This is a genomic window from Ruegeria sp. K7 (assembly GCF_056531785.1).
Genome location: NZ_JBQFMJ010000017.1, coordinates 1 through 56,259, shown reverse-complemented (window position 1 = coordinate 56,259; position 56,259 = coordinate 1). Strand labels below are relative to the sequence as shown.

54 protein-coding genes and 1 pseudogene (1 of these 55 only partly in view) are annotated in these 56,259 nt (G+C 56.8%); 20 read left to right on the top strand and 35 right to left on the bottom strand.

All coding sequences use genetic code 11. The features are described 5' to 3' along the window. The 4 genes from ACR0FE_RS21050 to ACR0FE_RS21035 form a co-directional block, all read right to left on the bottom strand. Nucleotides 1-1,747: the 5' portion of a GAF domain-containing protein gene (locus ACR0FE_RS21050; protein WP_480915065.1), read on the bottom strand. The gene continues 56 nt to the left of window position 1, outside the view; only the first 1,747 of its 1,803 coding nucleotides appear in the window; it begins with the start codon at nt 1,745-1,747; its stop codon lies beyond the left edge, outside the window. Between the two features lie 280 nt (nt 1,748-2,027). After that, complete coding sequence (locus tag ACR0FE_RS21045; RefSeq protein ID WP_170617520.1) at nt 2,028-2,201, bottom strand: hypothetical protein; 174 nt, start codon at nt 2,199-2,201, stop codon at nt 2,028-2,030. Between the two features lie 291 nt (nt 2,202-2,492). After that, entirely contained in the window at nt 2,493-2,918 is a 426-nt protein-coding gene (locus tag ACR0FE_RS21040) for a hypothetical protein (RefSeq protein WP_480915063.1), read from the bottom strand. A gap of 231 nt (nt 2,919-3,149) precedes the next feature. Continuing rightward, a complete protein-coding gene (locus tag ACR0FE_RS21035) occupies nt 3,150-3,542 on the bottom strand; it encodes a hypothetical protein (protein ID WP_170617499.1) in 393 nt (130 codons plus the stop codon). Between the two features lie 75 nt (nt 3,543-3,617). Here ACR0FE_RS21035 and ACR0FE_RS21030 point away from each other — a divergent pair, with 75 nt between their 5' ends. Then, nucleotides 3,618-3,887, top strand: a complete 270-nt coding sequence (locus tag ACR0FE_RS21030) for a hypothetical protein (RefSeq protein WP_480915061.1) — start codon at nt 3,618-3,620, stop codon at nt 3,885-3,887. Nucleotides 3,888-4,222: 335 nt separating this feature from the next. Here the strand turns inward: ACR0FE_RS21030 and ACR0FE_RS21025 are convergent, their stop codons facing one another. From ACR0FE_RS21025 to ACR0FE_RS20985, 9 genes are all read right to left on the bottom strand, one after another. Then, nucleotides 4,223-4,393, bottom strand: coding sequence for a hypothetical protein (locus tag ACR0FE_RS21025; protein ID WP_170619310.1), 171 nt, complete (start codon nt 4,391-4,393; stop codon nt 4,223-4,225). A gap of 85 nt (nt 4,394-4,478) precedes the next feature. After that, nucleotides 4,479-7,571, bottom strand: a complete 3,093-nt coding sequence (locus tag ACR0FE_RS21020; protein WP_480915058.1) for an efflux RND transporter permease subunit — start codon at nt 7,569-7,571, stop codon at nt 4,479-4,481. After that, nucleotides 7,571-8,668, bottom strand: coding sequence for an efflux RND transporter periplasmic adaptor subunit (locus ACR0FE_RS21015; protein WP_480915056.1), 1,098 nt, complete (start codon nt 8,666-8,668; stop codon nt 7,571-7,573). Before ACR0FE_RS21015 ends, ACR0FE_RS21020 begins: the two co-directional genes overlap by 1 nt. A 584-nt stretch (nt 8,669-9,252) precedes the next feature. Beyond that, nucleotides 9,253-10,668 (bottom strand): FAD-binding oxidoreductase, encoded by a 1,416-nt coding sequence (locus tag ACR0FE_RS21010; RefSeq protein WP_480915054.1) that lies wholly within the window; start codon nt 10,666-10,668, stop codon nt 9,253-9,255. A 109-nt stretch (nt 10,669-10,777) separates the two neighbouring features. Then, nucleotides 10,778-11,035 (bottom strand): DUF4242 domain-containing protein, encoded by a 258-nt coding sequence (locus tag ACR0FE_RS21005; RefSeq protein ID WP_170617216.1) that lies wholly within the window; start codon nt 11,033-11,035, stop codon nt 10,778-10,780. A gap of 26 nt (nt 11,036-11,061) precedes the next feature. After that, on the bottom strand, nt 11,062-14,661 hold the full coding sequence (locus tag ACR0FE_RS21000; RefSeq protein WP_480915053.1) for an adenylate/guanylate cyclase domain-containing protein: 3,600 nt from the start codon (nt 14,659-14,661) through the stop codon (nt 11,062-11,064). 133 nt (nt 14,662-14,794) lie between these two features. Then, nucleotides 14,795-15,856 (bottom strand): YeeE/YedE family protein, encoded by a 1,062-nt coding sequence (locus ACR0FE_RS20995; protein WP_170619808.1) that lies wholly within the window; start codon nt 15,854-15,856, stop codon nt 14,795-14,797. A gap of 43 nt (nt 15,857-15,899) precedes the next feature. Next, a complete protein-coding gene (locus ACR0FE_RS20990) occupies nt 15,900-16,208 on the bottom strand; it encodes a metalloregulator ArsR/SmtB family transcription factor (RefSeq protein ID WP_170617300.1) in 309 nt (102 codons plus the stop codon). 100 nt (nt 16,209-16,308) lie between these two features. Then, the gene (locus ACR0FE_RS20985) at nt 16,309-16,683 is read right to left on the bottom strand and encodes a thioredoxin domain-containing protein (protein ID WP_170617222.1); all 375 of its coding nucleotides are present in this window, start codon (nt 16,681-16,683) and stop codon (nt 16,309-16,311) included. An 80-nt stretch (nt 16,684-16,763) separates the two neighbouring features. On the opposite strand from ACR0FE_RS20985, the gene ACR0FE_RS20980 reads away from it, so the two are divergent. The 14 genes from ACR0FE_RS20980 (at nt 16,764) to ACR0FE_RS20915 (ending at nt 29,458) form a co-directional block, all read left to right on the top strand. Beyond that, entirely contained in the window at nt 16,764-17,504 is a 741-nt protein-coding gene (locus tag ACR0FE_RS20980) for a cytochrome c biogenesis CcdA family protein (protein WP_480915051.1), read from the top strand. A gap of 14 nt (nt 17,505-17,518) precedes the next feature. Further along, complete coding sequence (locus tag ACR0FE_RS20975; protein WP_480915049.1) at nt 17,519-18,097, top strand: thioredoxin family protein; 579 nt, start codon at nt 17,519-17,521, stop codon at nt 18,095-18,097. 131 nt (nt 18,098-18,228) lie between these two features. After that, complete coding sequence (soxX, locus tag ACR0FE_RS20970; protein ID WP_170617228.1) at nt 18,229-18,705, top strand: sulfur oxidation c-type cytochrome SoxX; 477 nt, start codon at nt 18,229-18,231, stop codon at nt 18,703-18,705. A gap of 46 nt (nt 18,706-18,751) precedes the next feature. After that, nucleotides 18,752-19,168, top strand: a complete 417-nt coding sequence (gene soxY, locus ACR0FE_RS20965; protein ID WP_480915047.1) for a thiosulfate oxidation carrier protein SoxY — start codon at nt 18,752-18,754, stop codon at nt 19,166-19,168. A 34-nt stretch (nt 19,169-19,202) separates the two neighbouring features. Next, complete coding sequence (soxZ, locus tag ACR0FE_RS20960; RefSeq protein ID WP_170617232.1) at nt 19,203-19,532, top strand: thiosulfate oxidation carrier complex protein SoxZ; 330 nt, start codon at nt 19,203-19,205, stop codon at nt 19,530-19,532. Nucleotides 19,533-19,602: 70 nt separating this feature from the next. Further along, a complete protein-coding gene (soxA, locus tag ACR0FE_RS20955) occupies nt 19,603-20,448 on the top strand; it encodes a sulfur oxidation c-type cytochrome SoxA (RefSeq protein WP_480915046.1) in 846 nt (281 codons plus the stop codon). Between the two features lie 87 nt (nt 20,449-20,535). Then, complete coding sequence (soxB, locus tag ACR0FE_RS20950) at nt 20,536-22,233, top strand: thiosulfohydrolase SoxB (protein ID WP_480915044.1); 1,698 nt, start codon at nt 20,536-20,538, stop codon at nt 22,231-22,233. 64 nt (nt 22,234-22,297) lie between these two features. Next, entirely contained in the window at nt 22,298-23,569 is a 1,272-nt protein-coding gene (soxC, locus tag ACR0FE_RS20945; RefSeq protein WP_480915042.1) for a sulfite dehydrogenase, read from the top strand. Further along, nucleotides 23,553-24,611 (top strand): c-type cytochrome, encoded by a 1,059-nt coding sequence (locus ACR0FE_RS20940; RefSeq protein ID WP_480915041.1) that lies wholly within the window; start codon nt 23,553-23,555, stop codon nt 24,609-24,611. Before soxC ends, ACR0FE_RS20940 begins: the two co-directional genes overlap by 17 nt. A 56-nt stretch (nt 24,612-24,667) precedes the next feature. Then, on the top strand, nt 24,668-25,321 hold the full coding sequence (locus ACR0FE_RS20935; RefSeq protein ID WP_480714432.1) for a c-type cytochrome: 654 nt from the start codon (nt 24,668-24,670) through the stop codon (nt 25,319-25,321). Nucleotides 25,322-25,345: 24 nt separating this feature from the next. Next, complete coding sequence (locus ACR0FE_RS20930) at nt 25,346-26,608, top strand: FCSD flavin-binding domain-containing protein (protein ID WP_480915039.1); 1,263 nt, start codon at nt 25,346-25,348, stop codon at nt 26,606-26,608. Between the two features lie 79 nt (nt 26,609-26,687). After that, a complete protein-coding gene (locus ACR0FE_RS20925; RefSeq protein ID WP_480915037.1) occupies nt 26,688-27,122 on the top strand; it encodes a DUF302 domain-containing protein in 435 nt (144 codons plus the stop codon). 1 nt (nt 27,123) lies between these two features. After that, complete coding sequence (gene hemA / locus ACR0FE_RS20920) at nt 27,124-28,347, top strand: 5-aminolevulinate synthase (protein WP_480915035.1); 1,224 nt, start codon at nt 27,124-27,126, stop codon at nt 28,345-28,347. 52 nt (nt 28,348-28,399) lie between these two features. Further along, nucleotides 28,400-29,458, top strand: coding sequence for a YeeE/YedE family protein (locus ACR0FE_RS20915; protein ID WP_480915033.1), 1,059 nt, complete (start codon nt 28,400-28,402; stop codon nt 29,456-29,458). A 1-nt stretch (nt 29,459) separates the two neighbouring features. On the opposite strand, the gene ACR0FE_RS20910 is transcribed toward ACR0FE_RS20915, so the two are convergent. The 12 genes from ACR0FE_RS20910 to pobA form a co-directional block, all read right to left on the bottom strand. Then, nucleotides 29,460-30,404 carry an MBL fold metallo-hydrolase gene (locus tag ACR0FE_RS20910; protein ID WP_480915031.1) on the bottom strand — a complete coding sequence of 315 codons (945 nt, stop codon included), beginning with the start codon at nt 30,402-30,404 and terminating at the stop codon, nt 29,460-29,462. After that, nucleotides 30,401-31,327, bottom strand: coding sequence for an MBL fold metallo-hydrolase (locus ACR0FE_RS20905; protein ID WP_480915029.1), 927 nt, complete (start codon nt 31,325-31,327; stop codon nt 30,401-30,403). The genes ACR0FE_RS20910 and ACR0FE_RS20905 overlap by 4 nt, the downstream gene beginning before the upstream one ends. A 135-nt stretch (nt 31,328-31,462) precedes the next feature. Beyond that, nucleotides 31,463-32,854: a TRAP transporter large permease gene (locus ACR0FE_RS20900; RefSeq protein ID WP_480915027.1), complete on the bottom strand. Its 1,392-nt coding sequence runs from the start codon at nt 32,852-32,854 to the stop codon at nt 31,463-31,465. Next, nucleotides 32,847-33,344 carry a TRAP transporter small permease gene (locus tag ACR0FE_RS20895; protein WP_170617255.1) on the bottom strand — a complete coding sequence of 166 codons (498 nt, stop codon included), beginning with the start codon at nt 33,342-33,344 and terminating at the stop codon, nt 32,847-32,849. The genes ACR0FE_RS20900 and ACR0FE_RS20895 overlap by 8 nt, the downstream gene beginning before the upstream one ends. A gap of 63 nt (nt 33,345-33,407) precedes the next feature. Beyond that, on the bottom strand, nt 33,408-34,442 hold the full coding sequence (locus tag ACR0FE_RS20890) for a TRAP transporter substrate-binding protein (RefSeq protein WP_480915025.1): 1,035 nt from the start codon (nt 34,440-34,442) through the stop codon (nt 33,408-33,410). Between the two features lie 73 nt (nt 34,443-34,515). Beyond that, on the bottom strand, nt 34,516-35,574 hold the full coding sequence (locus ACR0FE_RS20885; RefSeq protein WP_480915024.1) for a 3-carboxy-cis,cis-muconate cycloisomerase: 1,059 nt from the start codon (nt 35,572-35,574) through the stop codon (nt 34,516-34,518). Further along, nucleotides 35,571-36,356: a 3-oxoadipate enol-lactonase gene (gene pcaD / locus ACR0FE_RS20880; RefSeq protein ID WP_480915022.1), complete on the bottom strand. Its 786-nt coding sequence runs from the start codon at nt 36,354-36,356 to the stop codon at nt 35,571-35,573. The genes ACR0FE_RS20885 and pcaD overlap by 4 nt, the downstream gene beginning before the upstream one ends. After that, nucleotides 36,356-37,207, bottom strand: coding sequence for a 3-oxoadipate:acetyl-CoA acetyltransferase (locus ACR0FE_RS20875; RefSeq protein WP_480915020.1), 852 nt, complete (start codon nt 37,205-37,207; stop codon nt 36,356-36,358). Before ACR0FE_RS20875 ends, pcaD begins: the two co-directional genes overlap by 1 nt. Next, on the bottom strand, nt 37,200-37,799 hold the full coding sequence (gene pcaG, locus ACR0FE_RS20870; RefSeq protein WP_480915018.1) for a protocatechuate 3,4-dioxygenase subunit alpha: 600 nt from the start codon (nt 37,797-37,799) through the stop codon (nt 37,200-37,202). Before pcaG ends, ACR0FE_RS20875 begins: the two co-directional genes overlap by 8 nt. Before the next feature lie 2 nt (nt 37,800-37,801). Further along, a complete protein-coding gene (gene pcaH, locus ACR0FE_RS20865; RefSeq protein ID WP_480915016.1) occupies nt 37,802-38,527 on the bottom strand; it encodes a protocatechuate 3,4-dioxygenase subunit beta in 726 nt (241 codons plus the stop codon). After that, nucleotides 38,524-38,907 (bottom strand): 4-carboxymuconolactone decarboxylase, encoded by a 384-nt coding sequence (gene pcaC, locus ACR0FE_RS20860; protein ID WP_170617270.1) that lies wholly within the window; start codon nt 38,905-38,907, stop codon nt 38,524-38,526. The genes pcaH and pcaC overlap by 4 nt, the downstream gene beginning before the upstream one ends. Before the next feature lie 23 nt (nt 38,908-38,930). Then, entirely contained in the window at nt 38,931-40,100 is a 1,170-nt protein-coding gene (gene pobA, locus ACR0FE_RS20855; protein WP_170807489.1) for a 4-hydroxybenzoate 3-monooxygenase, read from the bottom strand. A gap of 93 nt (nt 40,101-40,193) precedes the next feature. On the opposite strand from pobA, the gene pcaQ reads away from it, so the two are divergent. Further along, nucleotides 40,194-41,111 carry a pca operon transcription factor PcaQ gene (gene pcaQ / locus ACR0FE_RS20850; protein ID WP_170617274.1) on the top strand — a complete coding sequence of 306 codons (918 nt, stop codon included), beginning with the start codon at nt 40,194-40,196 and terminating at the stop codon, nt 41,109-41,111. 49 nt (nt 41,112-41,160) lie between these two features. Here pcaQ and ACR0FE_RS20845 read toward each other — a convergent pair whose 3' ends face one another. Genes ACR0FE_RS20845 through ACR0FE_RS20830 form a run of 4 tightly spaced genes read right to left on the bottom strand, consistent with a single transcriptional unit; the run spans nt 41,161 to nt 44,166 of the window. Continuing rightward, on the bottom strand, nt 41,161-41,505 hold the full coding sequence (locus tag ACR0FE_RS20845) for an antibiotic biosynthesis monooxygenase family protein (RefSeq protein WP_170617276.1): 345 nt from the start codon (nt 41,503-41,505) through the stop codon (nt 41,161-41,163). Then, nucleotides 41,502-42,242, bottom strand: coding sequence for a YggS family pyridoxal phosphate-dependent enzyme (locus ACR0FE_RS20840; protein WP_480915013.1), 741 nt, complete (start codon nt 42,240-42,242; stop codon nt 41,502-41,504). Before ACR0FE_RS20840 ends, ACR0FE_RS20845 begins: the two co-directional genes overlap by 4 nt. Beyond that, on the bottom strand, nt 42,239-43,423 hold the full coding sequence (locus ACR0FE_RS20835; RefSeq protein WP_480915011.1) for an MFS transporter: 1,185 nt from the start codon (nt 43,421-43,423) through the stop codon (nt 42,239-42,241). The genes ACR0FE_RS20840 and ACR0FE_RS20835 overlap by 4 nt, the downstream gene beginning before the upstream one ends. Next, entirely contained in the window at nt 43,420-44,166 is a 747-nt protein-coding gene (locus ACR0FE_RS20830) for a GNAT family N-acetyltransferase (RefSeq protein ID WP_480915009.1), read from the bottom strand. The genes ACR0FE_RS20835 and ACR0FE_RS20830 overlap by 4 nt, the downstream gene beginning before the upstream one ends. A 94-nt stretch (nt 44,167-44,260) precedes the next feature. Here ACR0FE_RS20830 and pdxR point away from each other — a divergent pair, with 94 nt between their 5' ends. Both pdxR and ACR0FE_RS20820 read left to right on the top strand, forming a co-directional pair. Further along, the gene (pdxR, locus tag ACR0FE_RS20825; RefSeq protein ID WP_480915007.1) at nt 44,261-45,676 is read left to right on the top strand and encodes a MocR-like pyridoxine biosynthesis transcription factor PdxR; all 1,416 of its coding nucleotides are present in this window, start codon (nt 44,261-44,263) and stop codon (nt 45,674-45,676) included. A 283-nt stretch (nt 45,677-45,959) separates the two neighbouring features. Continuing rightward, entirely contained in the window at nt 45,960-47,501 is a 1,542-nt protein-coding gene (locus tag ACR0FE_RS20820) for a phospholipase D family protein (protein WP_480915005.1), read from the top strand. Between the two features lie 294 nt (nt 47,502-47,795). On the opposite strand, the gene ACR0FE_RS20815 is transcribed toward ACR0FE_RS20820, so the two are convergent. Beyond that, nucleotides 47,796-48,746: an aminotransferase class IV gene (locus ACR0FE_RS20815; protein WP_480915003.1), complete on the bottom strand. Its 951-nt coding sequence runs from the start codon at nt 48,744-48,746 to the stop codon at nt 47,796-47,798. 73 nt (nt 48,747-48,819) lie between these two features. Next, nucleotides 48,820-49,778 (bottom strand): annotated as a pseudogene (locus ACR0FE_RS20810) (TAXI family TRAP transporter solute-binding subunit). A 352-nt stretch (nt 49,779-50,130) separates the two neighbouring features. On the opposite strand from ACR0FE_RS20810, the gene ACR0FE_RS20805 reads away from it, so the two are divergent. Continuing rightward, nucleotides 50,131-50,811, top strand: coding sequence for a GntR family transcriptional regulator (locus ACR0FE_RS20805; protein ID WP_480915001.1), 681 nt, complete (start codon nt 50,131-50,133; stop codon nt 50,809-50,811). 226 nt (nt 50,812-51,037) lie between these two features. On the opposite strand, the gene speB is transcribed toward ACR0FE_RS20805, so the two are convergent. From speB to ACR0FE_RS20785, 4 genes are all read right to left on the bottom strand, one after another. After that, nucleotides 51,038-52,003: an agmatinase gene (gene speB, locus ACR0FE_RS20800; RefSeq protein WP_170617292.1), complete on the bottom strand. Its 966-nt coding sequence runs from the start codon at nt 52,001-52,003 to the stop codon at nt 51,038-51,040. Between the two features lie 22 nt (nt 52,004-52,025). Then, nucleotides 52,026-53,306 carry a TRAP transporter large permease gene (locus ACR0FE_RS20795; protein WP_170807497.1) on the bottom strand — a complete coding sequence of 427 codons (1,281 nt, stop codon included), beginning with the start codon at nt 53,304-53,306 and terminating at the stop codon, nt 52,026-52,028. Further along, nucleotides 53,303-53,908 carry a TRAP transporter small permease gene (locus ACR0FE_RS20790; protein WP_480914999.1) on the bottom strand — a complete coding sequence of 202 codons (606 nt, stop codon included), beginning with the start codon at nt 53,906-53,908 and terminating at the stop codon, nt 53,303-53,305. The genes ACR0FE_RS20795 and ACR0FE_RS20790 overlap by 4 nt, the downstream gene beginning before the upstream one ends. Before the next feature lie 68 nt (nt 53,909-53,976). Continuing rightward, nucleotides 53,977-54,993 (bottom strand): TRAP transporter substrate-binding protein, encoded by a 1,017-nt coding sequence (locus tag ACR0FE_RS20785; RefSeq protein ID WP_480908798.1) that lies wholly within the window; start codon nt 54,991-54,993, stop codon nt 53,977-53,979. A 135-nt stretch (nt 54,994-55,128) separates the two neighbouring features. Here ACR0FE_RS20785 and ACR0FE_RS20780 point away from each other — a divergent pair, with 135 nt between their 5' ends. Beyond that, the gene (locus ACR0FE_RS20780; RefSeq protein ID WP_480914996.1) at nt 55,129-56,025 is read left to right on the top strand and encodes a LysR family transcriptional regulator; all 897 of its coding nucleotides are present in this window, start codon (nt 55,129-55,131) and stop codon (nt 56,023-56,025) included. The last annotated feature ends 234 nt before the right edge of the window (nt 56,026-56,259 follow it).

The window sequence follows — 56,259 nt, the reverse complement described above, 5'->3', positions numbered from 1 at the left end:
TCAGCGTTAACTCCCCACGCGATTCCACGAGGAACCGATCCTCGAGCGCGATGGCCGCCCGCGGACTTAGAAGGATCTCTCCATCCTCTGCCTCGTCGCAAAGACGCGACGCTAGGTTGATAGGTGTGCCAGAAGCCGTGTAGTCGAACCGCCCCTCAAACCCCACGATCCCAATGTTCGCATACCCAAGGGAGACAGCCACACCGAAACCCAGCCGGTGACCCAATCGCTTCCATCGCATGCAAAGATCCACCATCCGCGCGCGCATGGCAATCGCCAGCCGCGCCGCCTCGCCTGCGGGGTCGTCACAGGGCAGCGGATCGTTGAACAGCACCATTATGCCATCCCCCATCCGCAGATCAACTCCCGCCTCGTGGGCGTTGATCAGCTGTCCCATCTCTTCGTGATAGGTTTGGAGAACCTCGATGGTCTCCTCCGGCTCCGCCGTCTCGCAAAAGGCGGTGAAGCCCCGGATGTCGCAGAACAGCGCGCCCAGAAGCGCCCGATGGCTCGCCAGCAACTTCTCAGATCCCGACGAAATGACGGTATCTGCAACCGCCGCCGGCAGGAACCGCTTTAGGCGCCCCATGCGCTCGATCTCGCCCACCTGAGCTTGCACCCGATCGCCCAATTCGGCATTGAGCGCCTCCAGCGCCCTGAACTGGCGCACGTTCTCGATGGCGATGGCGGCCTGGGAAGCGAAGCCTTCGACCAGTTGGGTATCCGAGTCACGCGGGAGGCGGTCGGGCGGCCACATGAGGTTTATGCTGCCCCACACTTCGCCGCGGACAAAGATAGGTACACCTACCAGATACTTCAGGCCCCGCGCCCGGACCCATTCGTAATCAAGATAGCTTTCGTCAGTAGCATCGTCGATCCGGGCGACCGCTCGAGAGCGGAAAACCCGGCCCGTCAAAGTATTGTCGGCAAGCGGTTCTGCTGGCGTCAGTTCCGTCTCGACGAGGGCTTCGCCGCGGACGCCATAGCTGGCGCAGTAGTGGATAATGCCATTCTCGACGCGCCACAAAGTGCACACCGGCGCACCACATAGTATCGCCGCGTTCCGCGTGATCAGATCGAACACTGGGCCATCATCGTCCCGATTCTGGCTGATGACTTCCAGAATATCCCGCGTCGCCACTTCACGCTCTAGCCTAGCCTGCAGCTCGCGGAACTGCCGCACGTTCTGAATGGCGATAACGGCTTGTGCAGCGAAGGTTTGCACCAAGGCGATTTCATCTTCTGTGAAGGGCAACACTTCCCGACGGTAGAGAAACAAAACCCCTAGCGAAGAATCCGGTGTTAACAGCGGAACGGTAAGAAGTGTGCGTATGCCCTCAACTTCAACCGCGTGAACCCGGTGCGGTTGACCGGCATCGTAAATTTGGTCTCGTGCATCGGCGATCTGCAGCGGTTCGCGAGCAATCATCGCCTGTACCGTCAGTGATTGTTCCGGGTCCATTGGCAACGGATTGGCATTGATCAGCTCAACGAATTGTGACCGGGCGCCGTGATAGGCGGGGATTGTCAAACAGGTGCGCTCATCATTGGCCAGAAACAGACATGCAAATGGCGCATTACACAATCGTGCCGCGCTTTCAAGAATCACATCAAAAACAGGTTTTTCGTCGTCACGGGACCGTGAAATGACCTGAAGGATTGCCCGCATCGCACGCTCACGCTCACGTGCACGCGCAAGCTGTTTTTGCGACCCATGGCGATCTGTGTTCTGAGGCGAATTAATCACTGTCGCGCCTTTGGTTGCGATGTACTTAATTCAATCTTAGCCGCGCAGGCTTTCGCATTCCAGACTGTGTACTTGAGCACATCTGGCTGAGCAAAATTACATTTTCGACACGAGCGTTAGCATCTACTCGTATTGTGGGAAGCAATTCATGCGACGTAATGACCGGCAGTTTTGTCCGCACAGCCTTCATTCCGCCACCTACGACCAACGTCATCCTTGGAAAAAGAAAGTAAAGCAGAGATCCGCCGGCAACCCGCTAAGGGCCGCCGAGGTTTGGATTTCAGGGTGGTCTGCGATTAACGACATTGTGGGCTAACCACTGCCAGTAGGCTTCAGCATCCCGGAACCCCTGAGCCCGAGCTGCCAGATCTTCCGCTGCCTTACGGGTGCACCCGCCGTCGTATTCGGCAATCGCTGCTCGCTCCTCGAACGCGTCGATGTCCGGGAAACTCATATCGGGAGCCGTATCTGATCGACGATCGACCGACGCTGCTCATCAAGGATCCCAGCCGAGTAAATCCCGTAGGTGATCCCGTTCTCCGACCGTGCCGATTTGTGCCCAACCAGAGAGGCCTTGAAGTGCTCAGGAAAACCCGTTCGCTCGCACTGGGCGATGAACCACTTGCGGGTCGAATGGAACACAAACTCTCGCCCCTACGCTCTGGTCAAGCTGCAAACCGATCGGTCACCGTATCGGCTCGCGAAAACCCGACGGAGTATCGGACCGATTAAAACCCGCTCGGTCCTAAATCGTTACTGCGCCGGGAGAGAAGAGAAACTTATCAATTAAGGGAGCACCCAAATGACAGGGTGGGAAGTCACATTCAACATTGCAGCAGCGGGAACGACAATCGCTCTGCTTCTTTATGTACAGTATCTTCTGAAAACCTAGGCCGCCGATGAATCTCCGCATCTCACGGGTACGCCACACACTCGGCAAGTTTTCGTTCGCCATTTCGACGGGAATTCCATGCGCCTCGGCAAAGTCGCAGACCGGCAGAAGCTTGCGCCAATCACGAGAAATGATTGCCGTCCCCTTCCAGCTCCAATCTGGGATCAGTTTTGACAGGCGGATCATCTCGTTGACCGCCGAAAGGGCCTGAGCGTCGTTTCCGGCCGGGCAGCCAAGGATTTGGACCCGCCCCTGCGCAACCGGGTCGAGGCTTTCCATGATACCCCCGGGGCGGGTCCTTTTGCCGTGATTGGTCGACGGTAATCCCATGGCCTGTTTTCATACGTTCCCGGGATCCTCCGATCACGGCGTTCGCTGCGCTGATCACGTTCTTCGACGAGCGGTAATTGTCGGTCAGAAGCGTCTCGAAATCAAGTTCATCGGCAGCTACCCGTCGGGCGAAACTCGCGCCAACCAACCGCTTGGCTAAGACATGGATGGTCAAGACCGTCACGAAGCGAGCATCTTAGCCAAACAGCAGACGCAAGCGTTCCCGGAACCCCCCATAAGATGCGGCAAGTCGTGGCGCAGAATATTGTGCCCAATAACATGTGCGAAACCGGCGCAAAACAGGTCGAGCTTTTCAAGCGCGGCTTTCAGGTCACCTTTCCGATGAACGATCCCCTCTCCATCGCCTTCCAGCACGGCTGCAAAGGCGAACAACTTGGCTTCCTTGGGATCAACCTCCAGATCAATCGACAGACAGCGCGACAAGATTTTGGATTGTTCCCGCGGCATTTGAATACTTTTAGTTCCCGGCGGAATAGCCTCTGGCTTTTCAAGCGGCTGTGTTCTGCCACGGCCAAGGGCCTTCGATATGCCACGGGAAATTAAGTTTTTCATATCGGCAAGTTATTTATTCTTCCCAGGGAACGGAACCTTCGGCAGCCATTTGACCAAAAATGTTCCCCCGATGCCATGTCAGATTTATTGAGTGCGGCCAGTTTCTTTTTTTTGGGCTTCCAGATCTTCCCATCCGGAACCAACAGCCGGTCGACAACATCACCCGGCACCTTATTGCGAGAGCGGAGCTGGCAGGATCCTAAAAGGCTTTTTGATCAAAGTTCGCTTGTTCCCCGGCCCGTCGGTCTTTTGCCAATGCAGCGAACATCCGGCTCCTGCCCAGAGCGCAAAATTCGTATGGCCGACGAGTCCCCAAACGCCAAAACAATCAAGAGCAAAAAGTGAGACACATGACTGAATTCAAACCGATCCCCAAAAATCGCCCATTGAGCTTTTTCCATTTATTTTAATATATTTCAATATGTTGAAAAATATCCTGCCACTCCAGCCAGGTCATCGGAACATCGAACGACAGCAGGCTCTTGGGGCGGAACCCTCAAGGAAATGCTCCCGTTTCTGGCCCAGTGGTTTCGGGGTTTCTTTTTTATCTTCACTCCTTGGCGGTTACGATGAGCCGTAAACCTGCCTTAATCAAAACACCCCAAACTGTCTCATTCGTGCTGATGTTGGCCGAACGACAGTGAGCGTGATGGTTATGGCAAATCTCAGGCCTTCAAGATTCACTTTGGTGCTTCACCAAAGTAGCCTCCAAAGAATGCGACCATTGCAAGCAATACGCCGACCAGTATTGCGATGACCCAAAGTGCTCCGCTGCCCTTGGCAAAATATCCCATCGAAAGCAGGCCAACTACGAATATTCCCACCAAGAAATACAGTATTGTATTGTCCACCTTATCCCCCCAAACGCTAAATCAATTGCGCAACCATCTATCTCACTCGGAAAAAACTGATCCGACCGTGGTTCGAAAGGCCATGTTAAACGGCCTGTGGTGATTGTCGGATACCATTCAGCGTGGCGAACAAAACCGGGACGAGGATCATTGTGAGCATCGTGCCCACCGTCAATCCGCCCATGATCGTGACAGCAAGACCCACCCAAAACACGTCCGGCAGCAGTGGTATGACACCCAGAACCGTGGTTGCCGCGGCCAATACGACGGGGCGCAGTCTTGAGGCGCCGGCATTCAAAACGGCGTCGTATCCCGGTTGACCTTCAGCCAAGTTGTCGTTGATCTGATCGATCAGAACAATCGCATTCTTGATCATCATGCCAGCCAGGCTCATGCCGCCGAGCAACGCCACAAACCCGAAGGGTGTGTTCGTGAGAAGCAAGCTGGGGACGATGCCTATCAGCACAAAAGGCACGGTCAGAAAAATGACCAGCGGTCTGCGATACGAGTTGAACAGGCCAACAACGATAAGAGCCATGATCGAAAACGCGGGTATCATTCCGGGGATCAGGGACGCCTGAGCAGATACCGTGTCCTCGTACTCTCCGCCCCACTCCATGCTGTAGCCTTGCGGCAAGTCGGCCTGCAACGCGTCAAAATCGGCGATAACTGCGGCGCGATAGCTTGGCAGGGTAACGCTGTCGATGGGGTTGGCCTGAACGGTGAGAACTCGGCGCCGGTCGCGGCGATTGATCGTTGGGTCTTCCGGCTGGATATTCACGCCGCGCACGACCTGGGCCAACGGGACCGGTTCCACTGAAAACGGAGACTGCAGTTGCAGAAGTTCAAAGTTGTCCACGGCGGCCACATCTTCCGCGCCGGGCCGGACGATGATCGGCAGCAACTCATCGCCCTCGCGGTAGAGGCCAACCGAACGGCCGTCAAACGCGCGTTTCGTCGTGTTGCCAAGGTCTTCATACGTGATGCCCGTCCATCGTGCCCGGTCCTGGTCATAGTCAGGCACGGTCTTCAGGACCCTGTTGCGCCAATCGGTGCGCGCCACCTTCGTCCATTGATGCTGATCCAATATCGCAACAGCCCGGTCGCCAATTTCGCGCAGGGTTTCGGGATCGGCATCTGCCGGGCCGATGATACGGTTTTCAAACGCCCAGGTATTGCTGGGGCCCACACCAAACTGGCGCGTGAACGAGGTTGCCTCGGGCATATTCTCGGACATCCACAGCGAAATGGCTTTGGTCATCTCGGGAATGTCCCGGTAATCCTGGACGTTCACGATGACTTGCGCGTAGGACGGATTGGTCCCTTCGGGATCGACGGGCAAGTAGAAACGCGGCGGGCCTGCCCCGATAAAACTTGCGATACCAGTCACGCGGTCATCCATTTCCACCTGCTCTTCGATGCGTTTGATGGCTTCTGACACGGCTTCAATCCGCGTTCCCTCGGGCGCGTAATAATCGATCATGTACTTGGTCATCGAAGAGGTTGGGAAAAACAGTTGTGTGACCGAACCAAAGCCCACGCCTGCGACAACCAAAGCACCCAGGGCTACACCGATCGTCAGGTAGCGAACCCGGATCGCGGCGGCCAGAAAACGGCGGTAAACGGCGTAGAGACCGGTGTCAAAAGTCTCGCTGGCTCCGCCCTTTGGCTCGGGCAGCATGGCAACACACTGCAGTGGCGTGACCGTCATGGACAACAGCCAACTGACCAGCAGCGCAATCCCGACAACCGAGAAAAGTGTTCGGCAGTACTCTCCCGCGCTCTCGACAGATGCAAAGATCGGGTAGAAGGCCATCACGGCGACGAACGTGGCCCCAAGCAGGGACATGGCGGGGCGCGTTGCGGCGTCGATTGCGGCTTTCGCGCGATCCATGCCTTGCGACATCCGAACCATTGCGCCATCCGCCACGACGATTGAGTTGTCGACCATCATGCCCAGCGCAATGATCAGCGCGCCCAAGGACATGCGCTGAAGATCTATGCCCAGCATCGCCAGCGGAATGAAGGTGGCGAGTATCGTCAAGATCAACCCGCTGCCGATGATGATGCCCATCCGAACACCCATCGCCAAGGTCAAAACGACCAAGACAATCGCGACGGCCTGTCCGAGGCTGATCAGGAAACTACTGACTGCCAGATTCACGTCGTCGGACTGCCAATGAACCCGCTCAACCTCGATGCCCACAGGCAGGGCCGCGATCAGTTCAGACACTCTCGCATCTACAGCTTCTCCCACGCTGACGACGTTGACACCTGACTGGAAGGATATCGCCAATCCAATGGACGGAAGACCGTTATAGCGCATCATGGTGGTCGGTGGATCAGCGTAACCTTCCTTGACCTCGACAACTTCACCCAGCCGGAGCAGTTCCGGGCCCCGACGTTGGCCGCTTTGAACCTGATCCAGACCGCTTGGCCGCACCACCAGATCTGCAATGTCCGTCGGGCTGGTGAATGTACCGCTTGGCGCAATCCGCATGCGGTAGTCGCCAATGTTCACCCGCCCCGCATCCACAATCGCGTTCTGCGTCTGCAAGGTGCTGAGAATGGTCTGAGCCGATACGCCCAGCGCAGCCAAAGTTTCTTCCCGTGTTTCCAGATAGATGACCCTGTCGCGCTCTCCCCACAGATCGACGCGTCCGACACCGTCGATCAATGAGAGTTCTCGCTTGAAGTCTTCGGCAAACCGGTCGAGTTCCTGGGCGGCAAACCCATCAGATGTCATGGCCAGCAGAAGCCCGAAGACATCACCGAAATCGTCGTTGATAGCAGGACGGCCTGCGCCAGGGGGCAGGTCTGTTTCCACGTCCCTGACTTTGCGGCGCAGCGTGTCCCAGATCTGGGGAAGTTCATCGGACCAGTAATTCGGACGGATCTCGACCTTGATGGTCGAAATGCCGGCCCGGCTTTCGCTCGAGATGTAGTCGATTTCCTTGATCTCTTGAAGCTTGAGTTCAATCCGTTCGGTGACCTCCTGCTCAACTTCTTCAGGGCTGGCACCGGGATAGGGGGTGGTTACAACCGCGGTCTTGATGGTGAATTCGGGGTCTTCCAACTGGCCAAGACTGAAGAACGCCGAAATGCCGCCCAACGTAAGCATGACGACCGTAAACCAAACAAACTTGGCGTTGCGGACTGCGAATGCGGCAAGGCCCATTATTCCGGATCCTCAGAAAGCAGCGACACCTTCTGGCCCTCTCGCAAAGAGTTCGCGCCGGCCGTAACGACCACGTCGCCGAACTCCAGTCCTTCGCTGACGGCGACCCCTTGCGACCGGGGTGTGCCAAGCGCAACCTTTCGTGCGGTCACGGTTTCCGAGGTTGCGTCAAACACCCAGACATGAGGGTCGGTTTCCCCTTCGGGCACAAAAACCGCGCTGGCAGGAACCGTGATCGCGTCAAATGGCTCGTGCCCTTCTTTTGGCTGACCGCTGACACGCCCTGCCATGCCCGGAAGAACAAGCGAGTCTTCTGGTTGCTCCATAATCAGCGTGACGGGGAAGGTTCGGGTGGTTGCAGAAGCTTCAGAACCAATCTCACTGATCTCGGCTGGCAGGATCACGTCCCCTAAAGCGTCAAAAGTAACGGTTATGTCCTCGATATGCGGGATCAGGGCGATGTATCGTTCGGGGATATCGATCACCACTTCGATGTGCTCCGCATCCAGAATGCGCAGAACCGGGCTTTGTGCCGCGACCTCTTCAAAATCCTCGATGTATTTTGCGACCACACGCCCATCGAATGGCGCAGCCAGGCTTGTATAGGTCAGATCCAAGGTGGCCCTGTCCAGCGCACTTTGCACAGAATTGATTGCTGCCTGGGCTGATGTTTCACCCGCGACAAAGCGATCAAGTGTCGCTTGCGCAGCAACGTCTTTTTCAACCAATGAACGTTGCCGGTCCGTTTGAAGCTTGGCGTTCTCGAACGTCGCCTGCGCGCTCTCAAGTTCTGCTGAAAGCCGATCGACCTCGGCCTGGTATGGGGCCGGGTCCAAGGCTGCGACAACGTCGCCCTTGGCCACCAGGTCGCCAACCTGAACGTCCACTCCGACCACGTTGCCCGGGACGCGAAATGCCAGGGACACCTCGCGCGCGGCTCTGGCTGTTCCAACAAAATACCGGTCATGCAAACTGGACAGATCGGAAATCTCGGTTGCTCTGACGGGACGGACGACCGTTTCGGCTGTTTCCTCTTCCTTCTCCCAGCACCCCGTAAGCGACAGGAGGGCAAACAACCAAACAGAAAATCTCTTCATTTCCCCCTCCCGTGCTGGCCGCTTTTCCTACCGTCGTCTTCGTGAAGGCGGGCCAACTTGAAAATCTAACGCTAAAAGCTGTTGGAATTGTACGCGCTTATGAAACAAAGTCAAAAATCGGAATTTGTCGAGGAAGTATCAAAAAGAAATCTGTACGCATCTATCCAAAACCGAATTGGCGTCGTCGGATATGCTCGTTCAGAGAAAAGCGGATAAGTGTCATCCAAAGGTCTGGACAGCCTGCAATGGCTATTTAGACCCAGTGTGTAGTTTAGCCCCCCGAGAATGAGAGCGGCGGGCGCACTACCTTATTGATCACATGCGCGCTGCTCAGGTCGGGAAACGAGGGCCGGTTATGGTGAAGCTGGCGGAACGCTTCGATCAGCAAGACCGGCAGATATGCAATGCACAGTTCTCTCTTCGCCGCCTCATTCGGTTGATTCCGAAACCGGATTCGTATGGACCCTCAAGACGGCAATCAAGAGCTCCCTGCGGGCTTTTGGCACACCCAAGTGAGCATTTGTGCGGTACCAAATCAGGTTACGGGTCTCTACTCAGCCCGACCTTGCAAGCACGGCATGGCCTCACCCGGGCAAGATGTTGTGATTGATCCTGAACAGATTATTTGGATCATAGTTGCCTTTGATCTTTGTTAGCTTCTCCCCATGCGCGCCGTACGCGCAAGTCATATGATCCGCTTCGTCCTCTGGCATGAAGTTCACATACGCGCTGCCAGTCGAATGTGGTCGCATCTGCTCATAAAGCCTGCGCGCCCATTCAATGCATTCTCCGTCCTTGCTGGGGTCTTCCCAGCGCGTGTGAACGTTCATGATGAAATGTGCCGATCTTTCCGGATACGCTGTCGCGCTGGATTCAACGCGGGCCATTGCGCCACCTACATGGGCAATGAAGACTTCGCACGCCGGGTCGGGAAGGCTGGAAATTGCCTCCAGCAGACCCGCTATCGCATCCGAGGATAGCGCATCGAAATCATGGCTTTTCCAATAGTTCCGGGCCCCGGGCGTCAACAAGGGGTCAAAGGCGGCTTGCCAGTCCACGAACTTGTGCGGTGATATGACATCGGCAATCGGTTCGCCGAGCGCACGTAAGGGTGACATCGCCTTTTCACCCTCGCCCATCGGTCCACTATAGCAAGCCGCAAAGATCAGCACTTCCCGCCCATGCCATTCCTCCGGCAGGAAAGGCAGAGGCGGTGCTTTGCGCATCACGCTCCAGACGGTCAGTTCATCAGGGGAATTGTCTGCAATGGCCGCAAATTGGGCAAGAAGCTCCGACGCTTTTTCGATCGGATGTACGATCAGGCCTGACAGAACATCGGGTCCGAGGTCGTGCAACTGGAACTCGAAGGAAGTCACAACCCCGAAATTTCCACCCCCACCGCGGATGGCCCAGAAAAGCTCTGGGTGGCTCGTGGAAGAGGCCGTTACAATCGCGCCGTCTGCGGTCACGACTTCTGCCGAAAGCAGGTTGTCGATAGTCATGCCGAATTTCCGGGTGGTCCATCCAAAGCCACCGCCCAAGGTCAGACCTGCGATACCCGTGGTCGAGTTGATGCCAACGGGAACGGCAAGCCCATGAGCCTGAGTTTCGCGATCCACGTCGCCAAGCAGTGCACCTGGCGCAACCCGCGCAATCTTGTTGACCGGATCCACGTGTACAGACCGCATCTGGGACAGATCGAGCATTACGGTCTCGTCCGCAACAGCATGACCTGCAATCTGATGCCCGCCGGACCGGACCGACATCATGAGGCCTGCGTCTCTGACAAAGTTCACTGCCTTCTGGACATCGCTCGCCCCCATGGCGCGGATTACGAACCCGGGATAACGCTCGAACATACTGTTCCAGGTCGTCCTTGCGTTTTCATATTCCGAAGTTCCCTGCCGGTAGACACCGCCACGAAGTGAGGCATCCAGCGCGTCCAGTGCTTCCTGATCCACAGTTGCTGTGCTTCCGTCGAGTGTTTTCAGGTCATACATGCTTAGGCCTCCCCATTGTCAGGTCAGGCTTCTAGCACGGCTGCCTCATGTACTTATGAAGCCCTTCACGAAGGAGCTACGTTCTTTCAGGTAAAAGACCGGCTGACGGTCAGGCGAATATGCCCGGATCGATCTGATCCACAGGTGTTATGACATCGGCAGGAATGTTCAGGCGCTCGGCCGCCTTTCTGAGGCTCTCCTCATCAGGGGCTTCATACAGGCAGTATGTTTTGCGCTTGTCTGCGCTCAGGAACGAGAAAATCCACTCGACGCCGACCTCGTCATTGATCTGCTTGATGTGGATTTTGTCATCGTCGGTGACGTTCAGTTGCTCGGCGAATTGTCTTTCTATGATGTACCTTGGCATGATGCTCCCCCAAGCATGGTATGGCCTTAACTGGCTGTTCCTTCGAGCTTTGACCTTAAGGAAACCATACTCAATTTCTGCGAAATTGCCAACGCTTCCCCTTCCAGTTGAAACGCCAGCTTCAGATCACTCGCGCTACCCCGGCGCCGCAGCGCGGATGCGTAGGCTGCCTTGCTATGCGCAATCCAGGGCGGGCATTTCATGTGCGTGTCTATTTCGATAGCCTTTTCGAACATCCTTTCGGCAATATCCCAGTCCTTCAGCAGCGCAGCCAGACTGCCAAGGCGTCTCGCAGCGGCCCCGGTGCAAACTGTGGTTGCCCCAGCGGTGACCGTCAGCTCTTCGTATGGGGCAAGCATGTCAAAGAGGGTCTTGGCATGCTTAAGGTTCTCAACGGCGACGCAAATGTCGGCAAGATAGGACAATGTGGTCGAATACATGGCATCCGGTGGAAGATCGAAGCCATTTTCCGCCATTTCGTTCAAAATGCGTTCGGCTGGTTCTGTATATCCCAACTCTGCCGCGATCAGGCCAAAGCCCGGTTTCCAGGAAATATCCTCGGGGCTGTCCGTCATCAGTTTTTTGATCACCGGCGCGACCTCGTTCAGACGGTTCTGTTCGCGGCGGATGGTGAACATCTGAACACCGAAGACACCTTCAACGTGTTCGCCGTGGGTCTTCCGACCTATCTGCACCGCCTCGGTTGCATGCTTTTCGGCCTGGTCAAAATCACCGTCCATAATTGCAGTCATGGCGCGTGCGTGTTTCTGAACCCAGTAGAGCTGCAGATGGTTTTCCTTTTCCGAGTTCTCCGCCAGCAATTCGAGCGATTTGTCCATCAGGTCTCGGTCGGCCATTTCGGCTCCGACAAACAGGCTGAGTGTCCAATTCCGGCCCTGATCAATACTTCCCAGGTTCTCGGCCACCCGATGCATGGCATCGAGGTTTTCACGCCAATGGCGTGCCTCTCTTCCTTTGCGCGCTACAAACGGCGCACCAAAATGCATCATCATCACAGAGAACTGGGATTTGTAATCACCCAGTCTCGCGGCCAGTTCCATGGATTGCTGGCCAAAACGCACACCCTCGGAAAGCTGGCCAGCAAACATGTGCGCGCGCGCAAGTTGGCTCATCAGCCTGCACCGGCGAACTTCGTCATGGTCGGGCAGGTCCTTCAGCGCGTTGTCACAAAGTTCAATTGCCTCGCTGTATTTCTCGCTCGACATCATACACGAATCCGCAAAGTGGTTGGCCGCATCTGCAGCGAGCTCTACGTCACGTATGACACGGGCTGCGTCCGAAGCAGCTTTCAAGACCGCTATACCCTCGGGCAACTGACCCAGGCTGTCATGGCTGCGACCGATCAATATTTTGCTCTTGATCGTTTCAGCACTGTTCTCAGGTCCGAGATTTTCCGCTGCCTTGAGTGTTTCCCGGGCGTTGACCATCGCCTCTTGACTAGCGGATCGCCCGAGGGCCATTTCAGTCGCAGTGCGCCATTTTTCGAACGCAGCGGGCCATTCTTCGGCCTCTGCAAGATGGCGGGCGACCAATTCGGGTCTGCGTTCAATCTCAGCAGATCGCATCTGCAGCAAAGCGCGCGCCACACCTGAGTGCTGCTGTCTTCGGGTAGAGCTCAACATAGATTGATAGGCAGTGTCGCGAATAAGGGCATGTCGGAAAACGAAATGCCCACGATTATGCCCGCTTTCAAAGATCAGGCCGGTACGAGAAAGCTCTTCGAGACGCTTGATGATGTCGGCTTCATCTAGGCTCATTGCGGCACTCAATATGCTCGGCTCAAACTCTCGACCAATGACGGATCCCGTAAGCGCGACTTGTTTGGCCTCTGGTGAAACCGCATCGAGCCGCGCCATCAACGCACCTTTCAAAGACGACGGTATGTGGATTTGTCCCTGCTCTCCGGCTTCGACGATTGCGCGGGTCAGTTCCTCGACGAACAAGGGCACGCCATCCGTCTTCTCAACAATTGCGGCGATCAGCGCATCGTCCGGATCCTGACCGGTAATATTGCGAACCAGATTGAAGACATGAGCTGAATCAAACCGCCTCAGCAAGAGGGTCTGAACGTGCGAGGCTCCATCGTCACGGGCCATTTCCCAGCCCGGTCTGTGCGTTATCAACATCATCAGGGGAAGATCGGTGCAAATCGCTTTGAAACGCTCCAACAGGGCCTGCGTCGAAGGATCGATCCAATGAGCATCCTCAACGCACAGAATAACCGGACGCACGTTTGACCGAACCTGAACCGCGTGGATCAAGGTTTGAATTGTTAGGTCGCGCTGCTCCTGCGGCGTCAAGTCAAGTACTTCTCGAGCGAGCGCGCTACGAGGCGCGACCAAGGCGGCGAAAACAGGCAAGACCTTCTCCCAGTCCAAGCCTTTTCTGCCCTCCAGCATCTTCCTGACATGGTCGAGGATCAGATTGTCATCAAAGTCAGGTTCAACATCCGCGTCCTGGGAAATTCGCTGCGTAACCGGGTGGAAAGGACTGCTGGTCAGATAAGGGGAACAGTTCAGTCTTATCACATCGGCTTCGTCAGTTGCGGCGACTTCTGCAAGGAATTCCTCTGTCAGGCGCGATTTTCCAATTCCGGCCTCGCCCGCCAGAAGGACAACCTCCCCATGACCGCTTTTGGCGCGTTGCCACGACTGCAAAAGGATCCCTTTTTCGTAATCCCTGCCAATCATGGCGCTGCCGGCGTCATCTCTGTGTGAAGCGCGAAAACGGCTCTCCGCGCTGCGCTCCGAAACTACTTTCAACAGAGTGCGTGGTTCTCTGAACCCCTTGAGTTCGGTTTGCCCAAGAGATTTGAACTCAAAAATCTGATGCAAGGCTGCTTCGGTCTCTTCAACAGACAAGACGACTGAGTTTGGTTCTGCAAATTCCTGCAACCGAGCCGCAAGATTGACGATCGGGCCGGTCATTGCGCCTTCTTCGTAAGTGTTTTCTCCGACCGTGTCGCCGACCACCACATCACCACTCGCAACGCCTAGCCTGACGGACAAACGCTCGCCGTCCGGCGTTTTAAGTTCTTTGACCCGCCGAACAGCCTCAAGACCGGCCTTTACCGCGCGAACAGCGTGATCTTCATAGGCCGTTGGCCAGCCGAAGAACACCAGAAGGCCATCGCCCAGATATTTCGCGACGTAGCCGCCATATCGGCTTACCGCCCCTGCGACGGCATCCTGGTAATTCTGCAACAGACCCCGCATGTCTTCGGGATCCAGGCGATTGGTCAGTTCTGTCGAGCCAACCAGATCAGCAAACACGACTGTTAAATGTCGCCTCTCAGCGGCTGTTTGTGTTGTAGATCTTCTTTTCGATGGACTTCCACTTTCAGCCTCATCAGAAACAAATGCCTCATCCTTCTCATCGACTTGCCCGTCCGCTGACTGGGGTGAAGTGGGCAATTTCTGTTGGCCACTCAGTTCCCGAACCGCAACGAGAATGATTTTTCGATGACCCAGACTTACCCCAAGCTCCTTGAGGTCGTCGCTTGTCAACAATGGCAGAACGCGCGCATCGATATCGTTTTCCGCAAAAGCATCTGCGTACTGACTCAATCCGAGATCATTTAGCCACTTTTCAATTTCGACCGACATATCTGGATCATGATGAGGTATGAGGCGCTAATCAAGAAAACGCTATCAACACGAACTGATTATTGGCGAAAGAAACTCACCGACGTCAGGGAGGCGGCGGGAAGTTGTTTCCGGTTGGCGTTGAATTAGGAACTCAACGCTCAGTTATGAAAGACAGCCCTGAGACGAGTTGCCTCAAACCAAGGGCTGCCCCGGCGAAGATCGCAGCGAATGTGACGGGCGCGCTGTAGGCAAGAAGTGAGAAGGCAGAGATGCCTTGTCCAACGCTGCATCCAACCGCGATGACCGCGCCCGGGCCCATGATGGCGGCACCCAGCATTTGCCGCTTGAGTTCACGTGGATCCTCGCACGCTTCCCACCGGAAATGGCCCTTGGACCAGGATCCAAGGAACGCTCCGATGAGAACACCTGAGACCGAACCGACAGCAAAGGAAAGCGTGGTGCCGGACGCCGTCATCAGATAGAGTATCGTGTCACCCAGCGGCTTTGCGAATGTATGGGTCTGCACCGTCTCTCCGTCAAAGCCATGAGACGCAACCCGATACGTTCCAAGCCAACCTGAGGCGACCGCCAGTCCTACGGCTGTGCCCCAAAATACCCGCGACGGGGTGCGGCGAAACCGTTCGTTTGCCAGAGCGAAACCCACCGTGGCGGCGCCGACAAGCGTGCCAATCAACCAGGCCGGAACAGAGGTCAAGCGCTCGGCCAGTAAGCTGATGCTCTGCGGCTGGCCGATATCCATTTCCACAGGAAATACCGAAACCCTGAGATACGCCAAAGGGCCCGACATCGCGACGTATGCTGACAGACCAAGGACAGATACGATTACGAATGATCGGAGGTCACCGCCCCCCAGCCTTGCCAATGCGCCGTAGCCACAGTTTCCACTGATGGCCATGCCGTAGCCGAACAGCAACCCCCCCACGATCGAGCCGAGCGGGTTCCACGATTGTGCAAGATATGTCGTTTCGACGGGATCGAGCCAACCCAACGCCATAGCCACGTGGCTACCGACAATGGCCACACCGATTGCCACCGCCCACATTCGCAGCCGCCCATCATCATCCGCGTATAGGTAGTCCTCAATCGCGCCCAACGTGCAGAAACGACCGATACGTGCCGCCAATCCCAACACTATCCCGCCGATCAATCCGATCAGGGCAACGGAATTGGCGTCTCCCAGCAATTCGAACATGGCCAGTCCCCTCCCAAAGCTGGCGGCCTTTCAGACAGGGCCTCTAATTTTCCCTGCAGAAAAGATCGTAAACAACCTCGAGAATCTGTGTCGATCGGTCGTCAGCCAGTCTGTAGTAGATCGTTTTTCCTTCGCGCCGGGTTTTGACCAGACCTTCGAAGCGCAGGCGAGACAGTTGTTGAGAGACCGCAGCCTGCCGAGCCGATAGCATCTCCTCCATCTGGGTGACGGATTTTTCCCCCGAGGACAGATAGCACAGGATCATCAAACGCCCTTCATGACTGATAGCCTTCAGGAAGTTTGATGCAGTCTGGGCATTTTCCATCATTCGGTCCAGATCTTCTGCACACATGTCCTTCGAGAACACAGGCAGTTTCGATGGTTTGTCCAACAAGAATGCCTCGCTGTCTTGGCTTCACGTATTCAAAACAGTTTATATAATTTGCCGCCAATTAGCCAGAGGTCTCAATCGGTATTCCTGCGTCACGAAGCAAAACACCCAACATGCCCCAGAAAAAGTCCTCGCCCGGGTAGCCTTCGATCCGGCCGACCTCGTGGCCATTGTCCAACAAAACAAAGGTCGGCGTGTAGTAGAGAGGTTTTGTCAGAGAAATACCGTCTGGCAGTGCTGCGTGGATATCGACGCGCTGCAATGGTGCGGTATGTCCTTCGGGCGTTTTCGGGTAGATCTGAGAGATTTCGGAATCCCAACGGGCGCACCATATACACCCATCTTCCTCTGCCATCAGAAGTGTCATTTCGGCCCGCGAAGACACAGGGGAAACAAGCAATGTGATTGCCAGAACAAGCAAGAGTAATTGACGCATCTCAAGCTCCGATTGACCGCAGCATTATATCTTTACTATTTTGAATGTGTGAATGATAGCGTTTTGGGACGGGTTTGACCATGCTCCACATTACATTTGCAGGAGCTTTGGTCGCGGGGCTTTTATCTTTTCTCTCTCCCTGCATCCTGCCGATTGTGCCCTTCTACCTCAGCTATCTGGCGGGTGTCGGGATGGAGCAGATTTCAGCAGGTTCCGCCATTTCGCCCGGCGTCCGTCGCAGGGCCACGTTATCTGCAATCGCATTTGCGGCCGGGATCATCACCGTATTCATGGCTCTCGGAGCGACGGCTTCGATTTTTGGGCAGTTGGTCCGAGAGTATTTTGACATTCTACGCTGGATCGCGGCGGCCATCATCATTGCAATGGGACTGCATTTCCTTGGGCTTGTCCGCATCGGGTTTCTGTATCGCCAGTTTCGCGCGGACATAGGCGAGACGTCGAATATAAGCCTGATCGGAGCCTACGTTCTTGGACTGGCCTTTGCTTTTGGCTGGACACCCTGCGTCGGACCGGTGCTTGCGGCAATCCTGTTTACGGCGGCAGGTACCGAGACGGCCTGGCGTGGTGCAATGCTTTTGTTCGTCTACGGTGCAGGAATGACCGCGCCGTTTGTTCTGGCGGCCTTTTTGGTTCGCCCGTTCATGCAATGGATGGCGCGGTTCAGGAAGCATTTGCCTTTGATCGAAAAGGCAATGGGTGGGCTGCTGATTCTCTTCGGCGTGCTGATTGCAACCAACTCTATCAACCTCATCGCCCAGTGGATGCTGGACCATATGCCCTGGCTCGCGGCGATTGGCTAAGACAGGAGGAAGACATGAACCGAGTATTACTTTTCCTGGCAGCGTGCCTGTTGGGTGGGGCAGTTTCCGCTGCGGAACTGGGCGACGACGGCTTGCACAAAACGCCGTGGATGCGCGATACGTTCAAGGACCTCCGCGAGGACCTTGAAGAGGCTTCAAGTGAAGGTAAGCGCTTGGTTTTATTCATTGAACAACAAGGCTGCATCTATTGCCAAAAGATGCATGATGAGGTTTTTCCCCAGCCTGATCTGGCGGTGTATATCGAAGACAACTTCTTTGTGGTCCAATTGGATCTGCATGGAAGCACCACCGCCACCGACTTTGACGGGGAAGAAAATGAGCAAAGAGCGCTGATGCGCAAGTGGGGGATTCTGTTCACCCCGACGCTTGTTTTTCTGCCGGAAGAAGTTCCACAGGTCGCCACGGCCATCAATGCGGCGGTTGCCGTCATGCCAGGCGCGTTCTCCAAAGGAACAACCCTGGATCTTTTCACGTGGGTCAATGAGAAACGATACGAACTTGATAATGGTGAAGATTTTCAACGGTATCATGCGCGGCGCATTCAGGAGCGAAACAATATTTCGCAGGACTGAGCGATAGCGTTACAAATAAAAAAATTCATTTTGATGAATTTAATGTTGCGACGAACCCTGCCCGTCGACTACGGTACACCAAAGCTTTGGGCCGCAAAGCGCCATCGGCGCGGTAGCAAATGGGAGGGATCATGAAGCTGAGACTCTTAACTTTGGTCTGCGCAATGACAGGTGTCGCCGCTTATGCGGCAGGTACAGGCCCGAAAGACGTAGCCTATGATGATTATGGTGCAATCGAGGTCTCTCTGACCGGCGTTGCAGGTGATGCCGAAAACGGTGCGATCATCGTCGGAGACAAGTCCAAGGGCAACTGCGTGGCCTGCCACGCGGTTACGGCCTTGGCGGAAATTCCGTTTCATGGCGAAGTTGGACCGATGCTGGACGGAGCTGGCGATCGCTGGAGCGAAGCAGAACTTCGCGGTTTGGTCGCAAATGCCAAGATGACGTTTGAAGGAACGGTCATGCCAGCCTTCTACAAGGATGACGGTTATATTCGCCCCGGCGACGCCTATACCGGCAAAGCTCCGTCAGCGCCTTTGACGACGATCCTCACCGCGCAGGAGATCGAGGATGTGGTCGCATTTCTGGCGACCCTGAAAGAGGAATGATCACGCATTAAGGCGTGAAATTGTGAGAATCCGAAGGAGATTGAAGATGGAACTTTCTCGTCGCGAGACTCTGGCCCTTGGCCTGAGCGCCGCGTTCCTGACACTGATGCCGCTTCGCGCCAATGCGGCCGCCGAAGATGCCATCGCGGCGTTTACCGGCGGGGCGGACATGACGGACGGTGGTGTCACCCTTACGGCGCCGGAAATTGCCGAGAATGGCAATACTGTACCGATTGAAGTCAGTGCGCCGGGTGCTTCCGCAATTCTGATCGTGGCGGCAGGTAACCCCGAGCCAGGCGTTGCCACGTTCAATTTCGGCCCGCTGGCGGCCGAACAGGCTGCTTCCACGCGCATTCGGCTTGCCGGAACGCAGGACGTCATTGCTGTGGCCAAGATGGCGGATGGTAGCTTTGCCAAGGCATCCGCGACCGTAAAAGTGACAATTGGCGGCTGCGGCGGCTGATCGCCACGCGCCCTGAAGAACAGGAGTTCAACCAATGGCATCCGGTGTAAAACCCCGCGTCAAGGTTCCCAAGACTGCCGCTGCTGGCGAAACGATCACGATCAAAACGCTGATCAGCCACAAAATGGAAAGCGGTCAGCGCAAAGACAAAGAAGGAAATGTCATCCCGCGTTCGATCATAAACCGTTTCACCTGCGAGTTTAACGGTGAGCTGGTCGTTGATGTGACGATGGAGCCGGCGATTTCGACAAACCCGTACTTCCAGTTCGAAGCAACCGTGCCCGAGGCCGGTGAGTTTGTCTTCACATGGTACGACGATGACGGTTCTGTCTACGACGAAAAGAAATCGATCGAGATCGCCTGACGGCTCGACCGCTAAGGCAGGACAGCGCCGGTTATGAGTTCTGGCGCTGGTCCACCAAGGGAGGAACGTAATGAAAACTAAGGCACTTACGGCGATTGCGGCTATTCTGGCTTTCCCAGTGGCGGCAGTGGCCGAACCAGACGGCGACAATCTCGTGATCAACGACGAGCTGGATATGATCTCGGTAACCGCGGCACCGGCGCATGTCGAAAACTTCGACAAGATCTATTCGGGGTGGCATTTCCGAACCGATGAAACCCAGGCGCTTCAAATCGACGATTTTGACAATCCGGCGATGATCTTTGTCGATCAGGCGGCGGACCTGTTCCAGGCGGCCGACGGGGCCGCTGGTGAAAGCTGTGCCTCGTGCCATGATGGCGTGGAAAGCTTCAAGGGGCTGCAGGCGTCCATGCCCAAGGTCGATGCCGAAAGCGGCAAGCTGATGGTCATGGAAGATCTGATCAACAAGTGTCGTACGGATCGCATGGAAGCCGATGCCTGGAAATGGTCCGGCGGCGACATGCAGGGAATGGTCGCGCTGATTGGTCTGCAGTCACGCGGGATGCCGATGAACGTCGCTATTGATGGCGATGCCGCCCCCTATTGGGAGCAGGGTAAGGAAATGTACTACACCCGCTATGGCCAGTTGGAACTGAGCTGCGCCAATTGTCATGAGGACAACTGGGGCAACATGATCCGGGCGGATCACCTGAGCCAGGGTATGATCAACGGATTTCCGACCTACCGCCTGAAACAGGCCAAGCTGATTTCGCGCCACAATCGTTTCCGCGGCTGTATTCGCGACACACGGGCGGAAACCTTTGCCGAAGGGTCGGATGAGTTCCGCGCGCTGGAGCTTTATGTTGCTTCGCGCGGCAACGGGCTGTCGGTCGAAACTCCGGCCGTGCGTCAATAACACTGAACCCGCGCAAGAGATGTCTTGCGCGGGTTTTCGACTGATTAAATATTCACACATTTATATGTGAAATAGGAAAGCCGATAGATGATTTCGCGACGTGACTTCCTGCAGGTTTCAATGGCCGCTTCCGCGCTCTATGGGGCGTCCGGGTTTGGAAACTGGGCCAGACTTGCCGCGCAGCAAAGCCTGACGCAGGATCAACTGCTGGAGTTTGAGACTTTTGGCAATATCAGCCTGATCCATGTCACCGACATACACGCGCAACTCAAGCCGATCTATTTCCGCGAACCCGAAGTGAATCTTGGTATCGGCGACGCGCGTGGGCAGATGCCGCATGTGACGGGTGCCGCGTTTCGCAAAGCCTATGGGATCGAGGATGGAAGCCCGTCTGCCTATGCGCTGACCTACAATGATTTCGCGGCGCTGGCGAAGGCCTATGGCCGGGTCGGCGGTCTGGACCGGGTCTCGACAGTCATAAACGCTATCCGCGCTGACCGCCCTGATGCCCTGCTTCTGGACGGCGGCGATACGTGGCACGGCTCTTACACCTGCTACCAGACGGCTGGACAGGACATGGTCAATGTCATGAACGCGCTGAAACCTGACGCGATGACATTCCATTGGGAATTCACACTGGGCAGCGACAGAGTAAACGAAATCGTTGAAGGTTTGCCCTTTGCCGCCCTAGGCCAGAACATCTTTGATGCCGAATGGGACGAACCCGCCGAGCTGTTCCAACCCTACAAGTTCTTTGACCGGGGCGGCGCAAAGGTCGCCGTGATCGGGCAGGCATTCCCCTACATGCCAATCGCCAACCCGGGCTGGATGTTCCCGGAATACTCTTTCGGCATTCGGGACGAAAACATGCAGGCGATGGTCGACGAAGTGCGCGATGCCGGTGCCGATGTTGTCGTTGTCCTAAGCCACAATGGTTTCGACGTTGACAAAAAGATGGCCGCCCGGGTGCAGGGGATCGACGTGATCCTCAGCGGTCACACCCATGATGCGCTGCCCGAGCCAGTTCTGGTTGGCAAGACCTACATCATCGCGTCGGGTTCGAATGGCAAATTCCTCAGCCGCGTGGACCTGGATGTGCGGGATGGCCAGATGATGGGGTTGAAGCACAAGCTGATCCCGATCTTCTCGGACGTTATCGCCCCAGATCCTGCCATTTCTGCCTTGATCGACGAACAACGCGCACCTTATCAAGCGGCATTGAGCGAGGTCATCGGAAAGACCGACTCGTTGCTTTACCGCCGGGGCAACTTTAACGGCACTTGGGATGATCTGATCTGCGATGCCCTGATCAACCAGCGCGAGGCGGACATCGCGATGTCGCCCGGCGTCCGTTGGGGGCCGTCGATCCTGCCGGGGCAGGACATTACCCGCGAAGACATCTGGAATGTAACCTCGATGTCCTATCCGAACGCGTATCGCACGGAAATGACGGGCGAATTCATCCACGTGATCCTCGAAGATGTCGGTGACAACCTGTTCAATCCTGATCCCTATTACCAGCAGGGCGGCGACATGGTGCGTGTCGGCGGGCTTGGCTACCGCATCGACGTAACCAAACCGCAAGGGCAGCGGATCAGTGAAATGACCCTTCTCAAGACCGGCGATGCGATTGATCCGTCGAAAACCTACGTCGTGGCGGGTTGGGCCAGCGTCAACGAGGGCACCGAAGGCCCACCCATTTGGGATGTCGTCGAAAACCACATTCGCAGCCAGGGCACCGTGACCGTCGAGCCGAATACATCGGTCGACGTCATCGGCGCCTGAGGCCGCGGCCGGAACTTGCAACACATAAACAAAATTTGCTGATCGAGTAACGGAGGCAAACACGATGAGTGAAAACTCCAGAGAAAAGGCACCCTCCCGCCGCCAATTTCTAAGTGGCGCGGCCGCCGTTGGAGTAGGAGCAGTCGGCGCCGGAGCAGCGCGCGCTGCCGGCCCCGATCCGCTGATTACCCAGGTTCAGGAATGGGCACAGGCCACTGGTGAGGGCGTGGATGCGACCCCCTACGGGTTGCCGATCCAGTTTGAAGACGACGTCGTGCGCCGCAATGTCGAGTGGCTGACCGCCGACACGATCAGTTCGATAAACTTCACACCGATCCACGCGTTGGACGGTACAATCACGCCGCAGGGTTGCGCGTTCGAAAGGCATCATTCAGGCGCCATCGAACTGAGCAAGGCGGACTACCGCCTGATGATCAACGGGTTGGTCGATACACCCCTTGTGTTCACCTACGAAGACCTTGAACGCTTCCCGCGAGAGAACCGCGTTTATTTCTGCGAGTGCGCTGCAAATACAGGTATGGAGTGGGCCGGTGCGCAACTGAATGGTGCGCAGTTCACCCATGGAATGATCCACAATATGGAATATTCCGGCGTATCGCTTCGCACCCTGCTGGAAGAGGCCGGCGTGAAGCCCGAAGGCAAGTGGGTTTACGTTGAAGGGGCGGATGCATCCTCGAACGGGCGCTCGATCCCGCTGGAAAAGGCCATGGACGACGTGCTCGTGGCCTTCAAGGCCAATGGCGAGGCGTTGCGCAAGGAACATGGCTATCCGGTTCGCCTGGTCGTCCCCGGTTGGGAAGGCAACATGTGGGTCAAATGGCTGCGCCGCGTCGAGGTCACGGAAATGGCGATTGAGAGCCGCGAGGAGACTTCGAAATACACCGACACGCTGGAAGACGGCACATCCCGCAAATGGACCTGGGTCATGGACGCCAAGTCCGTTGTAACGTCGCCCAGTCCACAGGCTCCGATCAAGCACGGACCGGGACCCTTGGTGATCACGGGGTTGGCCTGGTCTGGAAGAGGCTTGATCACGGGTGTCGACGTTTCCGTGGACGGGGGCAAGAACTGGATTCCGGCCCGACTGGCAGCGCCCGGTACGGACAAGGCGCTGACCCGCTTTTATCTGGACTACAACTGGGACGGGTCCGAAATGCTTCTGCAGGCCCGCGCGAAGGATTCCACAGGCTATGTCCAGCCAAGCAAGGCCCAACTGCGTGAAGTGCGCGGCGAGAATTCAATTTACCACAACAATTGCATCCAGACCTGGTGGATCAAAGAGACCGGAGAGGCGGAAAATGTCGAAGTATCCTGAGCTGTTAGCCGCCTCCGCCCTTGCTTTATGTATGGCCGTACCGGCTTATGCCGAAAAATTCGGGCTTGGACGGCCAGCACTGTCAGAAGAGATTGCGGCGTGGGATCTGGACGTCGCTCCGGACGGAACCGGTTTGCCGGAGGGTTCTGGTGACGTGTTCACCGGAGAAGAGGTCTTTGCCGAGCAATGCGCGATCTGCCACGGCGATTTCGCGGAAGGCGTGGACAACTGGCCCAAACTGGCGGGCGGCGAAGGCACACTGGCCGACAAGGACCCTCTGAAAACAGTCGGGTCCTATTGGCCCTATCTTTCGACGGTCTGGGACTATGTGAACCGGTCCATGCCCTTCGGAAACGCACAGTCGCTGGAAACGGATGATGTCTATGCGATGGTGGCCTATATCCTTTATTCCAATGACATCGTCGATGACGAGTTTACTCTGTCGCACGAGAATTTCCTCGAAGTCGAAATGCCGAATGCAGGCGGTTTCATCGTGGATGATCGTGAAACCGCTGAGGCCCATTTCTGGACCAGCAAACCTTGCATGACCGATTGCAAGGAAAGCGTGGAAATCACGATGCGCGCGGCCGTTTTGGATGTTACGCCTGAAGAAACCGCAGCAGAGGCGACCGAGGCGCAGCCTTCGGTTCAGGAAGCATCGGTGGAGGTCGAAGAGAAACCGGCGGAAGCTACAGCAGTAGAACAAACCGCCGCACTTGATCCCGAGATGATCGAAAGCGGAAAGAAAGTTTTCAAGAAGTGCCAATCCTGTCATCAGGTCGGTGAAAGTGCCAAGCACCGGACGGGCCCGGCCTTGAATGGGATTATCGGAGCAAATGCCGGTGCTGTCGAAGGGTTCAAATACTCCAAGGCAATGAAGGCGGCCGCCGATGACGGCCTCGTCTGGACTGACGAAGAAATGGCGGCGTTTCTGGCAAAGCCCAAAGCCTACATGAAGGGGACGCGAATGTCTTTCGCGGGACTTAAGAAAGAGGACGATATCCAGGCGGTCATTGTCTATCTCAAGTCGTTCGGAGGCTGACCATGGGGTGGCCGAAGGTACTGAGTTGTGCTGCGGTCTTGGGTGGTCTTGCACCTATGGCAAGCGCAACCGAGGACCTGGGCGATGCGGACGCCGGGAAAGCTGTGTTCGCGCAGTGTAAAGGCTGCCACGAGGTCGGTGACGGGGCTGAAAACAAGATCGGTCCACATCTGAACGGAATCTTCGGCCGCAAGGCCGCCGGGCTGGATGGCTTCAACTATTCGAAAAGCCTGAAACGTGCAGGAAATTCGGGCCTGGAATGGCACGCGGACACCCTGTCGGCTTACATCGAAAACCCACGTGCCTTTGCGTCAGGAACACGGATGAGTTTTCGCGGTTTGAAGACCGCGGAAGACCGGGCCAACGTCATCGCATATCTTCGGGCGTTTTCGGACAACCCCCGGGATATTCCCGAAGCGGATCCAACGGCTAAAAGTACCGATCGCTCGGTCGACCCGGCAATTCTGGCGATCCAGGGTGATCCTGATTATGGCGCATATCTCAGCAGCGAATGTACGACATGCCATCAGATCGAAGGGGCCGACGATGGCATTCCTTCGATCGTGTATTGGCCTGATGAGGACTTCGTGGTCGCCATGCACGCATACAAGCAAAAGCAGCGGCCCCATCCGGTCATGCAAATGATCGCCGGACGGCTAAGCAACGACGAGATCGCGGCCTTGGCCGCCTATTTCAACAATCCAGAATAAAAGTGACTAAGGGGAGGAAACGCGATGACAATCAATAGACGAGCATTTCTTGGAACCGCCGGGGCAATTGCCGCCGGGCTGTCCGCTCCGATGGTACTGGCGCAAGGCAAGCCACGTGTCGTGGTTGTTGGCGGCGGCGCCGGTGGGGCAACCGCTGCACGCTACATTGCCAAGGATAGCAAAGGCGAAATCGATGTAACTCTGATCGAGCCGTCCAGAACGTACTACACCTGTTTCTTCTCGAACCTTTATTTGGGAGGGTTTCAGGAGCTTTCGGATATTGCACACAGCTACGGCACGCTGGCCGCGGACTATGGCATCAACGTGGTTCATGATTGGGCGGTTGGCGTGGATCGCGACGCAAAGACCGTGTCCCTGGCGGGGGGTGGATCCGTCCCGTATGACAAGCTGATCCTGAGCCCGGGTATCGATTTCGTCGATGGCGCGGTCGAGGGTTGGGATATCTCCGCACAAAACAAGATGCCGCACGCATATAAGGCCGGTTCCCAGACCGAACTCCTGAAAGCGCAGGTAATGGCAATGCCCGAAGGCGGGATCTTTGCAATGGTCGCCCCGCCGAATCCCTACCGTTGCCCTCCCGGGCCGTACGAGCGCGTTTCAATGGTCGCGCATGTTTTGAAGGCGAACAATCCGACAGCAAAAATTATCGTAGCTGATCCGAAACCGAAGTTTTCCAAGATGTCACTGTTTCAGGAAGGCTGGGCAAACCACTACGAAGGGACGGTAGACTGGATCGGTGAAGACTTCGGCGGCGGCAACGTGTCGGTGAACCCGGACGCGATGACTGTGACCATCGACGGTGAAGAGACCAAGGTCGATGTCTGCAATGTGATCCCGGCGATGAAAGCGGGGCGCATCGCGGAAATGGCGGGTGTGACCGACGGCAACTGGGCGCCCGTCAATGCGGCGGACATGTCCTCGAAAGCCGATCCGGACATTTATGTTCTTGGTGATGCCAGCCAGCAGGGCGACATGCCGAAATCCGGTTTCTCGGCCAACAGTCAGGCGAAGGTTTGTGCAAATGCCGTACGAGGCGCGCTGACCGGGTCGAAAGTGTTTCCGGCCAAGTTTTCGAACACGTGCTGGTCGCTCATCGATGCAGATGACGGGGTCAAGGTCGGTGCCACGTATGAAGCGACGCCCGAGAAGATCGCCAAGGTGGATGGTTTCATCAGTCAGACAGGCGAAAACGCAGACCTTCGAAAAGCAACCTACGAAGAGTCGCTTGGTTGGTACGCGGGTATCACCTCGGACATGTTTGGCTAAAGGAATCGGGGGGTTGACCGGTGTCAAAGCCCCCGCAGCACAACCTGAGAAAATGCGGTTCACGAGGAGGATCACGATCATGAAACACTTTATCGCTACGGCCGCGCTTTCCGCTGTCTTGGCAAGCCAGGCGCTTGCGGAAGCGATCATAACCACTCCCTTCGACGGAAGTTTTGACGATGCCACCTTCGCCGTGGAGTCCGCGATCGTGGGACAGGGGTTGGTCATCGATTATGTCAGCCATGTCGGTGAAATGCTGAACCGAACAGGCGCTGATGTCGGCAGCGACAAACAGATTTTTTCGGCCGCAGATATCTTCATCTTCTGTTCAGCAAAGATCTCGCGTGAGGTGATGGAAGCCGACCCAATGAATATCGGCTACTGCCCCTACGGAATTTTTGTGGCCGAGAACGATAGCGGCGTGATGGTGGGATACCGTAGCTATCCTGACGGTCCGATGCAAAAGGTCCAGACCCTGTTGTCCGAGATCGTCGAAGAGGCCGTTGGAAACTGAAATGGACTACCAGCAGTGCATTCGCGACCAGCTTGATAAGCTGAAGGAAGAAGGGAACTACCGGGTCTTCGCTGATCTGGAACGTCAGTGCGGCAAGTTCCCAACTGCCCGAAGCCACACAAAGAACAGTCCTGAGAATGTAACCGTCTGGTGTTCGAACGATTATCTCGGGATGGGCCAGCATCCCAAAGTCCTCGCCGCCATGCATCAGGCCATTGACAGCTGTGGTGCCGGGGCTGGCGGAACACGGAATATCTCGGGAACCACGCACGAGCATGTGTTGCTGGAACAAGAACTTGCAGACCTGCATGGCAAGGAAGCGGCGTTGTTGTTCACGTCCGGCTACGTGTCGAACTGGGCTGCTTTGGGCACTTTGGCGTCCAAGATCCCCGGTATCACTGTTCTGTCCGACGAGTTGAACCACGCTTCGATGATCGAGGGCATACGCCATAGTCGCTGCAACAAGCGGATCTGGAAGCACAACGACCTCGCGGACCTTGAAAGGCACCTTGCGGACCTGCCGGCCAATACCCCGAAACTCATCGCGTTCGAGAGTGTTTATTCGATGGACGGCGACATTGCACCGATTGCCGAGATTTGCGATCTGGCGGATCGCTATGGCGCGATGACCTATCTGGATGAGGTTCACGCCGTCGGACTTTACGGCCCACGCGGAGGTGGCATTGCCGAACGCGAAGGTCTGATGGACCGTCTGACCGTCATCGAAGGAACGCTTGGCAAAGCGTTCGGCGTAGTCGGCGGATACATCGCGGCCTCCCATGACCTTGTCGACTTTGTTCGGTCTTTTGCCAGTGGGTTCATATTCACCACCGCGCTGCCCCCTGCCGTGGCAGCTGGTGCGGCGGCCTCTGTTCGTCATCTGAAGCAGAGCAAAGCGGAGCGGCATTTGCACCGGCAACGCGTGCAGGAAGTCAGAAACAGGCTGGACGATCTGGGCATTCCACACACACCCAACCCAAGCCACATCATCCCGGTCATGGTTGGCGACCCGATCAAATGCCGCTTTATATCAGACGTTCTGATGCGCGATTTCGGGATCTATATCCAGCCCATCAACTACCCAACCGTCCCGAAGGGAAGTGAACGTTTGCGGATCACTCCGTCGCCCGTGCATTCACCGGAAGACATCGACAGGTTGGTAGCCGCTTTGGGCGAGCTTTGGACGCAATGCCAACTGGCTCGAACGCCGATGGCCGCGCAATAGTAATTTGACGAAAGACAAAGACGAACAATCAACGAGGTGAGAGTTTCTGTCCATGGAGAGGCTCATCGATCTGCTGGGAGACCCGGGCGCGCTGGCATTTGCCGGAGCGCTTGTCGGCCTCCTATTCGGTGTGACCGCCCAGAAATCCCACTTCTGTTTGCGCGCCTCGACCGTCGAGGTCGCTGAAGGTGAGTTCGGGCCACGGCTTGCGGTTTGGCTGATTGCCTTCTCCGCAGCGCTGACTCTGGTGCAGGGGTTTGTCTCGTTCGGATGGCTGGACCTGTCCGGGGCGCGTGCGATTGCATCGACGGGAAGTCTCAGCGGTGCGGTAATTGGCGGTGCAATGTTCGGGGTTGGAATGGTTCTGTCGCGCGGGTGCGCCTCACGCCTGTTGGTTCTGGCGTCCAGCGGGAACCTGCGTGCCCTTGTAGCGGGGTTGATTCTGACCTTGGTGGCTCAGGCGGCCTACACCGGTGTTCTCAGCCCGGCGCGCGAGGCGCTTTCCGGCATCTGGACCATCGCTGGAGGCGCGCCGCGTGATCTGTCCAAGATAATTGGGTTTTCTCCGGTGATTTACGCAAGCCTTGCGTCCTTCGGTTTGGCCTTGGCAATTGCATTTGCAATCCGCCGGAATGTCACGATCACCAGGATCGTATCCGCAGCAGGAGTTGGGGTGGCGGTTGCACTTGGCTGGTTGATGACATTTGCAATCGCGCAAGCGTCTTTTGAAGTTGTGCCCGTGTCCTCGGTCACCTTCACGGGCCCCTCCACAGATACACTGATGGCATTGGTTGCAGAGCGTAATGTCGTGCTGTCCTTCGGTATCGGCCTTGTTCCGGGTGTGGCCATCGGTGCGGCGGGATCTGCCATACTTGCCGGAGAGTGGAGGATTGAACGGTTTGGCCCGGATACACCGATGGAACGCTACCTGGTCGGGGCCGTTCTTATGGGTTTCGGAGCGATGCTGGCAGGCGGCTGCGCCGTTGGGGCCGGTTTGTCGGGTGGATCAGCCTTGTCGTTGACCGCATGGCTTGCCGTCTTCTTTATGTGGGTTGGGGCGATCAGCACGCACAGATTGCTGATGCGGTTGCCCGTTCCACAGCAATCCTGAACTATTCGAATTCCATCTGCTCAAAAACACGTCCGGCGTTTTTTGTTGCCAGTTCTTTAAACGTATCCAGTTGGGCGTACGGGGACTGATCGACGTAGTAGGCCTCGGCCAGATCGCCACCGGCATCCATGTGCTCCTGAACCTTGCCGCGCAGGTAAATCAGATAATCGCGCGTATAGCGGCGTACCTGATCCATGTTTGTCGGGTGGCCGTGCCCGGGAATGACATATGTGGCATTCAAGGCTTCGAACTCATTGTCCCAGGTCTCAAGCCAATCGGCCGTATAGGTCTCCTGAAAGATCGGCAGCATACGCTCGTGGAAGGCCATGTCGCCTGCGATGACAAGGCTTTGATTGGGCAACCAGATCGAAATATCACCGGGACTGTGTGCCGGTCCAAGGTATTTCGCCTCAATGCGATAGTCGCCCAGCTCGACCACATATTCGTCGTCGAATGTTTCGGTCGGGCCAGCCAGGAACGTCCCTTCGGATTTGTCCTTGTTGTACTCTTGCATCCCCTGCAGGATCTGGGCGCCGTATTCCTCAAACTCTGCCGCTGCATCCGAGTGTGCGATGATTGGAACGCCAAGTTCTGACCAGTAGGCATTGCCAAGCATCGCGTGCCCCTGACCGTTCTCGTTAAAGACCAGTTTGACCGGCTGATCCGTGATCGCCTGGATTTCCTTGTGAAGCGCTTCGGCAAGTACATAGGCCGCACCACCGTTTACAACGACCACGCCCTCACCGGTTACGATGAAGCTGAGGTTGTTATTGTGACCGGAGTTTTCATAGGTGGGCGGAGCAGTTGCGCCAATGGCAGAATAGACGCCGGGAATGTATTCGACCGGTTTGGAATACAGCACGCTTTGCGGGTATTGATCCGCAATATCTTCGCTGGCCCAGGCTGGTGTGGCCAAGGCAACGGCAATCACAAACGATCGCATCATGAAGGCTCTCCAATGAATCGATATGCGGAGCCGGTCTTTTCGACCCGGCCAATCCCACCGTTCGGCAGGTGGAAGCCAATGATTTTCATTTGCTCCTGAGAAATCTGACCCAGCAGTGATGTGCGCGCAGTTGCTGCAGCTTCAGGGTCCTGATCAGTACCACTGTGCCAGTCCGGGCGTTCAAACGCGACATGCGGATTCCCGAGCGCATCGCCGACGATCATGACGGCCTCGGTTCCATTGCGAATTTCAAATGCCATATGGCCGGGCGTGTGCCCATAACTTGCCCGAGCGGCGATACCGGGAAGGATCTCCTGACCGTCGTCAAAGAACGCGACCTGATCCTCAATCGCCTCCATGCGTCGCTTTGCGCCCACGGCAAACGCGGCGCGATCTTCCCCTATCGACCCTACCGTTGAAGGGTTCCACCAATAGTCCCATTCCTTGCGGCCAAAGTGGTGCGTGGCGTTGGGAAAAAGCAGATCGTCGAAGTCGTCCAAAATGCCCCAAAGGTGATCCGGGTGCGCGTGGGTAAAGATCACCTGAGTTACGTCTTCAGGCGCCAGGCCAATTGTTTCAAGAGTTTCCAAAAGCTTGCCGGACGTCGGCATGAAATCAGAACCCGCCCCAACATCGAACAGCACCGTGTTTTCATCGTCGCGGTAAAGTGCAACGTTGCACTCCGGCTCGTACTTGGTCGTGTCCACCTTATTGCGGTTCAGAAGCTGCTTCAGCTCTTCATTCGGCATGGATCCGAACACCATCTCCGGCGGCAACGACAGGTGCCCGTCTGACACTGTTGATATCCGGGCCGAAGTCCCAAGCTGCACCTCGGCGAGTGCAATCCTGGATTGAGCACCCAATGCCGTCAGGCATGCAGCGTGAAACAAGAAAGTGCGTCGGGACCATGCATTCTCACTCATACACAATCACTAAAATGAATATTTTAATTTGTAAACGGCGAAAAGGAATTTGGTGCCGTGCCGTTTTCCTCAAAAACACAGCGCATCTAAGTCGGAGATACTGCGCAAGCGTCCAAAACAGGTATCAAAACTCGCTTAGCCCCCGATGAGTGCCGGCACCGCTAGCGTCAGGGCCGGTATCGACAGGATCAATGCAACCCGTACGACCTCGGCACCAAGAAAGGGAAAGACGCCCCGGAACACCGTGCCCATGGACGTATCCCTTTCAAGCGACGAAATGATGAACACGTTCAACCCGACGGGGGGCGTTATCAACCCTAGTTCCACAACGATCAGCGCCAGTATTCCAAACCAGATCTTGAGGTTATCGGCGTCCATTCCGAACGCCGCCGTCTCGGCCGTGGCGTACTCGCCCCCATTCAACGCAATCAGGGTCGGCCAGAAAAACGGGACCACCACAAGGATCATTGCCAAGCTTTCCATGAAGCAGCCAAGAATGACAAAGAGGCACAGCATGATCACAAGGATCAGCATCGGATCCATACCACTGGTTGCGGCCCAGTCGGACAAGGCCTGCGGCAGCTGAGTGCGGGCAAAAAAGCCCTTCAGAACTTCGGCGCCAAAAAGGATCAGGTAGATCATTCCACTGGTGATTGCCGTGGCGCGAATGGCCTTCAGCAACCCGGAAAACGCCAGGCCTTCGCCGGTAAACACCCGCAGTGCAAAACCGTAGGCCGTTATCACAAAAACCCCAATGCTGGCGGCGGGTGTTGGCGTGAACAAACCAAAGCCCAGACCCAGTATGATGGCGCCGAATATCAGAATAACGGGCCAGAGGCGACGTATAGCCAATTTTCGTTCAACCGGATCCATCTGCGTCGGCTCTGGCGCCAGCGATGGTTTCACCCTCACCTGAATGGCAATCACGGCGATAAAACCCAGAACGGCCAATATCCCTGGCACGATAGCGGCCTGAAACATCCGCAGGATCGAGCCTTCCACGATGATTGCATAGATCACCAGGGCTACCGATGGCGGGATCAGAATTCCCAAGGTCCCTCCGGCGGCCAGTGATCCTGAGGCAAGACTGGGCGCATATCCCAGCCGTTTCAGTTCAGGCAACGAAACGCGCCCCATCGTGGCCGCAGTCGCCAGAGAAGACCCGCAAACTGCACCGAAACCACCGCAAGCCGCGACCGCAGCCATCGCAACGCCACCGCGCAAACGCGACATGAGCGCTTCGAGGCCTTTGAAGAGATCAGTGGATAGTCGCGCTTCGGCCGCAACATAGCCCATCAGGACAAACAGCGGGACGACGGAAAGGTCATAGTTGGCCACGTTTTCCCACAACAGGCTTTTGAATTGCTTCAGGTAGGGCACGAACCGGATGTAACTGACAGATTGGCTCAGCACCCACGTGCCGCCAATCCCCACAACGATCATCGCGATCCCGACGGGCATCCGAAGCAGCAGCAGGACGAAAAGAACGATCAGGCCAAGAATGCCGATGGAAATGGGATCAAGCATCAGCGGCGCCTTCGAATGCTTGAGACACCGCGATCAAAGCCCACAGGATCATCGACAGCAGACCGGGGAAATAGAATGGCCAGGTCGGCCACCCCAGAACGCTGGTCACCACCTCGTCCGAGCGTACTTCGAGCATACCGAAAACCATCCAGTAGCTTAAAAACACAGCGACAATGACGGTGACCCCCAACCAAAGAAGATCGAAGCCGCGCTGCACGGCCTTCGGCAAGTGATCCATCAGCAAATCCACTGACACATGGCCTCGGTTTTCCTGGCAGTAGGGAAAGAACATCAAGGCTGCGCAGCTGATTGCCAGCTGAACAAAATCCTCATAGCCCGGCAGGCCCGACACATCCGCGCCAAACGCCCCGGCAAACCGATCGAGGATGAAGGCAAAAGCATTCGTTGTGGTGACGGCGACAATCGCAAGCAGGATGACGCCGCCGAGCAATGCAAAAGCATCCGCCAGCCGTTTCAGAACCACGCGCATTCTCATATTCCCGAGGCTTCACAAACGACCGGGCGATCATCGGACCGCTCGGTCGGTTTCCAATCATTTGCCAGACTGGGCTGCGGCAATTGCCGCGCGGGCTTTGTCGACGAGGGCAGCACCATCAATGCCCTTCTCGCTCACCTCGTCAATCCAACGCTGGACGATCTGTTCGCTCACGGCGTTGAACTTGGCCGCTTCTTCGTCGGACAACACGATCCGTTCTACACCTGCGGCCTCAAGTGCCTCGGTGCCGCTTTCTTCGAAACCTTCCCAATTGGACCCGACCTCGCGCGCGACATTGGCGCCTGAATTGGCGTCGATAACGGCCTTAAGGTCATCCGGCAGCGCTTCGTAGGCGTCTTTGTTCATCGCCACCATGAAGGTCGCGGTGCCAAAGCGGTCTCCGTTCGGCAGTTCCGTTATGGACTTGTCCAGTTCCTGCAATTTCAGGGGTCGCACGATTTCCAGCGGGATCAGCGCGCCATCCACAACGCCTTTCGACATGGCTTCGGGCAAGGCTGGCACGGGCATGCCAACCGGTTCCGCACCAATGCCTTCGATCACCCACGCGCCCGTACGGCTGGGGGTCCGCAGCTTCATCCCCTTTGCGTCTTCCAGAGTGCGCACCGGGTCGGACGCCGAATGTATGACATTCCCATCATGGGTGTGCAGAAAGATGACGTGGACGTCATCGAAGTCTTCCGCGAGCATCTCCATCGAGGCGTTCATGGCGACCGTTGTATCCGTCGCAGAGCCTGCGTGTACAAGCGGCAGCTCGAAAACTTCGGTGCGCGGAAAGACACCCGGTGTGTATCCCAGGACTGTCCAGACAATATCGGCAGACCCATCACGCACTTGGCTGAACAGTTCAGGTGGTTTGCCACCCATCGACATTGACGGGAAGATTTCAATCGCAATCCTGCCATCGCTGTCGGCAGTGATCTTATCGGCCCATGGCTGCAGCATGCCTTTGTGCGCCGCTGCGACTGGCGGCAGGAAGTGATGCATCGTCAGCGTCACTTCCTGGGCCAGGCTGGCTGTTGCTGAAACGGCCAGGGCGGCCAGTGAACTCAGCAAGGATTTCCTTATGGTCATGATTTCTCCTCCTCCGTTGTGTCGTGATGGCGCAGTTCGGTGTTTGGCGTTCGGCGCGATGTCTGCCTCGCGCCTATTCCCGCACCCCCATTGAATCAATTTGCGCGCACAGGGCATTCGCTGCAGAAAGCGATCTGGCCGTGCACCTGGCCATGTTTGGCAACAGCATCCATTCCAGCGACCAGGCGCTTCCTGAACGTTCCTGTTCATGCACAAGCGCCTGATGCATCCCGGATACTTGCGTGGCATTGAAGCGCGCCAGCGTCACCAGCAATTCGGCAAGAATTGGGTTCTGTTTGTGCGGCATGGCTGATGACCCACCGCCGCCCGAAAGCTTGATATCGTCGACACCTTGCTGCGCCATCAAGCAGATGTCTTGCCCTATTTTTCCAATCGAACCGGAAATAAGCGACAACAGATTTGCATAATCGGTGACGGTTGCGCGATCTGAATGCCAGTTGCGGCTGGGTGGGCGCAGCGACAACGCTTTGGCAACAAAGGCTGCCAGGTCGCGATGCTTTTCACCAATGGCCTGTCCATCCCCGACTGCCCCGCCCCATTGTAGGCGCTCGACACTCTTGCGCATCTGTTCGATGCGATCGCCGTGCTCGATCAACGGCGCTTGCCAGTTCTCGATCCGGTGCCCGATCGAGATCGGCAATGCGGCCTGCATCCGTGTGCGGCCCATCATCTTGTTGCTGCCGAACCGCCAGCCCAGACTACCCAATCGCTCGGTCAGGGTCGACAGGCGATCCGCGATCAGATCTGAGTTTTCGCGCATTGTCATTGCCAGCGCTGTATCCATCACATCCTGTGAGGTTGTGCCGGTATGGATCGCACCGTCCAATTGCCCGGCCTCGGCCTTCAAACCACGCACAAATGCAGGAATTGGCATCCCGTCTTTCAAGGTTCCGGCCTGCAAATCCCGAAGGTCCGGATTGGCGCGCTCAATCAACTCGGCGGCGGCCCGGGCCTGGTCCTCCGGCACGACGCCAATGGCGCCAAGCCCGCGGGAATAGGCGGCTTCGAAGGCAAGCATATGGGCCAGCGTGCGTTCGGCTGACCAGATCGCCTCGGCGTCCTGATCGCCAAAGAGGCCCGACAACCAAGGGTGATCGAACACGTCACTCATGCCATAACACCTAACAGTGCCCGGATCTGACCCGCGACAAATCCCGGCGCTTCGACGCATGGCAAGTGCCCGACATCCGGCAAAATATGCCGCTCTGCGCCTTTGATGAGGTCGGCCAAAGCCTCCACAAGTTCGGGCGGCGTTGCCTGATCTTCACGCCCACCGATACAGATGGTGGGTACTCTGATCTGGCTGGTTGTTTCGGCAAGGTCCGCATCCCGAATGGCCTCGCAGGTCGCGACATAACCTTCGGCAGGTGTGCGTGTCAGCATGTTCCGGTAACCGGCCACGGCATCGGGGTGCTCGGCTCGGAAACGGTTGGAGAACCAACGTTCCATTACCGTGTCGGCGATGGCATCGATACCGGCTTCGCGCACAGCCTGAATGCGCGTATTCCAAACCTCGTCATCCCCAATTTTCGTGCCGGTATTGTTCAGGATAAGCCCGGCCACAAGATCGGGGCGTCGGTTGGCGACGCGCTGAGCGATCAGTCCGCCGACCGAAACACCGCACAGAATTGCATTGCGCCAACCCAACATGTCCATCAGATCCGCAACATCTTCTGCCAGCGTATCAATTGAAGTTGCGGCGCAATCCGACAGGCCATGCCCGCGCTTGTCCCAAAGAAGGCATTCTGTCTTGCCCAGACCTGCCGCGACTTCCCGCCAGATGCGATAGTCCGTCCCCAAAGAGTTCAGAAAGACAACAGGCGTTCCGCCGACACCGTGGTTTACCACTTCATAGTGCAGGATTACGTCACGGGGTCTGGCGAAGCTCGGCATCAGGCGGCGACCTCTCGCAGCCCAAGGATCGCACGTGCCTGCTCGACAGTCGCGACGGGGCGTTCGTGCGTTTCGCAGATTTCGACGGCTCGACGAACCAGGGCTGCATTCGACGGGGCAAGCGTGGTTCTATCCAGGCGCACATTGTCTTCAAGCCCCGTTCGAACATGCCCGCCGGAAACAACGGACCACTCGTTCAACACGATCTGATTTGCCCCGACGCCCGCCGCACACCATGGCACATCCCCCCAAAGGCGTCGGACTGTGTGCACGTAGAAATCGAAAACCTCACGATCAACGGGCATCGCGTTTTTCACGCCCATGACAAATTGGACATAGGGCACATCCTTGATTTGACCTGCCTTATGCATTTTGGCCGCCTGAAAGATATGAGACAGGTCGAACGCCTCGATCTCTGGCCTGACATCGTATTTCACCATCTCGCTGGCCAGCCATTCGACAAGATCAGGTGGGTTTTCATAAACGCGGGTCGGAAAGTTGTTCGATCCGACGGACAAGGACGCCATGTCCGGCCGCAGCGGCAACATACCACCACGGGCGGAGCCCGCCCCGGACCGCCCGCCCGTCGAAAGCTGCACGATCATGCCGGGACAGTGGGTTTCGATCCCTTCTTTCAACGCGGCAAAAAGATCGGGGTCCGAAGTAGGTTTGCCTTCCTCATCGCGCACATGGCAATGGGCGATGGCAGCACCGGCCTCAAAAGCCTCATGTGTGCTTTCAACCTGTTCCGACACGCTGATCGGAATAGCCGGGTTGTCCGCCTTGGTCGGAACCGAGCCGGTGATTGCCACGCAAATAATACACGGGTTTTGTTTTGTTTCGTCAGACATCGAAGAACACCGTTTCATTTTCCCCCTGCAAGCGAATGTCGAACCGATAGCCGTCCGGGGTTCTTTCAGCTATCAGGGTTTGCCGCCTATCAACCTGTTCGATCAGATTCAGAACCGGATCAACCGAATTGGCGGCCTCTTCTTCCGGGAAATAGAGCCGCGTGTTCAACCCAACATTTATGCCGCGGGCTACCAGCCACAGGTTGATGTGCGGAGCCATTGGCCTGCCGTCCCGATACGGAACAGAGCCGGGCTTGACTGTTTCAACGATCCACTCTCCGGATTCAAAATCGGGTATGATACGGCCCCATCCACGAAAACCGGGCTCGACCTCGCCCTGCCCGGGGTAAATCCCCTTGGCATTGGCTTGCCAGACTTCGATCAGAACATCCTTGACCGGCGCGCCGGTGCCATCCAGCACCCTGCCCCGAATGGTGATCCGCTCACCTACGGCCTGCGCGCCGACAACGTCCCGGCCCAATTCCTGCCGGTAAATGTCAAACCCTGCATCCCCCGGGGCCAGGCCAATGTGAACGTAGGGTCCGGCCGTTTGCGATGGGGTTTCTTTCAGATAGTCGAGCTTCTGAACCATGATCAATTCCCGTCCGGTCGATTTTCGAAATAGGTCGATCGGTGACCGCGCAGCACGATGTCGAACTTGTAGGCAATACTGTCCAGCGGAACCGTCGCGTTCAGATCCAGCGCGGCAACCAGTTGATCAATCGCTTTTTGATCCGGAATCGTGTTCACGATCGGACATTTGGCAATCAGGGGGTCGCCTTCGAAATATAGCTGTGTGATCAGCCGCTGCGCAAAGGCTGGGCCGAACACCGAAACATGAATATGCGCCGGCCGCCAGCTGTTGACCCAGTTGCGCCACGGATAGGCCCCTGGCTTGATCGTTCTGAAAGTGTAACAGCCATTCTCGTCCGTCAGCGTACGGCCACACCCTCCGAAATTGGGATCAATCGCTGCCAGATAGGTGTCTTTCTTGTGGCGATAACGGCCCCCTGCATTGGCCTGCCAGATCTCCACCAGGGCATTCGGAACCGGCCGTGCGTTTTCGTCCAGAACCTGGCCATGGAGGATGATACGCTCGCCGATCGGATCGCCTGTCTTGGCGTAATTTCGGATCAGGTCATTATCCAGCGGGTCCAGATCACCATGGCCGAATGTCGGTCCCGCAGCCTCGCTCAGCGAAGGTTCCAGCGACAACAGGGCATTTCTGGGCGAGCGCGACACACTCGTCTTGTAATTCTGGGAAAAGGCAGGCGGGTGCCATTCGCGGTCCCGCTGGTACAGGTCCATCGGCCTGGTCATTTCACCTCTCCCTCCATTTCGGCAAATGTCTGTTTGGCCAGCTTCACGGCCTGGTTTGCGCAGGCGACACCCGCATAAACCGCCGCATGCATGAAAGCTTGCATGATGTCTTCCCTCGAGGCACCTGTATTTCTGCACGCCTTCACATGCATCGGGATCTCTTCGAAGTTCCGCGTGGCCGCCAACAGGGCAAGCGTGATCATCGAACGTTCGCGCGGTGTGATCGCATCGTTGGCCCAAAGGGTGCCCCACGCCGTTTCAGTTATCATTTCCTGGAACGGCGCATCAAAGGCGGATTTCTGTGCCTCCGCCCGGTCCACATGCACATCACCAAGCACCCGGCGCCGGACTGACATTCCCGTGGTATAGCGATCCGTCATCGTTATCTCCTTGGCTATGCCCATCAATATGGCAAACCGACGTAGTTTTCAGCCATCGCCCTTTGGGCCGCCGTGTTTGTCCGCAGGAAGTCGATCTCGGCCTGCTGCATCTTAAGGTCAAATTCGGACTGATCCGGAAACCGGTGCAGCAGCGATGAAAACCACCAGCTGAAGCGTTCAGCTTTCCAGATGCGGGCCAGCGCATTTTGCGAATAACTGTCGATTCCCCGGGTGCAGCCGTTTTCGTAGAAGTCCCTGAGGGCGTTGTACAAGTAGTGTACGTCCGAAGACGCGGTGTTCAGCCCCTTCGCTCCGGTCGGCGGCACGATATGCGCGGCATCGCCACAAAGAAACAGCCGCCCCCAGCGCATCGGTTCCGTCACGAACGAGCGTAGCGGCGCAATCGATTTCTCGATCGACGGTCCCGTCACCAAAGCATCGGCGAATTCGCGCGGGATACGACGCTTGAGCTCGGCCCAGAAAGACGCGTCAGACCAATCTTCGGGTTTGTCGGACAACGAACACTGAATGTAATAGCGGCTAAGAGACTCGTTGCGCATGGAGCACAGCGCAAAACCACGGCTCGATGAAGAATAAATCAGTTCTTCGTGGACAGGGGGCGTCTCAGATAAAACGCCAAGCCAACCGAATGGATAGACTTTTTCGTATTCGCGGCGCACATCCAAAGGAATGGTCTGGCGACTGACGCCGTGGAACCCGTCGCAGCCAGCCACGAAATCGGTATCCACACGCTGCTCCTTACCGTCGACCGTGAATGTTACAAACGGCGTGTCGGTGTCGGCATCATGGATCGTGACATCTTCCACGTTGAAAACAATCCTGCCGCCTGCGGCTTCGCGGGCAGCGTATAAATCGCGCGTCACTTCCGTCTGGCCATAGATGACGACAGGCGTGTCGGTGTGTTCGCGAAAATCGACGCGAAAGCACTCGTCATCATAAGCAATCAGCGTGCCGTCATGTTCGAAACCTTCGGCATGAAGGCGGTCGGCGACACCGGCCTCTTCCATCAGGCCGACAAATCCCTTTTCCAATACTCCTGCGCGGATGCGGCCGAGGACATATTCCTTGGTCTTTCTCTCCAAAACGATGCTGTCTATGCCGTGGACATGCAGAAGCTGCGACAAAAGCAAGCCTGACGGTCCGCCACCGATGACCACGACTTGTGTGCGCATCTGTCCCCTCCTCCAACTTCGACCAGATTGCACTACGGTTTTCGTTATGTAAAATGACGTTATGTCCCATTTAGTTTCCAAAAATGGAAAGTGATGATCGATCGCAGGCTAAAAGTCAGGCACATCGAAGCCTTCGTTGAAATCGTGCGGCGACAAAGCATGAAACTTGCGGCCGAGAACCTGAATCTCAGTCAGCCTGCAATCTCGAAAACCCTGAAAGAGCTGGAGGACATCACCGGCACCACCCTTCTGGAGCGCAACAGGGGTGGCATTACACTGACCGTGGCCGGGGACGTGTTCTTGCGACACGCAACAAGTGGAATGACAGCCTTGGACATGGCGATGAACAGCGTCGCCGCGATCCGCAAGGGAGATGCCGGTTCGATTTCCATTGGCGCCCTGCCCAGCGTTGCCGCCCGGTTACTGCCGCATGCGCTCGAGATCTTTTCCCAGCTTTCGCCCGACACCATTCCCCGGGTCGAGGACGGCCCCCATGGATATTTGATCGATCGCTTGCACGCGGGGCAGTTGGAGCTTGTCATCGGTCGGCTGGGAAAACCAACGACGATGAAGGATATCTCGTTCACTCAAATGTATATCGAACGCGTCGCAATCGTTTGTGCGCCCGATCACCCATTGGTCCATGCCCAGAACCTGAGCGAGTTGTCAGACTATCCCGTTATCTATCCGCCGGATGACTCGGCGATCCGACCGCTGGTCGACCGGATGATGATCGCCAACGGTCTGAGCAGTTTTCCAAGAATGATCGAATCCGTCTCCGCAGCGTTCGGGCGGCAGGTTGCGCTTGCCGGCGGTGCCGTATGGATCATTTCAACGGGCGTGGTCGCCGCAGACATCCAAAGCGGACGGCTAAAGGCGCTACCGATCGATACAAGTCTGACTGCGGGGCCAATTGGCATAATGGCCCGGGCGGACAGTGAAATGTCCCCATTGGCAAGTCTGTTCCGGCAAGCATCTGTTCGCGCTGTGAGCAATCTGAACCTTGCTTAGTCATCAGGCAATTCCAGATGCGGATCGACGGCAGCGAGGCACCCAACCTTCAACTGTGCGTTTCCCGGCTGTCCTTCGGGGCCTGTTCCCGGTCGTTCATTCCGTAGTCCCGGATCACACCGGCAACGCGCAGGCGATAACCTTCGAAAATTCCGTCTCGGCCCATGGCCTGTCCGGCCCGGTGACGCGGCAGATTGCGCCAAGCTTCAACAGCCTTCTCATCCCTAAAGAATGAAAGCGACAGCAGTTTTCCGGGATTGGTCAGGCTTTGAAAGCGTTCGACGGATATGAACCCATCCACCTGCTCCAGCAGCGGCTTCAGGTCTGCGGCAACGTCCAGATAGTCCTGTTTTCGCCCGTCGGCGATTTCAACCTCGAAGATGACTGCAATCATGCCAGATACTCCCATTCTTTTTCGGGCCAAAAGGTTCCCGGCGGCAGGTTTCGTTTTCCGAAAACGTCAGTCCCGATGCGAAGCATGGTTGATCCTTCCTGAATAGCAATCTCAAGATCCGTGCTCATGCCCATCGACAGGTGGCGCAGGTCCACGTCGTCTATATCTTCGGATGTGATCTTGTCCCGCAACAGGCGCAAGTCGCGCAGACTATCGCGGGACAGAACCGGGTGCGGGGCCAGCAAACCAACCGTCATCAAGCCCCGCACCCGCAGGTTGGGCAGTGCAGCCACGGCACGGGCGAATGATATGGCGTCGGCTGGATCCATGCCGAACTTGCTGGCCTCGCCCGATGTGTTGAATTGCAGGAAAACATCTAACTCCCGTTCTCGAACCTCGCACAGGCGATTCAGCTTTTCGGCGATCGACAGCCGGTCGACGGATTGCACGTAAGTGACATGTTCCAATGCCTTACCCGCCTTGTTCGATTGCAGGTGCCCTATCAGATGCCGTTCTATCCTGTGCCCGGCCAGAGCCGGTGATTTCTCGACAAGTTCCTGCACGCGGTTCTCGCCGGTCAGGAAGGGGCCGTGCGCCATGGCTTCCAGGATCCGTGCTGCCGGTTGCGTCTTGGTCGCCAGCAGCAGCGTCACCTCCGCCGAGTTTCGGTTGCAGGCGATACAAGCGCGGGTGATCCGGGCTTGCACCGCCGCAAGGTTCTCGGCAATCCGGGTCATGTGCTGACCGGAACAGCCTTGCGTTGCTGCGCGCCGCGTAATGCCGCCATGGTTGCCTCGATCCCGGCCAGGGCGGCCACCAGGATCAGAAGTGCTAAGTTGCCCAATTCGACGATCATCCATCCCGCCACCAGCGGGAAGCCGAAGATGCCAATGAAGTAAGAAAGAGCGAAGAACTGAAGTGTCTGGGGCAAAAGGTCCTGGTCGGCATCATTGGCTGCCATCGCTGCCAGGATCGGATAGCTTACCCCGTAACCGATGCCGAACAGGAAGGCGACGACCAGATACATCTGGACATTGCCGCCGATCCCCATGAACAGCACAACGGACCCGAACATCACGTATTGCAGGGCGGCGATCGTCATGTAGGGATTGCGCCCGCCTTTGAACCGCGCCAGCGCCACCCGGAACAGCACGACAGTGACCGTGTAGATTAGGAAATAATCGGCGTAATCCAGTCCACGCTCATCCGCAAAGACGGTCTGAAAGTTGTTCATCCCGGCAAAGACCGACGCGCCAAGGCAGACCATGATCACCGGCAGTCGCGCACGCGAGCGCATGATAGCGGCGACGCCGGCCAGCGAGAGGGAGGAGCGCAGCTCGGGGCCGGAGCCCTCGGAATGAGCGCGAACAGGCTTGATGAGGGCAAAGAAGATAGCGCCGGCCAGTGCGCACAGTGCGGCCGTGACAAAGAATGCGGTGTTCACCGTCATGCCGGCTTTTTCCATCATCGACGCCATGACCGGCGACAGGCCGAACCCGGCCATCAAGGCGACCGACAGAATGGCAAAATAACGAACCCGTTCAGCGGTCGTGACCAAGCGGGTCAGAACGATGGGCGACAGCGCGTAGGTCAGTCCCCAGCCAAAGCCGATCGCGATGCTGGCAAAGATCAGAAGCGCCCCGACACCTTCGGCGAGGCCATAGGCGGTCAGCGCGGCCGCGATGGACAAACAGGCCACACCAAGCGTGCGCAGGCGCCCGAACCTGTCTGACAGATGACCGGCATAATAGACAGTGATCAGCGTGGCGATGGTGGTGACGAACAACGTTACGCCCACCACTTTCTCATTGGCCCCAAAGGTTTCGAACAGGCGCGGCAACATGAACGTGAGGCCATAGGCACCCGCCTGAAGGAAACTGGCGGTGTAAAACAGGGCGAACATGGTCAGTCGGTTCATGCGACGTCCTCCGTTTTGTAGAATTTGGAGCGTTCCAGCGCGATCAGGTCCGAGAGCTTCTGGTGCTGTCGGCCACCTTCATCGAAGTTTTCCGGTGCAAGCCACGTCTGGAAACCACGCTGGACGGGTTCCCATTCCCGATCCAAAAGCGCATACCAAGCGGTGTCACGGTTGCGGCCCTTGTAAGTGGCTGCCTGTTGGAACACGCCTTCGAACCGAAAACCGAAACGCTCTGCCGCTGCCCGAGAGGGTGTGTTCAACGCGTCGCATTTCCATTCCAGGCGGCGATAGCCCAGTTCGGTCATGGCGCGCTGCATCATCAGGTATATCGCCTCGGTCGCAACCCTTGTGCGTTGCAAGCCGGGTGCGAAAGTGATGCCGCCGATCTCGATCACGCCATGTTCGGGCTGGATGCGCATAAAGCTGGCAATCCCCGACGCCTTGCCGGTTTCCTGATCGATCACAGCAAAATAGGGTTGCGCGTCAACGCCGCTGGCGCCTTCGGTCCAGGCCCTGAGACTCGAAGCCGTGTTGAACGGTCCAATGAAGTTGTAGGTCCAGATTTTTCCCGAACGATCCTGGCTGAACGCCTCGAACAGTTCTTTTGTGTGCGTCAACGGATCCAGAGAGATCAAGCGCGCATAGCGCCCGGCCATTCCCTTGTGTCCGGGGTGCTCGGCGCCTGCCCACTTGGGCAAGGCCATGCCGATCGACTGACCGTATTCATTTCTACGCACTGTCATGGCGGCGTCCTCAAGGTGTTTTTGGTCGGGAATGGATTGTCATGATTTTGGATGTTTATTAATGTCCAAAATCGGCAAAAATGAGCATACCAATATGAAGCAAACACCCTGGCTTGCCTTTTCCATCGACCGGTCCGCAAAAACACCGGTCTTCGAGCAGATCTGTGCTGCTATCCGAGACCTCGCCATTTCCGGCGATCTGGCCGAGGGTTCGAAACTGCCGCCAACCCGCGTGTTTGCCACCGAACTTGGTGTGTCGCGTTCGACCATCGTAACAGCCTATGAACAACTGGTTGCCGAAGGCTATCTGAACAGCCTGCAAGGGTCAGGCTACACCATTTGTGCCTTGGGTGAAGTTGAATTGACCAAGTCAGGCAATCGCACAGGGACCCGATCCGCTGATAAACAGATCAAAACCCCGATCCCTTTCGAGGCCAGCTATCCGGACATGCGATTGTTCCCGCACCGGCAGTGGGCCAAGGCGGTTGCCCGCGTCTGCCGAACAAATCCCGAGGCCATGCTGGTCGGGAGTTCCGGTTTTGGAAACAGCGATCTGCGCGAAGCCATCGCCGCACATGTATCAGAGTGGCGTGGGATCGATGCCTCGCCGCATCAGATCATCGTAACCGCCGGCTCAATCGATGCAATCGAGATTTGTTTGCGCAGTCTGGTTGGCAAAGGCGAGATCGTCGGCCTGGAAAACCCGGGCTATCTGCCCGTTCGCCAGCTTGCCGACGCCCAGGGGCTTGCGCCAACTTATCTGGACGTGGATGAAAGCGGCGCCCGTTTGCCCGAACAGGGCACCGTGCCAAAGCTTGCCGTGTTGACTCCGTCTCATCAATACCCGCTTGGTGGGGCCATGTCGCCAAGCCGTCGGCTGGATTTCCTGGCATGGGCGCAAAGAAATGACGCGTGGGTTCTCGAAGACGACTACGACAGCGAATTCCGGTATGCGGGCCGTCCGATCCATGCCATGGCGGGATTTGATAGTCTGAACCGAGCAATCTATGTCGGCAGTTTCTCCAAGGTATTCTCTAATTCATTGCGGTTGGGATATGTCATCGTCCCCGAGGTCCTGATCGACCGTTTCCGAACAACGTTGAGGCGCTTCGGGCTGAAAGCGAGCTATATGCCCCAACAGGCGCTGGCCGAGTTCATGAAGTCAGGGGAATTTTACCGACACTTGCGCCGGGTGCGTCGGATATACGATGACCGGCGGAAATATCTTCTGGAACGGCTCAAGCACGATTTCTCGGATTATGGGCACTTCATCAACCACCAGGCGGGTATGCAGGTCGTGTTGCACCTCAACGATGGCTTCGAAGATACCGAAATTTCCATGCGCGCATCAGAGATGGGCGTCACAGCGCAGCCGCTATCACGGTTCTCAGTCAAAGGTTCGGCCCACAATGGCCTGATCCTTGGCTTTTGCGGGTACTCCGAGGAAGAAATGGATTCGGCATTGGCCGCGTTAAAAACCTGTTTCATGAGGCGCAAAGCCCGCCAGTGACCGTCCGTTCGCTCTGCAAAGCCTAAAGCGCAATCCGTGCCGAATTTCGAGTGAACGATCCTGTTGTTCGATGCGCAGACCCTCACTTTGCTTAAGATCGGCAGGCTGAGATCCACACCCTTACTCAGAGTCCGGAACTTAGCGCGATGGTCTGATTCCGCCCAAAGGCAGTCACAGCATGTCGCTAAACCACTTGCTTCGATCTATTCTCTTGAAAATCCAAGTTCCAATAGGTCAATCTCGGCAACAAGGCCAATCCGGCGCGCACAACAAGGGACCCTGAATGCGGCTGATCAGGATTTGTTTGATTGCAGTAGCGGTGATCGCAATCGCCGTAGTCGGGTTAAGACTGGCGTTTCCGCTTCCTGAAGAGAACTTCTCTGAGCGAACGCTGAAGCAAGATGCGGACTGGACCGGACCCTTGGGGGAGACGATCAAAAACGCTCTCGAACGGAATCCCGGGCGGGACGGAATTCGGCCTTTGGGCAATGGGCGCGTGGCTTTCGCGGCCCGGGCCATCCTCGCGAGAGAGGCGGTTTCCTCAATCGATGCTCAGTACTACATCTGGCAAGATGACGTCACGGGCCTGATGCTGCTGGATGAGCTTAGGTCGGCGGCCGAGCGCGGCGTGCGGGTCAGATTGCTGGTCGACGATAACGGCATATCCGGAACGGACAGTTATCTTGCCGAACTCGATGCCCTACCGACCGCAAATGTGCGTATTTTCAATCCGTTCACGCTGAGAAACCCAAAACTCCTGTCATATGCTTTTGACTTCGGCCGCCTGAATCGACGCATGCACAACAAATCAATGACAGTGGACGGTGTGGCAACGATTGTCGGGGGCCGCAATGTCGGCGACATATACTTCGATTACGGCGCTGGAACCCACTACCTGGACGTGGACGCGATAGCCATTGGTCCGATCGTGGACGAGGTTTCGCAATCCTTCGACTCATACTGGAACAGCGGTTCATCCTACGACGCCGACCTCTTTCTTGGGCCTCCGGCGGAACAAAGCCTTCAATCCACGGCCGACGCTGCGCGACAGACTGCCGTTGGCGCGGGCTATCAAAAGGCAATCCAGGAAAATGCGCTGACCGACCAAATAGCCGCACATGATCTGAAGTTCGAATGGAGCGAAATCACCCTTTTTGCTGACGACCCGGCAAAAGGCCTTGGCGAAGTCAAAGGCGAAGACCTGATCGTGGAACGGCTGATCGAATTCGCGCAAGGCTCTGAAACCTCACTGGACCTTGTGTCGGCGTATTTTATTCCCGGCGAAAGAGGCGCTGACATTCTGGAAGGGTTGGCGAAGTCCGGCGTTAAGGTCCGCGTTCTGACCAACTCGCTGGACGCCACGGACGTCATGCCGGTTCATGCGGCCTATATGCGATACAGGGATGGCCTGCTGAACAGCGGTGTCGAGTTGCTGGAACTTCGGGCGTTACGGCAGGAACATCGCGACCGAAGCCTGCCCGAGATACTGGCCGGTTCAGCATCGGGATTACACGCGAAGGTCTTTGGGTCGGATGGAAAGCGGGTCTTTATCGGTTCCTATAACCTTGACCCTAGATCTGCGCGTCTCAATACCGAAATGGGATTGCTGGTCGAAAGCCCCGCGATTGCAGCGTCGCTTGCCGATCAACTGAACAGGCCCGAATTCGCGTACCGTGTTGAACTGGCCGACAACGGTGAGGTGATCTGGTTGCAAGAAGAAAAAGACGGGACAGTCACTGTTCACACGACGGAACCGGAAACCAGCAGCTTCCAGCGCGCGATGACGGCGGTCGTAAGGTGGCTGCCGGTCGAGTGGATGCTCTAGTTACCCTACTTTGAACAGTCAGGTGTTTACGAGCCGTCGTTGCTTGCGATAACCGGACTGAGGGTTCTGATCCCATAGGCATGTTCGACGCTGCTCTGGTCAAAGATGCGGATAACGCCAAGTTGCTGTTGGAAGAACATGCCTCTCTCACTCTGGAGGCCATGTGGGCGGACAATGTCCGCTGTGATTTTGCAGGTTCCCCTTCCTCAACATCACTCATTTTGGAAGACGGCGCGCACATAGCAGACCGAAAAAAAGCAACAGTTTGGCCAGGTCGCGCTCAATGCTCTCCGCTTAGTAGGGGCAACCGCCTTGATGGTGGACATTTCGCTGCACAAGCTCCTTGTAAAGCTCTCGGATGCGATGTGTCATTGGACCGGCACCTTCATGTTCACCGATCTTTTTCCCGTCAATTGACGCGACGGGTGTCTGGGCGCCGAAAGTACCTGTCAGGAATGCCTCGTCGGCACCATAGGCTTCGTAGAGCGAGTAGTTCTTTTCGAACACAGGGATGTCGTTAGCATGGCACAGGTCGATGACCTTTTGGCGCGTCACCCCATTCATGCAGTAGTCTCCGTTGGATGTCCAAACCTCGCCACGGCGCACAATGAAAAAGTTGCATGCATTCGTGGTGTTCACAAAGCCATGAGGGTCCAGCATCAGGGCTTCGTCGGCACCCGCCTGCTCGGCCTGCAAACATGCGATAACGCAGTTCAGTTTCGAGTGGCTGTTATACTTGGCGTCCTGGCTCATCGGCAGGCCACGCACCTGAGGCACGGTGGCCAGCCGGATGCCCTGGCTCATCAGGCTGTCCACCGGCTTCGAGTGCTCGACGATCGCAACTACCGTTGGCCCGGAACGTGACAACCCCGGATGCTGAAACGGCTTGTCCTTTGGACCACGAGTCACCATGAACCGGCAATGCGCGTCCGTTGTCATACCGTTGGCCTTGGCGGTGTCGTTCAGCGCCTGCAGGACCTCGGCCTTGGTCATGCCAACATCAATCGAGACGGCCTTGCAGCTGTTAAAAAACCGATCCATGTGTTCGTCAAAAAACGCCCATACACCGTCATAAAGCCGCAGCCCCTCCCACATCCCATCACCCAGCATGAAGCCGGAATCGTAGACGGACACCATCGCTTCGCTGCGCGGTACGATCCTGCCGTTGAGAAAGATCTTGATGTCCCGATTGCGCAGATCTTCCTGCGCGTCATGGGTGGAATGGCTCAGGGATTGCTCGCTCATATCTTCGCTCGTAGCTGGACGCTGGGTTTAGGTGGTGCAGAGGCGGCGATAGCCGCCGCCCCGGTAAAGGTGGTTAGTTTAACAACCCGACTTCGCGGAAATAGCGCTCTGCACCGGGGTGCATCGGAGCGGACAGTCCGTTTACGACCATCTCCTCTTTCTTGAGGTTGGCAAAGGCCGGGTGAAACGACTTGAAGGCATCAAAGTTGTCAAAGACCGCCTTGACCATCACGTAGACGGTTTCTTCCGGCACGTCCGAGGATGTCACGAAGGTGGACGGAAGACCGAAGGACGGAACGTCTCCATCTACGCCGCGGTACAGACCACCCGGAATGGTGACGTTACAATATAGGGTTTGCTCTCGACCAGAGCCTGCACGGCTTCGCCTTCAACCGGAATGATGTTGATGTCGCAGGTTGTGGTGGCCTCCAGAACGTTGGCCACCGGGTTCCCAGCAACCATCAGAAACGCCTCGATGGTATTGTCGCACAGCGCTGCGGATTGTTCTGCGGACTTCAATTCGGTGACCAGCCCGAAGTGATCCATGTCCCAACCCAACGCGTCTACCAGAACCTCTGCCGTCCCTCGCGTACCAGAGCCGGGATTGCCCAGGTTGATGGTCCGACCGCCAAGATCGTCCAGCGACTCGATCCCCGTATCCTTGCGCGCGGCGATGATGACCGTATCCGGATGCAGCGAAAACAGGCTGCGAAGCTCAGAATCCGGACCATCTTCTTCGAATAAGCTGGTTCCGTTCAGGGCGTGGAACTGCCAGTCCGATTGCACAATGCCCATCTCCAGTTCACCTTCACGCATCGTGCGCAGATTGTAGACCGAACCGCCGGTGCTCTCGACCGAGCAGCGAATGCCGTGCTCTTTCCGTCCCTGATTGACCAGCCGGCAGATACCGCCGCCAACGGCGTAATAGATGCCGGTAACACCGCCCGTGCCGATGGTCAGGAACTCTTCGGCTTTTGCCGGAGCGTCCGACAGCAGCGCAGCAGCGCCAATCACCGCAAGCCCCGAGTGCATTTTCCGTTTGAGTACGCCGGTCGACAACATGAATTTCTCCCTTTTCACCTGTTGCGTCATCCCGGTTCCGGACCGGATGAACTGTTCTTGCCGATGGGGTGGGCAATCGCAGCCAGGTTTCGCGCTTTTCGAATCCCCACCTAGCATGACACTACAGCAGGATTTTTATATTGTCGACAATTTGCGTTATTGTCGACAATATTGCATATTCGAACTAACTCAAGTTTCCAAACACCGCAGCCAGCCATCGAACCGGAATAGAAAGCTCAGCATCGGTCATTTTTCTGGCTATCCTGGCTTAAAGAAGTAATCTCGCCTTCCACCCATCGGGTGTTCCATCAACGGGATCGAAATGACACGGCAAGCATCCTCACCAGAGAAATCCGGCGACACGCTGAAAGACAGAACACTGGAGCGCCTCCAGAAACTGATCCTGACCGGCAATCTGGATCCGGGTGCAAAGCTACTGGAAACACAAGTTGCCGCCAATTTGGATGTAAGCCGCGCGACGCTTCGCGAGGCCATGGTTCAATTGAGTGAGATCGGGCTTCTGGTCTATCTGCCTTTCCGCGGAACCTTCCTGCGTACACTGGATCCGGTTGATCTGGATGAAATCTATTCGTTTCGCACCGGGCTCGAGAAGATGGCCTTCCAGTTCTGCTGGGACAAGCGCGATCTGATCAGCCTCGCCGACCTGCAGATGCGAAACAACAAGCTATGCGATTGTATCTCGAACAATGATCCATACGGCGCGATCATGGCCGAAATGCACCTTCATTCTTGGTGCTACGAACTGTCGGGGCACACCCTGCTGTTGCAAAGCTGGGAACGTCTGAAACCCAACCTGCAGTTTTACTTTGCCATGCATCAAAAGGCGCATGGGCGTGGCGGCCCGCTCCATGAGTCCCACGACAAGTACATTCAGCTTGCCAATGGGGACAGCCTGGATGATATGCTGGACCACCTTGAAGACCACATGCGACAAGGCCTGGAAAATACGATGAAGTTTCTTGATGAACGAAACGTTTCGTAAGTCAGGCCATAGCTCTCCCGGGGATTGAACAAACACTGCACGCCCTTTGAGTCGCACATCTTGAGATTCGCGCCACTTCCCGAACCGATCGTCCGAGGATGCAAAGGGGCCTTGGTTCAAGCCTCGCAACCGTCAATGCATCATGGGAACAGTCCAAACCGGCACGCGACGTTTGTTGTCAGCGCGCCGGCATCTCACGGCATCAGAAAACGCCATGGGAGGGAGCCTATTTCCTGTTGTGGAAAATGAACCCGATAAAGTTCAGCAACAATTGGGCCGCCAGGATTTGTGTGCTTTCCGAGGGGTCATAAGCAGGCGCGACCTCGACCAGATCGATGCCGACCACGTCGCCGCGTTTGCTGAGGCCCTGCAGGATTTCCAGCACGTCATAGTACTGAAACCCGCCATGGCTGGGTGTTCCTGTACCCGGCGCAATCGACGGGCAGAAAGCGTCGATATCGATAGTGACATAGTACCGGCTGCCTTCCGGGATGCGATCCAGAACGCCTTCGACGCCCAGCTTGCGAACCTGCCTCACCGACAGGATGTCCGATCCGCGCGCCCGCGCATCGTCATACCCCTCTTTCGCGGTCGAGGACACGTTGCGGATACCCAGTTGGGTCATGCCCGAGACATAATCCTTTTCGATGGCGCGGCGCATCGGGTTGCCATGGCCAACGGTGACACCGTGCCGTTCGTCGACGAAGTCCAGATGCGCATCGATCTGAATGACGTGGATCGGGCCGTTTTTGGCGCAGTCGTCCTTATATGCATTGATGCAGGGAATATTGACCGAATGGTCGCCGCCGATGGTGACAGGGATCGCGCCGGCATCGAGGATTTTCCTGACGCCGTATTCGATGTTGGCGTGGCTCTCCTCGGTCTTGGTGTGGATGATGTCGGCGTCCCCCAGATCGACGATGCGAACGTCGCTGCCCAGATAGGTGGCGTCATCCTCGTGATCATAAGCTCCCGCGTGACCAAAGCTGAACAGGGTCGATGCCTCGCGCACCGAGCGTGGCCCGAACCGTGCGCCCGAGCGGAACTGACAGCCGAAATCAAATGGCGCGCCAAGGATCGCCACATCCGCGTCGATTTCGTCCCAGTTCTCGACATAAGGCTTCTTGCCAAAGGTCGAGATGCCGACAAAAGGCAGATTCAGACGACCAGCTTCATAACCATGTCCCGACATGTTTTTCTCCGTTTCTTATGGTTTAGCGATAGGCCAGTTCCGGCAGGAACAGGGCGATTTGAGGGAAGGTTATCAGCAAGCCCGTCACGATCAAAAGGATGATCAGGAACGGGGGTACTCCGCGTACCACCTCGACAAAGGGGCGGCGGAAGACCGCGATGGCAGTGAACAGGTTGCAGCCGAAGGGTGGCGTGGCCGCGCCGATGGCAACCTGAAGCGTGATCAGAACACCGACCAATACCGGGTCGAGGCCGCTGGATTTGATCATCGGCGCAAATATCGGAACCAGAATCAGGATCACCACGATCGAGTCCACGAACATGCAGCCGACGAAGAAGGCCACGTTGATTGCCAGCAACACCATCAGCGGGCTGGCACTTTCCAGACCCAGTGCGGCGATGATCGTCTGTGGCACTTGGGCAAAACTCAGCGTCCAGCTGAATGCCGCGCCTGCCGCAATCAGGATGAAAACGACCGAAGTGATGGCACCGGTGGACAACGCAATATCGAACAGATCACCCACCTTGATCGAGCGGAAGATCACAACCTCCAGCACGACCGCATAGAGCACACAGATCGCCGCCGCCTCGGTCGGAGAGAAGACACCGCCATAAATACCGCCTACGATGATCGCTGGGAAACCCATCGGCCATAGCGCTTTACGCAGGGCGGTAAAACGCTGCGCCCAGCCCTCGCGCGGCAGCACGGGGATGTCACGGCGATAGGCGTAGACCATGCAATAGGCCGAGAACAGCGCCACGATCAGCAGACCCGGCAGGATACCCGCGATGAACAGTTGCGAGATCGAAGTGCCCGACACGACGCCATAGATGATCATGCCGATCGACGGCGGGATCAGATAGGCGAGGTCGGCGGCGTTCACGATCAGACCGATCGAGAAACTGTCGCTGTAGCCCGATTTAAGCATCCGGGGGCGCATCGCGCCGCCGATGGCCACCACGGTCGCCTGTGTCGAGCCACAAACCGCGCCGAACAAGGCGCAGGCCGAGGTGACAGAGATCGCCAATCCGCCCTTGATATGGCCCATGAAGCTCATGACAAGGTCGATCAGCCGGTTGGCAGAATGACCGCGTGTGATGATGTCAGCGGCCAGAATGAACATCGGCACCGCGATCAGCGCAGCCGGTTTCACACCCCCGATCATCTGTTGGATCAGGATCTGCATGTTCATGTCCGGGAAGTAGACAAGGAACCCCAGCACCGCCGCCGAGATCAGCGGCATTTTCATCGGGAAGCCTGCCAGCAGCAGGACGATCATGACGACCAGCATCAACTCGGTCATTTGCCTGCCTCCTTGGAATCTTCGAATTTCTTGATGGCCGCCGCAGTCTCGGGATCTTCGTAGCTGTCGACCTCGAGGTACGAGACGTAGACCTCTTCCTCGGCGAAATTCAGGTTGCGGATCGCGGTCAACAGGTATTGGAACGAGGCCAGCGCAAGTCCGATCACCACCCAGACATAAGTCAGGTACAGCGGCAGCTGCAGCGCCGGAGTTATCCGCCCGCGCGAGGCGACTTTCTGAACATATTCAAGCGCGTACCAGGCCAGTACCGCCATGACGACTGCGGTGGTGGCGGCAATCACCACCATCAAAGCCTTGCGCAGTTTGATCGGCAGAGCGTCATAGATCGCCGACATGCGGATGTGGATACCCTTGCGGGTGGCATAGCCCAGCCCCATGAAGGTGACGATGACGATCAGGAACTCGTTCAGTTCTTCAGAGAAATAGATGGACTGGTTGAACACATAGCGACCAAAAACATTGGCGATTGTGTTCACGGCCATCAGGATGATCCCCCAGCCCAGGATCCAGACTTCGATCCGTCCGATGACGGCGTCGATCTTTCCCAGAAAGCCGAAGGGAGTGGCGGTGCCGCTTTGCATGGTGTCCTCCCTTTGAAAGCCCTCACGCGCAGGGCGCGTGAGGAAGTTTTGTGTGAGTGGTGGGGAGATCAGTTACCCGCAAGCTCCGCCTGCAGTGCGTCAAGCAACTCCTGACCGCGGGAACCGACGGTATCGACATAGGCCGCCGAAGTGTCGGTGCTGCGTGCACGGAACACGTCACGCTCTTCTTCGGTCAGAACAACCAGACCGATGTCGGGCTTGGCTTCCTTGATGATGTCCAGACGCTGCTGGTTAAAGTCGGCAACGACACCGTCGATGAAACCGGTCATGTCCGCCATGGTGTCACGCACCAGTTGCTGACGGTCAGGACTGAGGGTTTCAAACCAATCCGAGCCGGCCACGACAGTGGTGACAAGCTCCTGCTCGCCAGCCCAGATCAGGTGGCTGGTGACTTCATAGAACTTCATCTCTTCGATGGTCGGGATCGGGTTGACCTGACCATCAACAGCACCCAGTTGCAGCGCCCCGAACACTTCGCCAAACGGCAGCGGTGTCGGGCTTGCACCCATGTTCTTGTAGGTTTCCAACAGGATCGGCGACACCATCACGCGCATCTTGAAGTTGTCGAAATCTTCAGGCGTGCGGATCTCGCGGTTGGTGGTCCAGACCTGCGGGCCTTCGGAATACATCGTCAGAACTTCCAGACCGCGCTGGCGGAAATCATCATTCATCGGGCCGTATATGGTTTCCGAGCTGCTCAGGATGTTCGAGATTGCAGCCGGGTCGGACGGCAGCAGGTAGGGCAGCAGGAACACCTGGCTTTCCGGCACAACAGTGCCCAGGTTGCCGATCGAGACATTGGTGAACTGGATGATGCCATCGGCGGCCTGCTCGACTGTTTCTGTCGGCGTGCCCAGCGTGCCCATCGGATAGACGGTCACGGTCACGTCACCATTCGTCGCGGTTTCGATGCGGGATTTGAACTCCTGCGCATAGGCGTCCATGATCGAGCCCGGAATTTCCTCGATGGCGAATTTCCAGTCTTCCGCCAGCACACCAATGGGCGCCAGCCCGAGCAGCGCGGCGGTCGCAGTTGTTCTTAGGGTACTCAGAGTAAAAGCCACGCGAATATCCTCCCGTTTCGCTTAGTCAGTTGCTTCTGAGGGAGATCACATCACGGTTCCTTTCATTAAAAAATATCATACTGTAAATGTTGACATAAGGATTCTTCATGCAATGACCGCGGTGAGGGCTGATCGTTGAAACTGCTGAGAAATACACTTCTGGAGACTTTTGTTGCCGTGGTCGATTGCGGTGGATTCACCGATGCGCAATATGCGCTGGGTATCACCCAATCAGCCATCAGCATCCGAATCCGCGACCTGGAAGCTGCGCTTGGTTACCGGGTCTGCGAACGGGGGCGCGGCGGTTTCTGGCTGACGGAACGCGGCGAGATTGCGTATAAAAAGGCCAAAGACATATTGCGGAGCGCGCGTGATTTTGATGCCGAACTGCTGGGGCTTCGAAATACGATAGCCGGCGATTTGAGGATCGGCGTCGTGGACGCTGTCAACTCGTTGGCCGAGCTGAACCTGGCAGAAGCCCTCAAGCGATTTCTGGATCGGCCAAACGAGGTGCAGTTGGAAGTCGTCGTTGCCTCACCAACAGAATTGACGCAACGGTTGCTGACCGGGGAACTGCATGTGGCAATTGCGCCCTTTCGCAATCAGGTTGCCGAACTGACCTACAACGAACTGTGTCAGGAAGAACATCGGCTCTACTGCGGCCGAGACCATCCATTGTACGACCAGCCCGACAACAAGATCGATCTCGACGTTATCTCCCAACATCAGATTTGCCAGCGGTCCTACGGCATGCTGGTATCGCCAGAACTGCAATCCCAGGAATCCAAAGCGGTCGTGGCAAATATGGAGGCGATGGCGACATTGATTGAAACCGGCCATTTTCTGGGGCCGCTGCCTGTTCACTTTGTGGAAGGCCTTGGGCAAAACGGCCGTCTGAGAGAACTTGCGCCTGAAAGACTGCACTGGACCTCGACATTCTACCTCGCAACGCGATCTTCCAGCCTGCACAGACAGGCAGTTGAACTTTTTGTGGCGGACGTGCTCCGGTCATGCGAGGCGGTTGAAACCTAAATGCACTGGCCGTGTAGCTAGTATTTGGGCTCACCTGCCCCAATAAATGCCGGCACCTGCCGGCTCCAGGACAACGCCTGAGACGTTGAATTTTCAGGCCGGTTGCACCCGGCACATCCGGGCTACATTGCGAAATTCGCCTGAATGAACTAGTGACGCGCCATCTGTAGACATGGTGGATAGCTTAATGAAGATTCTGATCACGGGGGGCGCGGGTTTTATCGGGTCGCGGCT

Excerpts from the sequence above, each read along its gene's own strand:
- ACR0FE_RS20795 (WP_170807497.1), bottom strand. The coding sequence starts at position 53,306 with ATGACCGAGTTGATGCTGGTCGTCATGATCGTCCTGCTGCTGGCAGGC.
- hemA (WP_480915035.1), top strand. The coding sequence starts at position 27,124 with ATGGACTACCAGCAGTGCATTCGCGACCAGCTTGATAAGCTGAAGGAA.
- pcaD (WP_480915022.1), bottom strand. The coding sequence starts at position 36,356 with ATGCCGAGCTTCGCCAGACCCCGTGACGTAATCCTGCACTATGAAGTG.
- ACR0FE_RS20900 (WP_480915027.1), bottom strand. The coding sequence starts at position 32,854 with ATGCTTGATCCCATTTCCATCGGCATTCTTGGCCTGATCGTTCTTTTC.
- ACR0FE_RS20835 (WP_480915011.1), bottom strand. The coding sequence starts at position 43,423 with ATGAACCGACTGACCATGTTCGCCCTGTTTTACACCGCCAGTTTCCTT.
- soxC (WP_480915042.1), top strand. The coding sequence starts at position 22,298 with ATGAGTGAAAACTCCAGAGAAAAGGCACCCTCCCGCCGCCAATTTCTA.
- ACR0FE_RS21035 (WP_170617499.1), bottom strand. The coding sequence starts at position 3,542 with ATGAAAAACTTAATTTCCCGTGGCATATCGAAGGCCCTTGGCCGTGGC.
- ACR0FE_RS20980 (WP_480915051.1), top strand. The coding sequence starts at position 16,764 with ATGCTCCACATTACATTTGCAGGAGCTTTGGTCGCGGGGCTTTTATCT.
- pcaH (WP_480915016.1), bottom strand. The coding sequence starts at position 38,527 with ATGACCAGGCCGATGGACCTGTACCAGCGGGACCGCGAATGGCACCCG.
- ACR0FE_RS21000 (WP_480915053.1), bottom strand. The coding sequence starts at position 14,661 with ATGTCGGTCGAAATTGAAAAGTGGCTAAATGATCTCGGATTGAGTCAG.
- ACR0FE_RS20985 (WP_170617222.1), bottom strand. The coding sequence starts at position 16,683 with ATGCGTCAATTACTCTTGCTTGTTCTGGCAATCACATTGCTTGTTTCC.
- ACR0FE_RS20845 (WP_170617276.1), bottom strand. The coding sequence starts at position 41,505 with ATGATTGCAGTCATCTTCGAGGTTGAAATCGCCGACGGGCGAAAACAG.
- ACR0FE_RS20840 (WP_480915013.1), bottom strand. The coding sequence starts at position 42,242 with ATGACCCGGATTGCCGAGAACCTTGCGGCGGTGCAAGCCCGGATCACC.
- pcaC (WP_170617270.1), bottom strand. The coding sequence starts at position 38,907 with ATGACGGATCGCTATACCACGGGAATGTCAGTCCGGCGCCGGGTGCTT.
- speB (WP_170617292.1), bottom strand. The coding sequence starts at position 52,003 with ATGTCGGGACATGGTTATGAAGCTGGTCGTCTGAATCTGCCTTTTGTC.
- ACR0FE_RS21040 (WP_480915063.1), bottom strand. The coding sequence starts at position 2,918 with ATGGAAAGCCTCGACCCGGTTGCGCAGGGGCGGGTCCAAATCCTTGGC.
- ACR0FE_RS20875 (WP_480915020.1), bottom strand. The coding sequence starts at position 37,207 with ATGTCTGACGAAACAAAACAAAACCCGTGTATTATTTGCGTGGCAATC.
- ACR0FE_RS20895 (WP_170617255.1), bottom strand. The coding sequence starts at position 33,344 with ATGCGCGTGGTTCTGAAACGGCTGGCGGATGCTTTTGCATTGCTCGGC.
- ACR0FE_RS21045 (WP_170617520.1), bottom strand. The coding sequence starts at position 2,201 with ATGAGTTTCCCGGACATCGACGCGTTCGAGGAGCGAGCAGCGATTGCC.
- ACR0FE_RS20805 (WP_480915001.1), top strand. The coding sequence starts at position 50,131 with ATGACACGGCAAGCATCCTCACCAGAGAAATCCGGCGACACGCTGAAA.
- soxB (WP_480915044.1), top strand. The coding sequence starts at position 20,536 with ATGATTTCGCGACGTGACTTCCTGCAGGTTTCAATGGCCGCTTCCGCG.
- soxX (WP_170617228.1), top strand. The coding sequence starts at position 18,229 with ATGAAGCTGAGACTCTTAACTTTGGTCTGCGCAATGACAGGTGTCGCC.
- ACR0FE_RS20975 (WP_480915049.1), top strand. The coding sequence starts at position 17,519 with ATGAACCGAGTATTACTTTTCCTGGCAGCGTGCCTGTTGGGTGGGGCA.
- ACR0FE_RS20925 (WP_480915037.1), top strand. The coding sequence starts at position 26,688 with ATGAAACACTTTATCGCTACGGCCGCGCTTTCCGCTGTCTTGGCAAGC.
- ACR0FE_RS20890 (WP_480915025.1), bottom strand. The coding sequence starts at position 34,442 with ATGACCATAAGGAAATCCTTGCTGAGTTCACTGGCCGCCCTGGCCGTT.
- pobA (WP_170807489.1), bottom strand. The coding sequence starts at position 40,100 with ATGCGCACACAAGTCGTGGTCATCGGTGGCGGACCGTCAGGCTTGCTT.
- ACR0FE_RS21015 (WP_480915056.1), bottom strand. The coding sequence starts at position 8,668 with ATGAAGAGATTTTCTGTTTGGTTGTTTGCCCTCCTGTCGCTTACGGGG.
- soxA (WP_480915046.1), top strand. The coding sequence starts at position 19,603 with ATGAAAACTAAGGCACTTACGGCGATTGCGGCTATTCTGGCTTTCCCA.
- ACR0FE_RS21005 (WP_170617216.1), bottom strand. The coding sequence starts at position 11,035 with ATGCCAAGGTACATCATAGAAAGACAATTCGCCGAGCAACTGAACGTC.
- ACR0FE_RS20910 (WP_480915031.1), bottom strand. The coding sequence starts at position 30,404 with ATGATGCGATCGTTTGTGATTGCCGTTGCCTTGGCCACACCAGCCTGG.
- pdxR (WP_480915007.1), top strand. The coding sequence starts at position 44,261 with ATGAAGCAAACACCCTGGCTTGCCTTTTCCATCGACCGGTCCGCAAAA.
- soxZ (WP_170617232.1), top strand. The coding sequence starts at position 19,203 with ATGGCATCCGGTGTAAAACCCCGCGTCAAGGTTCCCAAGACTGCCGCT.
- ACR0FE_RS20940 (WP_480915041.1), top strand. The coding sequence starts at position 23,553 with ATGTCGAAGTATCCTGAGCTGTTAGCCGCCTCCGCCCTTGCTTTATGT.
- ACR0FE_RS20815 (WP_480915003.1), bottom strand. The coding sequence starts at position 48,746 with ATGAGCGAGCAATCCCTGAGCCATTCCACCCATGACGCGCAGGAAGAT.
- ACR0FE_RS20915 (WP_480915033.1), top strand. The coding sequence starts at position 28,400 with ATGGAGAGGCTCATCGATCTGCTGGGAGACCCGGGCGCGCTGGCATTT.
- ACR0FE_RS20930 (WP_480915039.1), top strand. The coding sequence starts at position 25,346 with ATGACAATCAATAGACGAGCATTTCTTGGAACCGCCGGGGCAATTGCC.
- ACR0FE_RS20990 (WP_170617300.1), bottom strand. The coding sequence starts at position 16,208 with ATGTGTGCAGAAGATCTGGACCGAATGATGGAAAATGCCCAGACTGCA.
- ACR0FE_RS20905 (WP_480915029.1), bottom strand. The coding sequence starts at position 31,327 with ATGAGTGAGAATGCATGGTCCCGACGCACTTTCTTGTTTCACGCTGCA.
- ACR0FE_RS20790 (WP_480914999.1), bottom strand. The coding sequence starts at position 53,908 with ATGCAAAGCGGCACCGCCACTCCCTTCGGCTTTCTGGGAAAGATCGAC.
- ACR0FE_RS20830 (WP_480915009.1), bottom strand. The coding sequence starts at position 44,166 with ATGACAGTGCGTAGAAATGAATACGGTCAGTCGATCGGCATGGCCTTG.
- ACR0FE_RS20995 (WP_170619808.1), bottom strand. The coding sequence starts at position 15,856 with ATGTTCGAATTGCTGGGAGACGCCAATTCCGTTGCCCTGATCGGATTG.
- ACR0FE_RS21010 (WP_480915054.1), bottom strand. The coding sequence starts at position 10,668 with ATGTATGACCTGAAAACACTCGACGGAAGCACAGCAACTGTGGATCAG.
- ACR0FE_RS21020 (WP_480915058.1), bottom strand. The coding sequence starts at position 7,571 with ATGGGCCTTGCCGCATTCGCAGTCCGCAACGCCAAGTTTGTTTGGTTT.
- ACR0FE_RS20885 (WP_480915024.1), bottom strand. The coding sequence starts at position 35,574 with ATGAGTGACGTGTTCGATCACCCTTGGTTGTCGGGCCTCTTTGGCGAT.
- pcaG (WP_480915018.1), bottom strand. The coding sequence starts at position 37,799 with ATGGTTCAGAAGCTCGACTATCTGAAAGAAACCCCATCGCAAACGGCC.
- ACR0FE_RS20935 (WP_480714432.1), top strand. The coding sequence starts at position 24,668 with ATGGCAAGCGCAACCGAGGACCTGGGCGATGCGGACGCCGGGAAAGCT.
- ACR0FE_RS20820 (WP_480915005.1), top strand. The coding sequence starts at position 45,960 with ATGCGGCTGATCAGGATTTGTTTGATTGCAGTAGCGGTGATCGCAATC.
- pcaQ (WP_170617274.1), top strand. The coding sequence starts at position 40,194 with ATGATCGATCGCAGGCTAAAAGTCAGGCACATCGAAGCCTTCGTTGAA.
- ACR0FE_RS21030 (WP_480915061.1), top strand. The coding sequence starts at position 3,618 with ATGTCAGATTTATTGAGTGCGGCCAGTTTCTTTTTTTTGGGCTTCCAG.
- soxY (WP_480915047.1), top strand. The coding sequence starts at position 18,752 with ATGGAACTTTCTCGTCGCGAGACTCTGGCCCTTGGCCTGAGCGCCGCG.